At 33.1% G+C, this 41939-nt stretch carries 40 protein-coding genes and 1 pseudogene; 10 read left to right on the top strand and 31 right to left on the bottom strand.

The annotated features are described in order from the left end of the window. Positions 1-295: 295 nt before the first annotated feature. The 10 genes from ACTJJ9_RS22015 to ACTJJ9_RS21970 all read right to left on the bottom strand — a co-directional run bounded on the left by ACTJJ9_RS22015 (position 296) and on the right by ACTJJ9_RS21970 (position 7724). Entirely contained in the window at positions 296-562 is a 267-nt protein-coding gene (locus ACTJJ9_RS22015; RefSeq protein ID WP_145585372.1) for an NUDIX domain-containing protein, read from the bottom strand. 21 nt (positions 563-583) lie between these two features. Then, a complete protein-coding gene (locus ACTJJ9_RS22010; protein WP_145585371.1) occupies positions 584-1456 on the bottom strand; it encodes an aminoglycoside phosphotransferase family protein in 873 nt (290 codons plus the stop codon). A gap of 401 nt (positions 1457-1857) precedes the next feature. Next, entirely contained in the window at positions 1858-2292 is a 435-nt protein-coding gene (locus ACTJJ9_RS22005; protein WP_145585373.1) for an SMI1/KNR4 family protein, read from the bottom strand. Positions 2293-2607: 315 nt separating this feature from the next. Next, positions 2608-3279, bottom strand: a complete 672-nt coding sequence (locus tag ACTJJ9_RS22000; RefSeq protein WP_145585370.1) for a hypothetical protein — start codon at positions 3277-3279, stop codon at positions 2608-2610. Between the two features lie 123 nt (positions 3280-3402). Beyond that, positions 3403-3726 (bottom strand): hypothetical protein, encoded by a 324-nt coding sequence (locus tag ACTJJ9_RS21995; RefSeq protein WP_145585369.1) that lies wholly within the window; start codon positions 3724-3726, stop codon positions 3403-3405. 409 nt (positions 3727-4135) lie between these two features. Continuing rightward, positions 4136-4843, bottom strand: a complete 708-nt coding sequence (locus ACTJJ9_RS21990; protein ID WP_095303528.1) for a DNA alkylation repair protein — start codon at positions 4841-4843, stop codon at positions 4136-4138. Positions 4844-5252: 409 nt separating this feature from the next. After that, positions 5253-5612, bottom strand: coding sequence for a hypothetical protein (locus ACTJJ9_RS21985; protein WP_255452026.1), 360 nt, complete (start codon positions 5610-5612; stop codon positions 5253-5255). Next, positions 5573-6088, bottom strand: a complete 516-nt coding sequence (locus tag ACTJJ9_RS21980; RefSeq protein WP_255452027.1) for a serine hydrolase domain-containing protein — start codon at positions 6086-6088, stop codon at positions 5573-5575. The genes ACTJJ9_RS21985 and ACTJJ9_RS21980 overlap by 40 nt, the downstream gene beginning before the upstream one ends. A 176-nt stretch (positions 6089-6264) precedes the next feature. Further along, complete coding sequence (locus ACTJJ9_RS21975; protein WP_440768871.1) at positions 6265-6801, bottom strand: hypothetical protein; 537 nt, start codon at positions 6799-6801, stop codon at positions 6265-6267. A 314-nt stretch (positions 6802-7115) separates the two neighbouring features. Next, positions 7116-7724, bottom strand: a complete 609-nt coding sequence (locus ACTJJ9_RS21970) for an alpha/beta fold hydrolase (RefSeq protein ID WP_145585020.1) — start codon at positions 7722-7724, stop codon at positions 7116-7118. Positions 7725-8282: 558 nt separating this feature from the next. Here ACTJJ9_RS21970 and ACTJJ9_RS21965 point away from each other — a divergent pair. The 4 genes from ACTJJ9_RS21965 to ACTJJ9_RS21950 are packed head-to-tail and all read left to right on the top strand — an operon-like array spanning position 8283 to position 12117. Further along, entirely contained in the window at positions 8283-9251 is a 969-nt protein-coding gene (locus ACTJJ9_RS21965; RefSeq protein WP_145585022.1) for an ABC transporter substrate-binding protein, read from the top strand. A 4-nt stretch (positions 9252-9255) separates the two neighbouring features. Next, a complete protein-coding gene (locus ACTJJ9_RS21960) occupies positions 9256-10278 on the top strand; it encodes an iron ABC transporter permease (protein WP_186324332.1) in 1023 nt (340 codons plus the stop codon). After that, on the top strand, positions 10275-11315 hold the full coding sequence (locus ACTJJ9_RS21955) for an iron ABC transporter permease (RefSeq protein ID WP_145585026.1): 1041 nt from the start codon (positions 10275-10277) through the stop codon (positions 11313-11315). Before ACTJJ9_RS21960 ends, ACTJJ9_RS21955 begins: the two co-directional genes overlap by 4 nt. Before the next feature lies 1 nt (position 11316). Further along, positions 11317-12117 carry an ABC transporter ATP-binding protein gene (locus ACTJJ9_RS21950; protein ID WP_145585028.1) on the top strand — a complete coding sequence of 267 codons (801 nt, stop codon included), beginning with the start codon at positions 11317-11319 and terminating at the stop codon, positions 12115-12117. 179 nt (positions 12118-12296) lie between these two features. On the opposite strand, the gene ACTJJ9_RS21945 is transcribed toward ACTJJ9_RS21950, so the two are convergent. The 9 genes from ACTJJ9_RS21945 to ACTJJ9_RS21905 form a co-directional block, all read right to left on the bottom strand. After that, a complete protein-coding gene (locus tag ACTJJ9_RS21945; protein WP_145585030.1) occupies positions 12297-12638 on the bottom strand; it encodes a hypothetical protein in 342 nt (113 codons plus the stop codon). A gap of 205 nt (positions 12639-12843) precedes the next feature. Further along, positions 12844-13614: an alpha/beta hydrolase gene (locus ACTJJ9_RS21940; RefSeq protein ID WP_145585033.1), complete on the bottom strand. Its 771-nt coding sequence runs from the start codon at positions 13612-13614 to the stop codon at positions 12844-12846. A gap of 486 nt (positions 13615-14100) precedes the next feature. Continuing rightward, on the bottom strand, positions 14101-14835 hold the full coding sequence (locus ACTJJ9_RS21935) for a class I SAM-dependent methyltransferase (RefSeq protein WP_145585035.1): 735 nt from the start codon (positions 14833-14835) through the stop codon (positions 14101-14103). Between the two features lie 957 nt (positions 14836-15792). After that, complete coding sequence (locus ACTJJ9_RS21930; RefSeq protein ID WP_145585037.1) at positions 15793-16002, bottom strand: hypothetical protein; 210 nt, start codon at positions 16000-16002, stop codon at positions 15793-15795. A 196-nt stretch (positions 16003-16198) separates the two neighbouring features. Beyond that, complete coding sequence (locus ACTJJ9_RS21925; RefSeq protein WP_145585039.1) at positions 16199-16666, bottom strand: hypothetical protein; 468 nt, start codon at positions 16664-16666, stop codon at positions 16199-16201. 201 nt (positions 16667-16867) lie between these two features. Then, positions 16868-17701, bottom strand: coding sequence for a lysostaphin resistance A-like protein (locus ACTJJ9_RS21920; protein ID WP_440768870.1), 834 nt, complete (start codon positions 17699-17701; stop codon positions 16868-16870). A gap of 213 nt (positions 17702-17914) precedes the next feature. Further along, positions 17915-18709, bottom strand: a complete 795-nt coding sequence (locus ACTJJ9_RS21915) for a MerR family transcriptional regulator (RefSeq protein ID WP_145584456.1) — start codon at positions 18707-18709, stop codon at positions 17915-17917. 382 nt (positions 18710-19091) lie between these two features. Next, on the bottom strand, positions 19092-20096 hold the full coding sequence (locus ACTJJ9_RS21910; protein ID WP_145584454.1) for an N-acetylmuramoyl-L-alanine amidase: 1005 nt from the start codon (positions 20094-20096) through the stop codon (positions 19092-19094). Between the two features lie 135 nt (positions 20097-20231). After that, positions 20232-20897, bottom strand: coding sequence for a hypothetical protein (locus ACTJJ9_RS21905; protein ID WP_095302318.1), 666 nt, complete (start codon positions 20895-20897; stop codon positions 20232-20234). 325 nt (positions 20898-21222) lie between these two features. Between ACTJJ9_RS21905 and ACTJJ9_RS21900 the strand changes: the two genes are divergently transcribed. Further along, positions 21223-21717, top strand: a complete 495-nt coding sequence (locus ACTJJ9_RS21900) for a hypothetical protein (protein ID WP_145584452.1) — start codon at positions 21223-21225, stop codon at positions 21715-21717. 946 nt (positions 21718-22663) lie between these two features. Here ACTJJ9_RS21900 and glnA read toward each other — a convergent pair. The 4 genes from glnA to hflX form a co-directional block, all read right to left on the bottom strand. After that, positions 22664-23998, bottom strand: a complete 1335-nt coding sequence (gene glnA, locus ACTJJ9_RS21895; RefSeq protein ID WP_095302320.1) for a type I glutamate--ammonia ligase — start codon at positions 23996-23998, stop codon at positions 22664-22666. Positions 23999-24052: 54 nt separating this feature from the next. After that, positions 24053-24457 (bottom strand): MerR family transcriptional regulator, encoded by a 405-nt coding sequence (locus ACTJJ9_RS21890; RefSeq protein ID WP_095302321.1) that lies wholly within the window; start codon positions 24455-24457, stop codon positions 24053-24055. 103 nt (positions 24458-24560) lie between these two features. Next, positions 24561-25832 carry a methionine gamma-lyase family protein gene (locus ACTJJ9_RS21885; protein ID WP_145584450.1) on the bottom strand — a complete coding sequence of 424 codons (1272 nt, stop codon included), beginning with the start codon at positions 25830-25832 and terminating at the stop codon, positions 24561-24563. 5 nt (positions 25833-25837) lie between these two features. Next, positions 25838-27109: a GTPase HflX gene (hflX, locus tag ACTJJ9_RS21880; RefSeq protein WP_255452008.1), complete on the bottom strand. Its 1272-nt coding sequence runs from the start codon at positions 27107-27109 to the stop codon at positions 25838-25840. Between the two features lie 236 nt (positions 27110-27345). On the opposite strand from hflX, the gene ACTJJ9_RS21875 reads away from it, so the two are divergent. After that, complete coding sequence (locus tag ACTJJ9_RS21875; protein WP_095302323.1) at positions 27346-27969, top strand: trimeric intracellular cation channel family protein; 624 nt, start codon at positions 27346-27348, stop codon at positions 27967-27969. Positions 27970-28059: 90 nt separating this feature from the next. Here ACTJJ9_RS21875 and ACTJJ9_RS21870 read toward each other — a convergent pair whose 3' ends face one another. Then, positions 28060-28404, bottom strand: coding sequence for a hypothetical protein (locus ACTJJ9_RS21870; protein ID WP_145584448.1), 345 nt, complete (start codon positions 28402-28404; stop codon positions 28060-28062). A 244-nt stretch (positions 28405-28648) separates the two neighbouring features. On the opposite strand from ACTJJ9_RS21870, the gene ACTJJ9_RS21865 reads away from it, so the two are divergent. Beyond that, positions 28649-29014: a hypothetical protein gene (locus ACTJJ9_RS21865; protein ID WP_186324297.1), complete on the top strand. Its 366-nt coding sequence runs from the start codon at positions 28649-28651 to the stop codon at positions 29012-29014. Positions 29015-29083: 69 nt separating this feature from the next. Here the strand turns inward: ACTJJ9_RS21865 and ACTJJ9_RS21860 are convergent, their stop codons facing one another. From ACTJJ9_RS21860 to miaA, 4 genes are all read right to left on the bottom strand, one after another. After that, positions 29084-29419: a hypothetical protein gene (locus tag ACTJJ9_RS21860; RefSeq protein WP_145584446.1), complete on the bottom strand. Its 336-nt coding sequence runs from the start codon at positions 29417-29419 to the stop codon at positions 29084-29086. Between the two features lie 132 nt (positions 29420-29551). Then, positions 29552-30532 carry a stage V sporulation protein K gene (spoVK, locus tag ACTJJ9_RS21855; RefSeq protein WP_095302326.1) on the bottom strand — a complete coding sequence of 327 codons (981 nt, stop codon included), beginning with the start codon at positions 30530-30532 and terminating at the stop codon, positions 29552-29554. 409 nt (positions 30533-30941) lie between these two features. Further along, positions 30942-31166 (bottom strand): RNA chaperone Hfq, encoded by a 225-nt coding sequence (hfq, locus tag ACTJJ9_RS21850; RefSeq protein ID WP_095302327.1) that lies wholly within the window; start codon positions 31164-31166, stop codon positions 30942-30944. Between the two features lie 40 nt (positions 31167-31206). After that, positions 31207-32145 carry a tRNA (adenosine(37)-N6)-dimethylallyltransferase MiaA gene (miaA, locus tag ACTJJ9_RS21845; RefSeq protein ID WP_095302328.1) on the bottom strand — a complete coding sequence of 313 codons (939 nt, stop codon included), beginning with the start codon at positions 32143-32145 and terminating at the stop codon, positions 31207-31209. Positions 32146-32870: 725 nt separating this feature from the next. Here miaA and ACTJJ9_RS21840 point away from each other — a divergent pair. Beyond that, complete coding sequence (locus ACTJJ9_RS21840; protein WP_095302329.1) at positions 32871-33410, top strand: CBO0543 family protein; 540 nt, start codon at positions 32871-32873, stop codon at positions 33408-33410. Positions 33411-33527: 117 nt separating this feature from the next. On the opposite strand, the gene mutL is transcribed toward ACTJJ9_RS21840, so the two are convergent. Both mutL and mutS read right to left on the bottom strand, forming a co-directional pair. Next, entirely contained in the window at positions 33528-35453 is a 1926-nt protein-coding gene (gene mutL / locus ACTJJ9_RS21835) for a DNA mismatch repair endonuclease MutL (RefSeq protein WP_145584444.1), read from the bottom strand. 32 nt (positions 35454-35485) lie between these two features. Then, on the bottom strand, positions 35486-38083 hold the full coding sequence (gene mutS / locus ACTJJ9_RS21830) for a DNA mismatch repair protein MutS (RefSeq protein ID WP_145584442.1): 2598 nt from the start codon (positions 38081-38083) through the stop codon (positions 35486-35488). A gap of 221 nt (positions 38084-38304) precedes the next feature. On the opposite strand from mutS, the gene ACTJJ9_RS21825 reads away from it, so the two are divergent. Next, complete coding sequence (locus ACTJJ9_RS21825) at positions 38305-39063, top strand: MerR family transcriptional regulator (protein ID WP_186324296.1); 759 nt, start codon at positions 38305-38307, stop codon at positions 39061-39063. Further along, positions 39053-40794 (top strand): annotated as a pseudogene (locus ACTJJ9_RS21820) (ABC transporter ATP-binding protein). Before ACTJJ9_RS21825 ends, ACTJJ9_RS21820 begins: the two are co-directional and overlap by 11 nt. A 59-nt stretch (positions 40795-40853) precedes the next feature. On the opposite strand, the gene cotE reads toward ACTJJ9_RS21820, so the two are convergent. Beyond that, the gene (gene cotE, locus ACTJJ9_RS21815) at positions 40854-41396 is read right to left on the bottom strand and encodes an outer spore coat protein CotE (protein ID WP_095302338.1); all 543 of its coding nucleotides are present in this window, start codon (positions 41394-41396) and stop codon (positions 40854-40856) included. Positions 41397-41939 lie beyond the last annotated feature (543 nt).

Raw genomic sequence — 41939 nt, 5'->3', positions numbered from 1 at the left:
TGTTGGTGTTTATCAAAAAATATTCTTCTCAATATATTGGTCTCCATAAAATGAAAATACCACAGCTTAAATGACTGTGGTAGACCCAAATTTTTATACTTTCTTATCTTTTAAAAAAAATCGCTCCAGCGACCTTTAATTTAACTCTGACACCATTGTTAATATAAACTAAAGTAGCTTAACCAATATCCCCGACATATATTGATTCAATTTCACTTTGAATTCCATACTTTATGAGAATCGGTATCATAGCTTTTGGGTAAAAATTAGAATTAGTTATTTCATCCAATGGGATTCATTCATTTCCTATTTGATCAGGGTCAGGTGCTGTCCCTTTGACTATCGTACTTTGATTAAATTGAGGTGTACAGGCAAAAAGGTGAGTAACAACGTGGACTTCACTATCCCATTGTGAGTGTTCGTGATTTTTTCCGATATATTCACTTACAAATAAAAGTTCTTTAACTTTAACCTTCACTCCAACCTCTTCTAAACATTCTCTTATATCAGCATCTTTTAGTGTTTCTCCTGGTTCTTGGCTACCACCAGAAAGTATATTCATAAACTTGTTAAGGAAAACAAACTAAATATTTATTGAAAGACCCTTATTGAATAAATATTCTTCAGCTTTATTTATCCTTGTTCTGTTATGTCTTACAAATAATTCATACCGTCTTAATAACCATTCAAATGACCTATCCCGTATGTGTGAATCATCAGCTCCTTGGATGATGGGTACTATTTTAGTAAATGAGTCAAAACTTAATAATGCTTCAAAGCACTCCAAATGTTCAATTTTCTTATTTGCGATGTTTTGATAAGCCTCTAACATAGGTTCTTTGAAGTTTGTCCCGAACCAAGAATACCCTATTACAAGAGTATTAGCTATATCATAACGATAATCTCCTATGAATGCTTTTTCCCAATCCAAGATGTACAATATATTTTCCTCGGTGATTATTGTATTCAAAAAATGATAATCTCCATGATTTAGCACCTCATTAAATTCTACAGTTTTAAATGCATACACAATATTTTCCAAAACACTCATGTATACTGAGTCTTCAAATCTCTTTACCCTATTTCTTAAAATTTTTATATATGAACTGAAATAATCTTCTTGCAGTAAGCTATCAGTAAGATTTTCATTTAAAGTATTAATATCAATTGCATGAATACGGGCAAGTGTCTTACCAAATTGACTGAATGCAATGCTTATATCATCATGATTTGATAAGAAGTATTCGTCGAGAGTAATCCCCTTCACTTGGTCCATCAACAATATATTCGTTTCTTTGTCTTCAAAATAAACATTTGGGATATTAATGTACATATTTATAGGTTTACTTCTTAAAATATTTAATTCTTTATTAAAATTATCATTTCCCTTATATCTTTTTAAGACAACTGGTCTGGAAAATTTATCTCTTCCTTGGAAGTAATTTAGATGAAACATTGATATATTGTTATTAAAACCATTATTGTTGTGTATTGCAAAATAAAAGTGCAGAGTATTGCAAGCTGATTTGTCGTTGCTACTTTACATGGAGTGGTGGGCATGATAGCCTTTCGTGGCAAAGCCAGCCCTTGATCTTGCTGGCTTCTTGGCTTGAGACTCATGCCCGCAGAGGCTCCATGTCAAGTTGCAACATTGTGTAGTTGCAATTGCAATACTATGTATTCTTTCTTTGCAAAATACAATTGTTTGTTTCTAAGTTATTTATCTCAACTATAGTTTTTTTTCCTTTAGTTTTCTGTATCAAATGTTTTATGATTTGATAAGTATCTTCATTCAAATTATCTTCCTCCAGCAACCCCTATTTATTTATACATGTTAACCAGAATAAGGGGAATAGATTAAATAGAAATTTCTCCTCCAATCCAACCTTTAATAAACTCTTCCAACGATGAAGCAATTATACTGCGACTATCATCTTCATGATTCCATAGATAAATATCTTCATATTGAATGTTTCCGTTTCCAATTGAATATCCAAATAAGTCCCCATTACCCGCATCGGAAAAAAACAAAAAAGTATCTAATGGTTTCATAGATTCTTTATGTTCATGTAAAGTCCAAAAAAATAAGTTTTCTTTGATCATTTGTTCTAGTGACCAAATAAAAGAAATACCGTAGTTACCATATACTCCATTTGTTTCGTAGTATAAATCGGCCAACTTTTTAGGTAAATCAATATTTAAATCCTTTTTAATTGATAGTATCTCCGTTTCAGTTGCAGGTGCTTTAAACTGACACTCTTTTGAAATACTGCTTAAATAACCTTTCCACACCAATAATCCTTACCACCTTTGAAATCTATAATGCTAAGTCTCTAACCTCATTAGTGCAATAAATATGTATAATGACTTTATTATTTGTAACACGATGAACTATGGTGCCAAAAGCACTCTGGATAAAAGACATGAACTTGATTTGGGTTATTTTAAGAAAAACTTGGACATGATTTATACCTGTCATTAAGGATGGATACCATTCAAGGCTTGATTACAATGCCTACAATTCATATGATTTCCACCTTTTAATAACATAAAAAATCCAAAATTGATACACTCTTCATATTAAAATAATATATCACTACAATCCGCTTACCTTACTGATGACATATACCGATTATATAAATGAGAACATTCCTTCATACAATCCAAATACATATTTCTTATTTCCTCGTTCGGACATAATTTTAAGTAACTCTCACTCTCCAATAAGGAAATAAGAGGTTTCATTTCGATATAGTATTCTACATTTTCCTTTTGCTTTAAAAGATTTTTATATCCTTTTAATATCTTAAAATAATAATTATCCATTAAACGATATTTGCACTTCGATAGCTCCGAATAATAAAACTTGTTTATTTCTCCAGACATATATTTTGCAAGATACATTTCGTTTTTTCCTAAATAAGTAGAAGTTGCTTGTGAGTAGTAACGCTTTTCACCATCACTATACAATGTTTTGGATATACGATATTTATGCCACTTCATTACTTCCTTATAACGAGACCCTAATGCCAAATTGATACTCGAAACCGTAACAGCTTTACATTTCAATATATAATCAAAAATAGTCACAATCAATTCTCTTTCATCAAGATCGGTAATCGATGCCCAACAAATATAATTGTTATCTAAGCTGGCTATTATACAAACTTCTTTATCAGGGCTAACATAAATATCAAAATATACTTCATTATCAACGATTTTATAATTTGGTTTTTTACAATTATTTTGATTAACCAAATTATATTTATCCGTACCCAATACGAAAACCTTCCTTCTTTTGCAAAGATTAACAATTTATATTTCTAATTTAATTTTTTCTTCTTAAACTCATTCTTACGTAAAATTCAGTTTTGTATTGACTGAATTTATATCACTTTTCATTTATCCTTTTTTATATGCATTTATCCCAAACAGACCTAATAATATTTGGATTAAACCTATAAACAAAAATTCAACCGTTGCTAGGAACCATTCTTTTATCACGATTACTTGTATTACTTTAGATAACACTAACAAAATACCCATAATCATGGTCAAATTATATAATTTTCTTTCCTTTTTTAATAATCCATTTAAAGAGGCAAATGCATTTCCAATTCCGAACAATATGATTAAAAATAACGCTAGGATTATCCAATTATTAAAAGGAACATACGTAGTCCATTCATTTGGAAAACTAGCGAAAACACCTTTTTTTAATAGCATCATTATTCCTGTTATAATTGCACCTAATGATAATTATAAATTTAAAATAATGATGAGTGTTACAAATCCATTCTTTAAAACTACCTGTTTTCGTTTCAAATTCATGATTACCTACTGATAAATAATGTATAAATTATTTCTTTGAATTATTTTGTTCTTTCAATATTTCGTTTTCATTACTTACTCCCTTTTCTAATTAGAATCTTAAGGAAGCTGCATCTCAAAGCAATGTAACCAAAAATTTTATTATTTAGCCTGTAATTGAATCCCGAACTACTCTATTTACCTAATTTTACCACAAATACACCTTAATAAAATGCAAGAAAATAATGCAATTACTTTTTTTAACAAAAAAAGACTCTACTTCTTTTTGAAGTAGAGCCGACTGTCCGTATATACAATTCATATTTTAACATCTAACATACTTGCGTTTGAAACCAAGTCTCCCTCTATCTATTTCTTTTTGAATACTTTCGTAAGCGTTTAAAAGACTTGTTTTCTTCTTATCCCGCTTCACTTCAACAATACCGATTTCCTTCGCGGTCTCGACTGCCTTTTCATGTAGTGGTAAATATGAAATCGCCACGGTGTATAGAAAATTATTCATAGATGCTTTCGTTCGTTCTGGTGAATCATGAATAGAATTTTTCACTATATCAAGCATGTTGGAGATTTTACTTTCGGAAAATTCATTGTCCTTCCGATTCCCTAAAAGCCAGCAATAACAACTCCATCCTGCCGACATTCTCAGCTCCTCACCGCTTGAAATCCATTTATCGGCAACATCTTGTGCAATAGTTGATTCTGATAAAGTTACTGCCACAACATAATCAGATATCATATAAAAATAGGCTTTATCCATCCAACGCTCATAATCCGACTCTGTCATAGCATTTGGATCTGCGATAATCCCTGCAAAATACATCGCATCGTAGTTACCAGTAGCATAAAGTTCTTCAGCTAAAGGTTGATTGATTTTTATTTTCTTTGCAATTGGTTTCATAGCTCCTGTAGCTACACCAAAAAGAGGCTCGTGGGCACCATTGGATAAGTATATTTTTTTCGTTCGTTCCTTACCAAGAGCTTCAAGTTCCTGCATAACTGTTTCGAAATCCATAGATTTGTTATCCTTTCTTTATTATCTATCTTATAGAACTAAATAGTTAATATTCTTGTTCAAATCTATCATAAACCGTAAGTTAAAGAAACATTTGAAAATGATGAAAAGGATTATCTAATACACCTTTTAGGTAAAACCTATGTGCGTCATGGCTATGAACACCAGAATTAATTTTAGCAAATCCATTTGACGGCTAAACCTTTAAGTCATACATCAATTGAAATTGATTGTAAACAATTCATTAAATTGTCTCCAAAAGATCTAACATCAGATAGGTAATTATATCCTTCTGGTGAACCAAAACTATTAAACATACGAACTGCCACAAGGTTTTCTTGTGGAATTACTAATAATGTAACACCTGTATAACCAAGTATTTGGTATGAACCAATCGGAACTTCTGCACCTATTTCAGATTTCGTAGCAGGTAAATCTTTACAAACCATAAGAAACCATTTTGAGGTAAGTCTTGCTCAATCTCTGAGGGACTTTGAACTGATGTAGCGAGTTGTATAATCTCTTTTGGAACAATTTGTTTACCATCTATCTTTCCTTGTTTGAGATGGAAGTAACCCCAAAAAGCTAATTCACGTGCCGACACATACATATTTGCCTTATCGCCTTCAGTGCTATCACTTGTTTTCCAATTTACATCTCCACCATCTCGTAGGATTACCTCGACAAGTTTATCATGCTTATGTGCATACCAGTTTGATTCAAAAAAACCTAGTGGTCTAAATACTTGTTCGTGAATAATCTCAGACACTGTTTTTTTGTTGTCTTCTTTACAATTTGAGTCAAAGCATCTATGCCGACTTGTCGATATGTCCAGTTTTGACCAGTAGGATACTCACGAAATACAATATCCTCCTTTTGATGTAAACCATGTGTATGAGTTAATAAATGCCTTATTGTTGTTTCTCTCCAAATTGCCTTGTCAAGCTCAGGTAAATATTTTAATACTAAATCATCTATATCCTCCAAATAACCGTAATAAAGAGCATAAGCTATAGCAAAACCAATATAGCTTTTCCTTACTGAAGCTATGTGAAATTGAGTATCAGCACTCACCATTCTTGCGTCATTTTTGTTGGATTGTTTCCCTATATATTCTTCTAAAACAATAGATTCATTATGAATAATAAAAACAGAAGCTCCAGAACAAGTTACTTGGTTAAAGGTGTTATGAACATGATTTAACACCGAAGAAAAATGGTTATTTCGATTATATGTAAGATTCAAAAAACAGTACCCCCAGCCAATAGTCACATTACACATTACTTATTCTATTTTTAAGGTTTATTTCCCTTTTAAATAGATTTATATTTTAAAACCATCTTTAATATGGCTGGACGATTATTTTGATGATTTACCTCTTCATCAGAAATATTGTACCCGTTTGCGTTGCAGATAAAAAATTAATTTTTGGCTTTCAAATTATTATTTCTAAGTGAATAGTTACTGTTTCCCTTTCTTGAATCATTCAAAATTACATTTATAGTTAGGAATATACAGATTAACAAGGTTAGATGGAAAATAGTATGTAAAGTATTTGGAACAATCCCATTCATTACTGGTAGAAAAAAGTGCGTATCTCCAAACATTTGATTGTAGCTTTCGACTCTTTTTTCTGCCCCATATCCAAAAAGATATGGGATCCACCAGTCTATTAATACCCCTACAAAGATACAAATTTGATGGATAAATAGCCAGAGTTTAACCCAAATTGGATATAACTTCCCCATATAAATGATTACAAAAGTCATTAATACTAAAATCTGGACAATTCCTGACACTGTGATAATCAGCAATTCATTAAATGATCGTTCGTTAGCAATTGCTTGAACATCGTTTAATGAGCCAATAGGTACCCAATCTTGAACAATCATAAATACTAAAATAAAACTTAACCCTATTAATAGCAACTTCTCTGATAAGCGAATCTCTCTAGACACACTCTAACCTCCAAATGTGATTTTTTTCTAAATCAAAAGTTCCCCACTTCTTTGCATTTACATCATTTTCACAAGAAAATCTTACCATTTAGAATATCCTTTTCTATACATCTAAGGTCCAAATTTTCATCAGCCTCAAGTCTTAGTTTAAAGAAAACCTAAATAAACGATACTTCTTATTGAAGTATCACTTCCTTTAGCATTGCAGTCTCAAATGTACCATCTTTGCTATTCTTGACAAATATTTCTTGTAATACAAAAAGGTGATTCTACTGAATCACCTTTATAACTTTATTACGATTTCTTTTGTAACTCTATTCTTCAAGAGCCGATTTTATAAGATTATTTACTTGGTAGTTTGAAAGAAGTCCAATATGTGAAACACCACGGATTTCAATATTATTTGCACCGTAAAGCATTGATAAATACGGTCTTACAATATAATCACTTGATGAATAGATAGAAGTTGTTTTAATTCCTTCAGGAGCATAATTTGTCGTAAGTCGATTTGCCCCACCTAAAGTAATAAGCTTTTCCACTTTGGAACTGCCACCTTTATTTAGGATGTAATATAAGCTGTTTGCTCCTCCCATACTATGTGCCACAATATTTACTTTTGAACTGCCTGTTTTACTAATTACATCATCGACAAATAGTTTAATTGCCGTTGAATTTAGCTCTTGATGCCCCTGTTTGCTTGGTAGGTCAATCGCATAAAGCTCGTTATCAGCCCAGCCTTGAGAACGTAAATATCTCTTAATGAGTGCAAAATTTGTGTCAGAACCAGTTAAACCGTGAACAAAAACAACTGGAGTTTTAGATGTAGCAGTGGCAGCACTAACATCTGAAGGCTGAAAATTAATAAAGATTGAGAATAACATAGCTAAACTTAATAACATGGAATAAAATTTAACTTTCTTCATTAGTATTCCTCCTAAATATTTAAATAAATAATATTAACATTTTAGCAAGTCCTGTTCTCATTGATACACCATCATGTAAAAAACTACCAAAATCAATCTATTAAAATAATAATATGCATAAATATTAGATGTCAAAGCTTATCCTAAAAATCGGTAAATTTTACTAAAAAACACTTCGAATTATGTAACAATCATAGTTCTATGGTTTGGATTTTTTTACTTAATCCTTCCTTCGGAGTCTCTCACTTCCTCTATTAAAACCATCAAAAAAATAATAAGAACAGGTTTAATCAACATACAAAAGAACTTATCCAAAACAGTTCTGGGACTAATCGTTTTTCCCTTCTATAAACAAAAATAGGCACCCTTTTTCGCTAGCTTAATCCTCCCAAAAAACAACGTTTTTAGAAAATTAGTTAGATCTAAATTGGAGCAATTCTATTAAGACAACAACAATAAATCGTAATTAATACGATTTATTGTTGACAAGTTCCCGGAGACCACCTACCATTAAATAGTAATAATTACGATTTATTTCATTCTTGGAGGTACATAAAAATGAAACAATACAAGAATCTTATTGTAATTTTAGCGCTGTTACTACTTGTTGCATGTGGTAATGAACGCAACGTACAAGAAAACCTAGAAAGCAGTTCCACTAATAGAGAAATCAAAATAACAGATGACACAGGAACTGAATTAGTTTTTGAGGATCCACCTAAAAGAATTGGTTGCTTAACTGAAATATGTGTTGATACTTTAAAGCAACTAGGGTTAACCCCTACAGCAGTTTCATCTAATGGTATTACACAAGAGCCTGAATTTTTTGGAGAAAAAGGTAAGGATATTGCCATTATCGGGGGATCATTTTTTGAGCCTAATTTGGAGGATATGCTAAGTAATGACTTAGACCTTGTTATTGGTTTAGGAGGGGTACATGATAATATTCGTGAAGCATTAGGGAGTGAAATACCTCTTTATATTGCCTCACCGAGTGACTATCATGATTCCATTTCAACTGTAGAAAAGCTTGGTGAACTGCTTCAAAAAAGGGATGAAGCAAGTAAAGCAGTACAAACATTTGAAAAGCAATTAGAAGAATATAAAACATTGTCAACACATGATAAAACAGCTCTAATTATGTATGGCTCAGATGTGAATTTTGGAATAGATACAAATAAGTCAGTTATGGGCTCACTCTTATCTGAAATCACTAATTATCCGTGGGAGGCTCCCACAGGTGAAGGTCATAATAATGGAGGTGTTCAGTTTTCATTAGAAGAGGTATTGAAAGTAGATCCTGATGTCATATTCGTTGAGACGTTCAGTTTCGGTTCGGAAAGCAGTCCTTCATTATCCGAACAATTAGCGAAAAATCCTATTTGGTCAGAGCTTAAAGCTGTTAAGGAAAACAAAGTCCATGAAGTGCGCACAAATATTTGGGCAAATGGAAGAGGAATAGGGTCAATGTCAATCGTCTTGAATGAAGCGATGTCTATTCTATATCCAGAATCTGTTGAGGAATAGAAGCATGCTTTATAGAGAAATCATTATAAAGGAATCAGTCAAAAAATATACTATATTTTTGACTGTTTCCTTGACTATCTTTATTGTTTTATTTGGGGCATCTCTAATAATAGGTGAACCGTTTGTCTCTGTAAACACATTAATTGAAATGATTTCTGGAAAAGAAGTAGAGAAAATTTCACAGATTGTTGTAAATGAAATCCGCCTCCCTCGTGCTATTATCGCATTAATGTCTGGAACGATGCTTGCCATAACCGGCGTCTTGCTGCAAGATAGTTTTCAAAACCATTTAGCAGGTCCTGAATTAATAGGTGTATCATCTGGTGCTTCCTTTATGATGGCAATTATTACAGTATTTCATCTACCAATCTCTTTTTCTCTTCATCCTTTACTTGCTTTCATTGGAGGATTTACAAGTGGTTTGATTGTTATCGGTAGTGCACTTGGTAAACTACAAAAGAGTAGTTTTATTTTGATCGGAACAGCTGTTTCTGCCTTCTTAGGTGCTTTAGTAATCATTATCATTTCGTTAGGGAAGCAAAATGATATTGGTCTAATGCTATTCTTTTTAACTGGTAGTCTTGCAAATAGGAATTGGACACATGTGGGAAATTTATTGCCATGGTTTATCATATTTACACCAGCAAGCATGCTAATTGCACGGGTACTTAATCTGCTTCGACTTGGGGACGAAGCAGCACAAGGACGAGGCTTACCTGTTCAGACTGTCAGGCTGTTAATCTTATTCATTGGTGTACTTTTAGTATCTTCAGTAATTGCTAATTGTGGACCAATCGGTTATATATCCTTACTTGCACCCCATTTAGCAAGAAAAATGCTAAGAACAGAAAACGCTTTTAAAGTCCTCCCTACAGCTGCCATGATAGGAAGCGTTTTATTATTGGGAGCTGATCTAGCAGCAAGATTACTCTTTTATCCGTTAGAAATACCTGTTGGCTTACTAACGACAATTATTGGTGGCTCTATTTTATTAATCTTCCTAGTCAAAAGGAGGAGTAATAAATGAAGCAACGTACAAGATTCAGAGATCATGAAAAATGGATATTCATTTTTACATTACTATTATTCGCAATCTCCATCTTTAATCTTATTACTGGGAAAGTAACACTGTCTTTGACAGAATTTTACTATGCACTACTTGGAAACCCTTTGATAGATTTTCATGAAAAAATTATTTGGAATTTACGTATTCCCAGGGGAATTGTTGCTATAGTAGCTGGTGGTATGCTTGGCTTAGCAGGTGCCACTTTACAGAGTGTTACAAGAAATGAATTAGCGGAACCGGGTATTTTAGGGGTAACTTCTGGAAGTGTACTATTTGCAGTGGTTTGGCTTACTTATAGTGATGGTATTTCTTTATCACCGTATTTACTTCCCATTATTTCATGTATCGGTGGGTTGTTCATTACATTTGCCGTTTTTTATATAAGTTCTCAGAGTAAGCTAGGTCACCTGCAAATTGCCCTAGTCGGTGTTATACTCTCTTCTATTCTTCAATCATTTACAACATTTGTTCTTTTGGGGAATCAAGAAGCCTTAGGGAATATTTTGCTTTGGATTATCGGGTCATTGAATGGACGTATATGGATTCATGTTGAAATTTTGGTTCCAATAGCTATCGTGTCTATTACAATTGGCCTATGTAGTGCCGCTATAGCAAACGGCTTACGTCTAGGTGATCACCAAGCAAGTTTGATTGGACTAAATGTAAAAAGGGCTAGACTTTTCCTCTTATCTACTGCAGCTATCCTTACGGCAGGAGCAATTTCAGTCGTTGGCGCTATTGGATTTATCGGCTTGATTGGCCCTCATATCGCCAAAAAGATAGTAGGAGAAGATGCGAGAAAACACTTCCCTTTAAGTGCTTTGATTTCCTCATTCCTTTTGGTTCTTTCTGATGCAATTGCTCAAAGTCTTGTTCTAACCTTGCCAATTGAACAATTCAGCAGTGAGGTTCAATTACCGACTGGTGCAATAACAGCTCTATTAGGAGCGCCATTTTTTATGTACTTATTAAGTAATAAGAGAAGGAGGAAGCATTAGTATGGAAGACTTTGCAATAAGAATAGAGAATCTCTATGTGGGAATTTCCGGTATGAACATTATTGAAAATATATCACTCCAAATTCCAAAGGGAAAGATAACCGTACTTATCGGCATAAACGGGAGCGGAAAATCCACCTTATTAAAGGCAATCTCAAAAATACTACCTATAAAAAAAGGAAACATTTATTTAAATGGGAAAGCAACACATGAAATGTCTTTTAGAGAACTCGCAAAGAAACTCGCCATGCTACCTCAAACATATGATTCTCAATTAAGAATGACTGTCCGTGAACTTGTTGAACAGGGCAGATTTCCGCACTCAGGTGCCTTAAAGATGCTTCGTAAACAGGATCATATTACCATTGAATATGCTCTGGAATTAACAAATTTATCAACGTTTCAGAATCGACAACTTGATGAATTATCCGGTGGTGAGAGACAGCGAGCCTGGCTTGCTCTGTCTTTGGCCCAAGCAAGTGATATATTATTGCTTGATGAGCCAACTACATTTTTAGATGTACGACATCAATTAGATTTGTTAAACCTAATAAAACAATTAAATCACAACGAAAACAAAACAATTGTTATGGTCTTACATGATATCAACCAAGCACTAAATTACGCAGATCATATCATTATTCTTAAGGACAGGGGGATTTACGCACAAGGAAACCCTCATAAGGTAATTACCGAACAAATGCTGATGGATGTCTATAAAGTTAAGGCTAGAATAATCGAAGATCCTTTAAGCGGCCATTCAGTGTGTATACCTTACCAGTCTGTTGGACATACCATTTAATTTCCTTAGGTAACGATTTTTTAACTAAAAAAATATAAGGTTGAAAAGGCTGATTCAACTTAAGAATCAGCTCCTTATATTTGTTTTCACCTCTAATACTTATTTTAAGAAGAGTTATAAACTTCTCCTATGTTATCGATTGCTCTGCAAAGCTATAACTTCATGCTTTCAATAAATAGTTACCATTCTCTCCATTCTTCAGTTATGTCATCATCAGACTCAAAGCCAGCTATTCTTGCAGCTTCAGTAATAAACTCATATAGTTCTTCTCTCTCCATTGTCTCAATAAAGTAATTATAATGTTCATTTAGTTCATTTAAACTAATAACTACCTTTTTAACACATTCTACTACTTCATCCTTAGTCGAATTACCTCTAAGCTCTTTTAGGCTATGAATGTATGAATCAAGAATCTCATTAGTTGCATTTATATTCTCATTAGTAAATAGGTCTTCATCTTCATCCATTCTTTGTTTCCATTCTAACGTTGGTTTGTTTTTACTTAACTCATCAAAAGTCATAATATCCTCCAAATTTTTCACTTCTTGTTATTCATAAACTATAATTGATCATAAAATTCAACTCTGATAGTGCTGAAATTGCTGAGTTTTTTGACCCACCGGTAAAGATTGTAAAACAATTTTCTCTTTTCCAAAAAGAGATTTTAATTTATCACAAAAAAGGATTGAGCATTTATGCTACAAAATTTTAAATTAAATTTTAAAACTATATTGAACTGATTACAGAATTCCATGCAATTGAAGTAGGATCAATTATTTTAAAATGTTCAACATCTGGTAGAACAACTAAACTAACATTCCCCTCTTGTTCTTTAAGCTTGTTATAATAATCTTTGCTCTGCTGTACAGGAACATGACAATCTAATTCTCCATGAATTAAAATTTGTTCAACCTTTTTTGGTAGCAACTCCATAGGAGATGCATTCTCGTAACGTTCAGCAACCATCTGTGGAGTTCCACCAATAAAAGAGTCTACAGGACTTTTTATTCCCTTTTCTTCGTGAATTTTCCGCATCTTTTTTAGATCAGTTACTCCAGCCAAACTTATTACTTTCTTAATTGGAATATCTAACTCAATAAAATGACTTTCTGACTGGACTGTTTCATTTCTAGCAGCAAGCCAAAGTGCTAAATGTCCACCTGCTGAATGACCAACAATAACTACGTTTGAAAGGTCTAGTAGATAGCTTTCCTTTAAGTTAGAAAGATGATTGATAGCAGCAATAACATCATTAAATGTTCCGGTCCACCCTCCTCCAGCTTCGCCAACTCTACGATACTCAATATTCCAAGTAGCATATCCCCTACGAGTCAAATCATCAGCAATTGGGTGATTTTCTTCTAGGTTATATTTCGATTGCCAAAAACCACCATGGATTAAAACAACTACTGGACAAGGTATTGAACTCTTAGGCTTTCGTAATTCACCGAATTGGGAAGGATGTTCACCATAAGATATACAAAGTTTACTATACAAGGTAATTCCTCCAAATAACAAATATTATAAAACTAATTACAAAAAATGGCTACATTTCCTTTATAGAAATGTAGCTATTTTTTTAGGAATACCTTTAGTGGTTGTAGTTCGAAAATAAGCGTTAATCCGCTTTTGAAATTAACAAGATTTATGCAATATTAATTAATATTTGTTCTTTGCACTATTAAAAAACAATTTTATGACGAAACACTTTTCATTCTTTGATGCATAACGAGATTTAGATAACAAAAAATACTGGCGTTAATTATCTGTATAAACGGAAATACTTCCCCTATACTACTAAGCACACTATAGAAGAATGATAGTAAATAGTAACAACTCATAAAAATCGATAAATATTATAACCTTTTCATAATTATAATCCTTTCAATTTTAAACCTATTATGTTTATTCGTTTAAGTACATTCATTCACAATCTACTAAAATACTCTATGAAATAGATATAAGAAATCACCAATAAAACAATCATTTTCTTGCCTTAATAACAATAATAGATGGTCTTCTTTTCTCATCTTCTAATTTCGGCATTTTTTCTAAGCCAATTGGTATAGCTTGTGGTTCTATAATTTTTTCTAACACAAGTCCGCTATTGATAAGCGTATTAATTAAAGTCGAAATAGTTCTATGGTATTTAACTACACCTTCAATATACCAATGTTCCTCTCTCTTTCCTTCTTCTTGATAATTATCTAATCCCCAATGTAATCTATTCCCGCCCCCATCTATAATCCAATTATTCATTTCTTTTCGAGCTGTAACAATAGGATGTTCTGTTGAGAAAATAAACTCACCGTTTGTATTTAATAAGCTCACAATTTTTTCAATTAGTCTAGTGTAATCTTCTATATAATGAGCCATTAGAGAGCTTATGATAATATCAAATTTCTGATTTTTAACTTCTAAGTCTTCTATTGGTGTACAAATGTAATCTATTTTGTCGTGATTGTTTTCTTTTTTAGCAAGCTCAATCATATTCTTGGAAATGTCTACTGCCGTAACCTTTAACGCACCATTATCTACACAGTACTTCGAAAACTGCCCATTACCACATCCTAAGTCCAATACAGTCTTCCCATTAAGTCTTGAAATAGTTGATTTAATTGCTGGCTGTTCAACAAAATCGTTATAGGTTACACCTGTTTTTCGCATAGAGATATAACTGTTGAAGAAAATATCATTATCATAAATATTTTGTTTCATTCGAATCTCCCCCGACTATTTAAAATAATTGTTGCTCTTCTTCAGCTAAGTAAAAAAAACTAAGTGTTTTCCTGTAACAACGAACGTAACTTTTCTGCATAGAAAGGACGTTCATCTGGTTCGGTAAAATAACCTTTTGTTAGGTAAAGGTTATCATTTTCATACCTAGGATAAAGGTGAAGATGATAATGCCACACATCCTAATTATCAGCAGGTTCATTATGTTGTCGAGTTGATATTCCATCACGTCCATATGTATTTTCCATCGCAAACGCTATCAATCGAGCAGCACGATGAACTTTAGCAGCCATTTCTTTGGAAGCTCAAATATATTTTCAAAATGTTCATTTGGAACAACGAGTACATGCCCTTTGTTATTTGGCCATCATTTACTTGCGATAAAAGCAGTTACATGTTTATTCTGATAAATAATGTCCCTTTGCTTTGATCCTTTATTAGGTGTCTCTCATTATCTGAAACAACCTGAAAAAATGGACTTTCATATACTTCTGGTTTATAAACATAATTTCATCTATCCAAGACGTTTTTGCAATGTAAATACTCCGAATTATTTTTTCTGCTTTACTAATGAACCTGAAATTGCTGCAAAAATATCCCCAATTAAAGTCAATAGCTCAGCCATTATCGATCCCTCCGTTTAAACCATTTTTTTATTCTTACGGATTATCTAACATGTAAGTTTCAGCTTTCCTGAATTAATGGAAAACCGAAGATTCTTTCAAAAATTACAGAGCTATACCGCTTCTACACCTTTAAAAAGAACTAACTCTATTTACAAATACCAATTTTAAAAACTTAAAGAGATTATTTATGCTTATCTAAAAGATTTTAATTATTAAGAAACGAATCGCAAAATGGTTTACAAAAACCTTGTTCTGACATACGTTCCAGTAATTCTTTTGTAGATATTTTATTCGGAATAATTATTTGGATAACTTAATTCAATAATTCATATTCATAATAGTTAAACTCTTGTTCAACGATAAAGGTTGGAAATTGTTCTTTAAACATTTTATATGCAACAGTTTTCTTATCTGAACATTTTTGCAAATAATTTATTGTTGGTATAAAGGTAAGAAGGAAATCAATTTCGTTTTTAGTTAAATTTTCCACATTTAGCCACCCTGTAACTGTTAGTTTTTCCACATTGATCCTCCTTACATTTCCCCATAGATTTTTGTGCTATTTAAATCACAGATAAATTAATAAAATTTGTATAACTCTACTCAATGATTAGTTCAAAAAGAAATGTGAAACCTCTATATTGAAGTATTGCTCCCTATTACTTTATTTACAATACTTTACAATCTATTTTTATCCTTAATATATAAACTCATGAATTCTAACTTTTTATTTTTCTAATTTTAATAGTTGAACAATGTATGATTATTTTTGTTTGTGAAAATAAAAATATTTCATGTTGTAATTTCTTTTTACTCAATGGAACAATTTCATCGTATCCCCAATCATCGAGCCCTTTCCTACCACCAAAGACGATTTTATTTGGGTTGTTACCATAAACATTTCGGGTAATCTCATAATCCATTAAAAACTTACGGACATTTATCCATTGTATTTCATATATACCTCCACCCTCTTCATACTGCTCAACTACTATTTTAATTGTGGTTGGGTCTTTCGTTTTCCCATTCTCTTTATTAAGAACCGTAAGCGAAACAACTTTCCCATCATGAAAAGAATTGTGTTTCAAAAAATTTGCTGTCTCTTTATTAAATCTAGGTAATAGTTTTTTTAATGCTTTAGCATAGCCCATTACATCCCAATGGTCATCATCAATAAAATATTTCATTCAAATCATTCTCCCCAAACCAGATGCCTGTCATTAATTGTAACACCCATAATACATCCTAATTTTACCATAAATGTATCTAATGAAATATCATCGTCTTATATACTTCTTCAAATAAACTGAACCGTCAGGACAAAAAAACGCTAACCCTTCTTGGATTAGCACACTGATAGTTGAAATGTATTGCTGTACAAACTATTACTAAATATTGTATTGCTCCTCATCCATCATGTTTGTCGTCTTCTTGCCATACAATACATTCTTTGGATTGATAATTATGATTAAAACCGCTGCTACTACATAAAAAATTGCGTTATACATGATTAAATCGAGTAAGTTTCCGTTTATTAAGCCAATATAAAAATTAAAAAATAGATGGATGAAGATTGGGATGAGTAAGTTCTGATTTAAATTATAAAATGCTGCCATAATAATCGAAGTTGATATGATGGAAATCATAAAGAATAGAACATATTTAATCAAGTCGATACCTATAAACCCTGTAGTAAACCATATCGGTAAATGCCACATTCCCCACCAGAACCCAATGATTACCGAGGCTTTTAATGGCGAATGCTTCTTTTGAAGCTCTGTTTGTGCAAAACCTCTCCACCCTAATTCTTCACCTAGTGGCCCAGACAGGAGAGTTTTAAAAAAGTAATAAAACAGCATTCCCCATGAAGATTTCGTAAAAATAGAGTTTACTTCACTTATATTCCATACGAGAAACAAAATCAGTAAAAATATGAAGGCTTGGAGCATACTTACAGAAATGACAACAGATAATTTAAGTTTAGTCTGAAATTTATTTTTAACGAAATGTATAAAGCTTTGGCCAGGATAGATTTTTTTAAATAGTATTGCAAAAGCAAAGGTTGAAGACCATGCTGATATACAAAGTACAAGATCAAAAACCCATGTAGGAAAGCCCAATAGCTTTATGGCTCCTACAAGGCAAAAAAGCGGTAAAAAAATGAGATTAGTTAGAAAAATAAAACTTGCTACTGGTTTTTTAAGCTTCTTATTGCTATTCATACAGTTCCCTCTCTTCAAACTAAGTATTTCGTCAATTATATATTTACGAATACCTTCAGCATAAAGCTAGGAGTTACACACAGGTCAATACATATCTGCATTATTTTTCTCGGTTGAATAAGCAATAAGAAACTACCAGTATACTAGATTATGTATGTATTAATTGCGTTCCTTTATCCAGTTAAAGATGATGCAACCACGCTAATTAAATGTTCACCTTATAGGTACATACATTTCTAAAAAAACACGTTCAAGTCCCTCTTCATAAGTAGTAAGCAATAGATTTATATAAACAAGACCCAAAAGTTCATACCCTTTTTCTTTTGCTACTTTTCTTATACTAGCTTCCACAATATGATCAGTATTTTTTCCACCCGTTGACCATCTCCCATCCTCAACAATTGTATAAAGACATCTTGGATGCGACAGAATTTCACCTTCAATTGCTTTATCAAAATCCTCTACTTTTCTTACAATGATAAATTTATCTTCAAGCATCCCTTCATCATTGAAACGTATGACTCTTCTTAAAGATGTGAGAATCACTGCTTTTTTTAACCTGTCTGTGCTTTCTTTTAAAGTGTCATATTCGTCATATGAAGTATAATGCTCCATTTCTCCTTTTATTTCTATAGGCTTCATTTCTTTTACTACGTATACACCTAGATATTTTTTAATTTTTTCGCAATCTTCTTTTACGATTTGAATCTTTTTTAACAGTAGTTTGTTATATTCTATTTTCTCTAAGACCTCTTGTTCTTTCTCCTCTAATAATGATTGTATTCCCTCTATACTCTTACTTTTTCTTAATTCTTGAATTTTTTTTATTTCAATATCAATTTCTCTATAAAAATTTACAGTTGTTATATCATAAATATCTAAATGATTATATTTTCTATACCCATTCTCACTATTTTGCTTAGGATTTAATAATTCCTTTTTCTCATAAAATTTTAAAGTATCTCTAGATACACCTAAAAATTTCGCCACTTGTCCAATTGTGTACATTATACTCTCCTTTATCTTTAATACATATTCTTTATGAAATTTTCAGTACTTCAAAAGATAAAATTAGTTTTATAATTACGTATTTAGAAAGAGGTTTATCAAATATGTCATTGCTGCATCAGTGGAATTGCCTTTCCCTTGCTCTAGCTCCATTTGAAATCACAATAATATCAAAAACGTGCATTCCCTAATTCAATTAATATAATCAGAGGTTACCTTTATACATAACCTAAATCTCTAGATGATCCTAAGTCAATAATAAAATGCACTTTTTGAAAAAGAATTAAAGAAGAGAGTCGGTAAAGCAACTGGAAAGGCTATGGGTATATTATAAAAGTTTAAATCCCCCTTAAAGAGAGGAGGCCTTTATTATTCTATAATTTTATTTAAACATCTTTGCAAAAGTATTTTTACCAACAACTCCGTCTTGTGTTAATTTATTATTCTTTTGGAATGCGATAACTGCAAAATATGTTCCATTACCAAAAATACCATCAAAGCCTTTAGGATCATATCCTAAACAGTAAAGCATACCTTGAATAACTCTTGTGATATTGCCCTTTGCACCACTAAAAACTGTAAGAATAGCATCCTTTGTCCTAGGACCCCAAATACCATCGACAATTAATCCAGCATTGAACTGTCTGTTTAGTTCAGTTTGTAAAGCCATTAGAGCAATCTTTTTTGTCTTTGGTCCAAATATCCCATCAAGAGCTATTTGATATTTATATTCATTTTTTAACCATTCTTGAAACTTCTTAATGTAACTGTTACCAGAAGAAGCAGGCTTAGATTCTGATGGCTTCGTAACAACCTCAGTTTTCACTTCAGCCTTAGGCGCTTGTACAGTAGTCACTCCTTCTGTTTCCTTACCAGTTAAAGATTCGGCAATTGCCTTACAAATCTCATTAAATTTATTATGATAAATTTCTACATCTGCTTTACTGTCTACAAAACATACTTCAATAATTATGGCTGTTTTCTTAGTATTGTTTAAAAAACCAAGATCTGATCGTTTTTTTGCACCACGGTTTCTTAAACCACTTGCTCTTGCAATGGCATCTGATACTTTTTCAGCAATAACCCGTCCACTTTCAGAAACATAAAGGACCTCTACACCTCGCGGATCATCTGTTTTACTTGCAGCGTTAAGATGGACTGAAACATCTAAATCACGCTCTAGAGAGTTGTGCAAAGCCACTATTCGGTTGATATTATCCCTTTGAGTTTTCGATGTATTATCGTGGTATTCAATTACTTCAACCTGTAGTTCTTTTAAATACTTTACTACTTGCGAGACTACCCTACGCGCTTCATTTACTTCATCAATAAAATTATTAGCTCCCCTTACATGCAATCCGTGACCACTTGAAATAACAATTTTCATAGTTTCATCACTCCTTTTGATATTGTATTTGTAAATCGTTCTCTTTGATAGACCTTGTGTACTTAGTGTTTTTTATCAATTTACTGCACCTCACACCTCCCAGGACATAGAAAAAGAGCCATCGTTTGATGACTCTTATCTTAGATTCATTTTATATTTTAGAAATTTTGTATACTCTTTGGTAATTAGCAAAACATCAATGGGTCCACCACATTCTGCAAAAACATCCTGTAACTTTTGAAAATTCACAGCAGTTGAAACTATAAATTCTGACATTTCAGCTGCATCCAATACTGTCATTAGCTCAAAATCAAAAATCCCTTGGTCTATTAAACCTTTGATTGCAGAGACTAATATTCGTTCTCCAATCCAATAAGACCCAAAATACACTTCATTCCTATCGAGAACATTTATTCTTTCAATCAAACGCCTATTTACAAGAAATACAAATGGTTCATCTTCAGAATATCCTACCAGGTAAAACTCAGTTTCACGAAATGGATATTTATTCAATAAGTATTTTTTTAACTTATCTGCTACTTCTTGTATATCATCCTTATCATTAATACACTCAAGCTCAAAGTCACTTAATAACTTAGTTGTAGATATCTTTCCCTCGTGATTCGTACCGTGAAAGCAAATTCCGTACTTACCATTTGCTAATATAAAAATTTTATCTTGATTATCTGTCATAATGTATTTTTCTGATAAACCATTAGCGTAATTTAAATTTCTTGTTAACCTACTGTCTGCAGCTATTGCTATTCCATCTGGTACATATGTTATAGCTAAAAATGTCATAAAATCCCTCCCTTATTTTAAGATTTATTCTGCATATAAAGAGGAAATTCATTTAAATCGTGCTTACTGCGATATTTTACCAAAAATTACAATATTTAGGCTCAATGTAAAACTAATATTAATCTATTATAATAAAGTTTCTCCAATTCTTTATTTAATCGTTCATTATCAATCTCTTTAGAACATTTATTAAGTACTTTTCCAAGTCTTTTCTTTGTATTCTTTTTACAACAACCCCTCATTATTTGAATTACTACAAATGCTCAAGAAATGACCGAAGTATAAATTACATTTTTTTACAAACATTATTCTTAGGAGGTGCAACATGAATAAAATTTTTAGACCAGTTATGATGTTTGTTTTAACTTGCTTTCTTTCAACACCACTAATTCATGCAGAAGAATATCATCGGGAAGGCTATAGTAGTGACTTATACCAAGTAACTAATGAAGTTACACAAGAACAACATTTCAAACATTTTATATTAGATTTACTTACCACTGAAATAATGAAAGCAGCAATTAATCATTACCAAGATGAAACAATAACAGGTATAGCATATGATTGGGAAAGCAATTATAATGTTGTTGAAATTGATGAACCGCCAATAAGTGGTGATAAAAGGTTTGAGTACCCATTTAAAGTTACAGTTACTGTTCATTTAAATAATGGGGATTTAAAAAATCCAAAAATGTACGGTCCGGACAAATTAACTTTTGGTATTGTTCCTGGTCTTCTTAATAATAAAAATAAGGATCAACCCTACACCTATATAAAATTAATCAAATATGAACATATAGATTCACCTAAAAATTCTTAGACCTCCATTTTTAGAGGTTCTTTTTTATACCCTCAATAGCTGATTAAATTCTATATTCCGATCATTTTAACTAAAAGGTACAAGGAGTTTTTTACTCACCTATGAAGATTACTTCCACTATGATCCTTGTGTAGGTAAAAAAATAACTGCTACTTAAATCCAAATTCAGAAGCTATAGAATTAGTACTTCTTAGTAAAGGGCATGTTTAACTTTAAAGATATCAAAGTGAATTATATGATTACATGTTATAAGGTTGGAGAAAAGAAATAATATCTGCATTAGCTGAATACGGAAGAGCTAGTCGTATCGTATCATGTTTACGGAATAACAATTAACAATAAATGCGCTGACACACGAATGCTAGATGAGAATGGATGGAAGTACATACGAGCTAACAGTAATACAATTCTAGAAGGGAAGTCTAGATATTGTATAAATTGTGGAAACAATACAACATAAATCGTGGTGAGAACTTTGGAAACGTTTCATAATTCGTTGTGATAAATAGGATCTCGTTGGCTAACAATTTGCATTTTCACAACAACAAATTAGCTTTAAGTGATGAATATTAGCATGATTTAGATACAGTTTTCTATCGTGAAGATAGTAATTTCTTACCTAAGTCTACTCTTTTTAATGCGTTTAATAGAATAAGACACACATGTTGTTTTGTTATTTGAGTCATGAGCAAGTATTAAATTTATTCAAGAAAGATTAAGACATAAAAATATAACTGTCAATATCCGGTATCTATTCTCATATCTCTGCAAAGTTAGAGAAGAAATCGGTGGACAGCTATGAAGATTATATAAAAACGATTATGAGCTGATTTTTCATACAAAAAAGGTGGTCAAAATGTGGACAACTCTATTGTGTCTATTATCTTCTCACATTTGACCACCTATTTTATTTTCTTAAAACCTTGTTAAATCAACGTTTTTTCGATTAATACATTGACATGTATTGCTCTCTTTCCCATGGGTGTACTTGCGTTCTAAACATATCCCATTCAATCTCTTTTGCTTCAATGAAGTGTTCAAATAAATGCTCACCTAGAGCATGCTTCATAGTGCTGTCGATTTTTAATAAATCTAATGCTTGAGCTAGAGTTGCTGGTAAGTCAACAATTCCATTTTCAATGCGTTCTTCTTTTGTCATTACATAGATGTTACGGTCGATTGGCTTAGGTGCTTCAAGCTTGTTCTTAATTCCGTCTAAACCTGCAGCTAGTAACACACTCATTGCAAGATATGGGTTAGCAGCTGGGTCAACGCTACGTACTTCAACACGTGTACTTAATCCACGAGAAGCTGGGATACGGATTAATGGGCTTCTGTTTTGTGCAGACCAAGCAACATAACATGGTGCCTCATATCCAGGTACTAATCTCTTATATGAGTTAACAGTTGGATTAGTTACAGCTGTGAAAGCTGGAGCGTGCTTAATAATCCCTGCAATAAATTGGCGAGCTGTTTCGCTTAATTGAAGGTCAGCGCTAGTATCTAAAAATGCATTTTCACCATTTCTAAATAATGATAGGTTACAGTGCATACCTGAACCGTTAACACCGAATAATGGTTTTGGCATGAACGTTGCGTGTAGACCATGTTTTCTTGCAATAGTTTTAACAACTAATTTAAATGTTTGGATATCATCACATGCTTTAATTGCACTAGCATATTTGAAGTCAATTTCATGTTGTCCTGGAGCAACCTCGTGGTGAGATGCTTCAATTTCGAATCCCATTTCTTCTAATTCAAGAACGATATCACGACGGCAGTTTTCCCCTAAATCTGTTGGTGCTAAGTCAAAATATCCACCGTTATCGTTTAATTCTAAAGTAGGTTCGCCTTTTTCGTCTAATTTAAATAAGAAGAATTCTGGCTCTGGTCCTAAGTTAAAGTCAGTAAATCCTAGTTCTTCCATTTCAGCTAGCATACGGCGTAAGTTATTACGTGGATCACCAGCAAATGGAGTACCATCTGGATTATAAATATCACAAATGAAACGAGCTACTTTACCTTTTTCAGCAGTCCAAGGGAAAATAACAAATGTGTCTAAATCAGGGTATAAGTACATATCAGATTCTTCAATACGCACAAATCCTTCAATAGATGATCCGTCAAACATCATTTTGTTATCCAATGCTTTATCTAATTGGCTAACTGGAATTTCAACGTTTTTAATTGTTCCAAGAACATCCGTAAATTGTAGACGAATGTATTTTACATTGTTTTCTTTTACTAAGCTGATGATATCTTCTCTTGAATATTTAGACATCGAAAATCCTCTCCCACTCTAATATTTTTATAGTAAATGGTAATTACTCATAAATTAATTGAAGAACCTAGACATGTCTCCGTGTCTTAATGTGGGACGATTAAACCTTCCAGCCTGCATGAGTTCCGATTTTAGTAGTTTCCGGAGCTCCGCATCACTAAGACTTGGTTTGTCGACTGTTGTCGGCTGTTCATTATCAACTTCTGTTTTTGTCATTTCTTTTTGTGAGAATATTTGTTTAATTCCTGCTAAATTAACACCCTGTTCAATTAAATTACGAATCTCCAATAATTTATCAACATCATTAAAAGAAAAAAGTCTTCTATTTGTGTCAGTTCTTGCAGGGAATATTAATTCATTCTCTTCATAATAGCGAATTTGTCTTGCAGATAATTCTGTTAGTTGCATTACAATTCCAATTGGAAATAGGGGCATTGAGCGTCTTATATTATCACTCATGTTATTCGCTCCTCTTCTGTTCTAATTTGATTATATCTCATGTTATATTATGTGTCAACTTTATGTTAGATATTATAACATAAAGTTTTTTTCGGTACTTTTCTTATATTTCTTTAATTAATCCTTGCTCAATAAGAGAATCTAATGCTGTACAGATTGCTATTTTCACATGCGAATATGTGAGGCCGCCTTGGACATAGGCTACATATGGCTCACGTAATGGTCCATCTGCAGATAATTCAATACTAGCTCCTTGCACAAATGTACCTGCCGCCATAATGACATCATCTCCATAGCCAGGCATATAATTGGGGTATGGAGTAACGTATGAATTAATTGGTGAAGCATATTGAATTGCTTGACAAAATGCCACCATTTTATCTGGATCATCAAATTGTACTGATTGGATTAAATCCGTTCTCATACTATTCCATGATGGGTTTGTTTTCATACCAAATTCCTCTAACAATGCCGCAGTAAACACTGCACCTTTAAGTGCTTGTCCAACAACATGCGGTGCTAAAAAATACCCTTGGTACATATCCTGTAGGCTGTATAGTGAAGCACCTGCTTCAGCTCCAATACCTGGTGAGGTCATTCGGTAAGAACAAGCCTCCACAAGAGATTGCTTCCCTACAATATAGCCACCAGTTTTTGCGAGTCCGCCACCTGGATTTTTTATTAATGAGCCTGCCATTAAATCTGCGCCAACATGGCATGGTTCTTTCGTTTCTACAAATTCACCATAGCAATTATCGACAAAAATAACAACATCTTCTTTTATTGATTTAACAAATTCGATCATTTCTTGTATTTCAGCTATTGTAAAAGAAGGTCGTGTAGCATATCCTTTTGAACGCTGGATCCCAATCATCTTAGTTTTCGGTGAAATAGCCTTCGCAACGGCATCAAAGTCAACCTTGCCATTATTTTTTAATTCAACCGTTTGATAATCTATTTGAAATTCCTTTAACGAGCCGATTCCACTTCCCCTTATTCCAACGATTTCCTCCAACGTGTCATAAGGCTTTCCAGTTATGTAAATGAGCTCATCACCTGGTCTTAACACACCAAATAAGGCAATCGAAATGGCGTGAGTCCCTGATATAATTTGCGGTCTTACTAATCCGGCTTCTCCGCCGAAAACATCTGCATATATTGCTTCTAACGTATCTCGACCAGTATCATCATATCCATACCCTGTAGTCGGGATAAAATGTGAATCACTTACTCGATGAGCCTGAAAACTTTTTAGGACACGGAATTGATTTTCCTCACTTCGTCGGTCAATTCCTTCAAATAGTTCCCCAAGCTTCTTTTCGACATTTTGTACAATCGGGGCAAGTTTAGCCCCATTTTTTAAATAATTAAACATTAACCTTACCCTCTCTGTGAATATTCCTCTAGTTGTGAAGTTATTGCATGAGATTGTAGGGCATAGCCATCAATCTCATATGTTTCATCATCTTCATTAAACTGTAGTTTTTCTATTAGTGTTTCTGATTTTAATCTTGAAATAAAACTACCTTCCCGTGCAGGAACTTTAATACTATAAGGCTCCATCGCTTCCTTCATTACTTTTTCGACATGCTCTAATAACAAGTGTAAATCGTCATTAGAAAACGCACTTATTTCGATATAGTCCTCGTTAGGCGAAGGGACAAATGCCCCTGGTGTTCTATCTCTTTTATTGTAAACAGTAACAATCGGTATTTCCTTCACATCAAGTTGTTTTAAAAGATCATACACTGTTTTTTCGTGATTTTCATAATCTTCATTTGAACTGTCAACGATATGGAGGATTAAATTTGCCTCTTTCACTTCTTCAAGCGTAGATCTAAAGGCAGCAACTAATGTAGTAGGTAAATCTTGGATAAAACCTACTGTATCAGTTAAAAGTGCTTGATAGTTAGATGGCAGCAGGACTTTTCGAGTCATCGGATCTAATGTTGCAAACAATAAATCTTCTTCAAAACTGCCCGCAGTAGTTAATCGATTAAAAATTGTTGATTTTCCTGCATTCGTATAACCGACAAGCGCAATTTGAAATGCTTGATTTTTCTTTCTTCTTTCTCTATATCGATTGCGATGACGAACTACTGTAGAAAGCTGTTGCTTGATTTCATGAATACGGTTACGAATATGACGTCTATCTGTTTCAAGTTGTGTCTCACCTGGACCCCTAGTTCCGATTCCACCGCCTTGTCGCGATAAGGCGATCCCTTGTCCTGTTAACCGTGGTAGCAAATATTGGAGTTGCGCTAATTCAACTTGCAACTTTCCTTCCTTTGACTTAGCTCGCCCAGCAAATATATCTAAAATTAATTGAGTACGATCAATTATTTTAACATCAAGAGCAGATGAAATGTTTCGCAGCTGACTTGGAGATAATTCATCATTAAAAATAACGACATCAGGATTTATCTCTTCAACTAAAGATAATAGCTCATTAACCTTTCCCTTACCTATGTATGTAGCTGGATGTGGTCGTTCCCTTTTTTGCATGAGGCTAACGACTACTTCACCATTTGCCGTTTTAGTTAATGAAGCCAATTCCTCCATTGAATATTGAAAATGTTGGTCGCTCATTGTTTGTAACTGGCATCCAACTAAAATAACCTTTTCCTTTAAAACATTAATTGTATTTTCCAAACATCAACCATTCCCTTACGCTATTTTAGCAATCTTATCATATCAAAGATTTGGATAATACACTAATTATATCTTTATTATATAAATAAAGTGTACTGATTATTTTAACAATTGCAATTTGAATATTCCATCTAAATAAAATTACCGTTAAAAAAGCATTGACCTTTTTATAGAGGAGGATTAAAATCATCTCGAATAGGATGAAGTTATTTTTTTAAATGTGGAGGATAAATTGAATGACCTGGGACGTTTTAAGTATTATCGGAACAATTGCGTTTGCAATAAGTGGTGCAATTGTTGCTATGGAAGAGGAATATGATATTTTAGGCGTATATATTTTAGGAATCGTGACCGCATTTGGAGGTGGAGCGATTCGAAATTTATTAATTGGGGTTCCTGTAACTGCTTTATGGGAGCAAGGCTTTCTCTTTCAAATAGCCCTTTTTGCTATGACTATTGTCTTTCTATTTCCTAATAAATTATTAAAGCATTGGGCAAAATGGGGAAATTTCACCGATGCAATTGGTTTAGCTGCCTTTGCAATTCAAGGGGCACTTTATGCAGTAGAGATGAATCACCCGACAAGTGCAGTAGTTGTTGCTGCAGTCCTAACTGGAAGTGGTGGAGGAATCATTCGCGATTTGCTGGCAGGTCGGAAACCATTAGTTCTCAGAGATGAAATTTATGCATTTTGGGCAATTTTTGTAGGACTTATAATCGGATTTGAACTCGTAAAACAATCGTATGAATTATACCTACTATTTATTTGTATCGTTATTCTAAGAGTGCTCTCATATACATTTAAATGGAAGTTACCAATAAGAAGTATACATCCTTCGAAAAATCAATCTGCTTTATAATTAAGCTATTGCTTAAAGTCCCTAGGTTTCAATAACCTTATTAAAATATGAAAAAGAGGAAACACGATCATATTGTGTTTCCTCTTTTTATTAACTAATTTTTTGTAAAGGAAATACAATTTTTGACTGTTTAATTTTGCTTTTTATATAGGTTTGTGTTGTATCAAATTCTTCTGCTACATATTTTGTTGCCCCATAATATGTTCTGGCGTTTTCCATTTCTTTATGAACAATATATTCATATATAGCCGCTTCAATATCATAGAAAAATGGTAAAAGGGCTCTATTTCTTAAAAGAATTTGATAAATCCGTTCTATAAAATAAGAGTTTTTATTAAATCTATCTGATAATTGGTCAAGGACAAAATGATTAAGAGCTATATTCCGTTCAACGAGTAATTTAATTTCTTCTAAAAGTAATTTGATATCATTCATGATAATCACTCCTTCTTATATCTTGTATTTTATCAATAGTCGCGTCTTTTTGAAAGCGTTATCACCATTGATTTCAATAGCATTTTTCGAATGATATTGAAATTTTAATGCCTTTTATATATATCTTCACTATAATTGAATATTTTGCTTCATATACGATTGAGGATAGCAATTGGGTGCACAATGCAAATTTGCATGAATATGATAAGGTGAACGATTCTTACTTAAAAGGAGTGATGAATTCGTGAGATGGAAAAATTATGGACTCTGGGTGTCTATTGCATCTGTTCTATATATGGTGTTAAAGGATCTCGGGTATCAAATTGACCTAACAAGATGGGAAACTTATGTGACGGCCATTCTTGGTATTCTCGTTTCACTAGGGGTCATCTCAAATCCTGAAAACGGGAAAGGCTATTTTACTCTAAAATCTGCAAAATCTGCTACAAATACTCCTCCTGAAGAAGATCCGGAAATAAGTTCCGTAACTTCAAGAACACAAGCTGGAACGGGAGAATATATTGAAACAGATTCCGTAGATTATAATGCGAATCTTAATGGTGATCAAGAAGATTTTCATGATAGAAAATATATTCCATATGAAAAGTAATGACCATATTTATCTATAAACAAATAATAGGTAAGGGGGATTTCATAAAACTTACATCCCCCTTACCTATTATTTTATTTTTTCTATTTTAATAATCCCTTCTACATGATTCTCAGATTCAACATATGCTTTAATTCTATCATTTACTTGAATTGAATCATCAATAGGAACTTTAACATTTTCCTTATTAAAGACGATTTTCGTTTTACCATCTATAGATTCACCATAATAATCATTCCCTTTAATATCTGTTATGACATAAGTAAATGTTTTATATGGTGATGTAACTTCTTCCTCTGTATTAGTTGGATTTGAAACTGGCTCTTTGACTGGTTTAGACGAATAGAAATAAAGGATGGCTAACAATACGACTAAAACGAATAGTATATACACTTTTGCTTTCATCATAACCTCCAAAAATTTGAATCTGCTATATCATGTATGATGAAAGGATATAAATAAGAACATCTAATTTAATAGAATTCTTCTTTTTCTAAACGTTCTCGCAAACTTGGTTTGGTTGAGTTCGCTTACTTTTTATATTTTATCATTATTAACCTTCTCTTCGGAAAAAACTAAGTCTTGACCCTTTATTGTTAAAAGGTCGTCACGATTATATTTATCCGTAAGTAATAAACGCATTGCTTGTGATCGAATTGATTTTTCGATGATGTTCCGAACATATCTACCATTACTAAATTTAGTAGGATGTACCGTGGATTTTACCGTCATTAAATGTTCTTTAAGCTTCAGCATTGCCTCATCATTGAGCTGATACTCTCTTTCGGTTACCATACGACGAGATATTTCCATTAAATCATCAACAGAATAATCTGGGAAATTAATCACTAATGGAAACCTTGATAATAATCCAGGATTTAATGATAAAAAATTATCCATTTCTTTAGGATATCCTGCTAAAATCAAAACAAAATCATGCTGCTTATCCTCCATATGTTTTACTAATGTATCAATCGCTTCCTTTCCAAAATCCTTTTCACCACCTCTTGCTAGTGAATAGGCTTCATCGATAAACAAAATTCCTCCAAGTGCTTTTTTTATTAAATCCCTTGTTTTTTGAGCAGTGTGACCTATATATTCGCCAACTAAATCTGCTCTTTCAGCTTCGATAAGATGCCCTTTTGAAAGGACATTCATTTGAAAAAATAATTTCCCAACTAAACGGGCTACCGTTGTTTTACCAGTACCGGGATTTCCTTTAAACATCATATGAAGAGCTTGCTTTCCTGCTTTTAAACCTTGTTCTTCACGTTTCTTATTAATATAAATCCATGCATATATTTCTTTTATCATTCTTTTCATTTCAGACATACCAACTAATGAACTCATCTCATTTTCTATCTCTTTTAAAATCGAGTGTTTACTTTCAACTTTTGGAATTTTCAAGTCATAGGAAGATGCACTTATTTTTTCTTCTTTTTTCTCTTTTGTTTGATTATTTAAAATAATATTAATTTGTCCGTTTGTTTTATATGTGACTGCTTGATCTCTTTCCAAAGATGTTCACCTCACAATCTGTAACGATAAAAGCAACTAAAATCATTTCGTGTACCTCATGTCCACAAAATGTGTTACCCTCTATGTTGCTATTCCCACCCTTTTAAGGTAAAAAGAGTTTAACTCAACTGGAATGTATATATCTACTAAGCCATTACACAATTTCCCAAAAGCGCTTCATACTTATTATGCTAAAACAAGTGTAGAAGAAAACAAGTTGTAACGAATTTCCGTGAATCCTGTTGAATTTTGCGCTTTCCCAAGAAATATCCATTCCTTTATATATATTCATTTATTTGAAATTTAAAACTAATTGACTCATTTTTGAAGTATTTTCTTTTTGAGGTAAGTTGGGGTATATATAATGAAGGAGCTGAAAAATTTTATTCAGCTCCCTTTGTTTGTACTATTATTCAAGCTCAAGCTGTATGTTTTTCTGAGGTGCGAATGTTGAAATCGCATGCTTATAGATGAGCTGTTGTTTTCCCTCAGTTTCTAATAATACTGTAAAATTATCAAACCCTTTAATCAGGCCTCTTAATTGAAAACCATTTAATAAAAATACTGTTACGAACGTTCCATCCTTACGTAATTGATTTAAAAATTGATCTTGGATATTTACTGCTTGCTTCATGCTTCGTCCTCCTCTTTTCTCTATACTTTAAATTATTCGATTAAAGTTGAAGCTTTCCTGCTATATATGTAAAAATTTCCTCGAGCTTTTCATCATGGTTTACTGGTGGAGTCATATCAAACCATTGAACATCCATCTTATTACGAAACCATGTTAATTGTCTTTTAGCATATCTTCTTGAGTTTTGCTTTAAATTGTTTATTGCATCTTCATACGATGTTTTCCCATCAAAATAATCATAAATTTCTTTGTATCCAATTGCTTGAATCGCTTGAGTATCGCGAATTCCAGCATCATATAGCCCTTTAACCTCGTCAATCAACCCTTCATCAATCATTAGGTCAACACGTTGGTTAATTCGCTCGTATAATGTTTCTCTATCCATTGTTAAACCGATTAAAGCTACATCATATAACATATCTTGATTTTGATTTCTCAGATATTCTGACATTGTTTTGTTCGTACAATGATAGATTTCAAGGGCACGAATCACTCTTCTACTATTGTTTGGATGGATTTTCTCAGCACTTTCAGGATCGATATCTTTAAGTAACTCATGTAATGCATCTTCACCTTTTATGCTTAATTGTTCTTCTAACATTTTACGATATTTTGGGTCAGAAGGAACATCTGAAAAATTGTAATCGTATAAAACAGATTGAATATAGAGACCTGTACCACCAACTATCATCGGGAATTTATCCCGTTCAGTTATATTATCAATTAAGGGTCGAACTGTTGCTTGGAATTCTGCCACCGAGAAATCTTCATCAGGATTTTTTATGTCGATTAAATGATGCGGTACTCCTTGCATTTCTGTTTCTTGTATTTTCGCTGTCCCTATGTCCATCCCCCGGTAAATCTGCATTGAATCGCCACTTATGATTTCTCCATTCAGTCGATGTGCCAATTCTATGCTCAACTTTGTTTTACCAACTGCTGTCGGTCCAATGATGACAACGAGTTTCTTTTTTTTCAAACATAATCACTCTTTCAAGGTCATTTGATTCTACGATCATCATCTTACCACGAGCAATTCCTGAACACCAGATCATTGTATCCTATTTAATGAAATTGTAAACAGTGATTTCCATATATTTCAAAGAAAAAACTTTAGTTTACATAATATTTTTATCGCAAATATGAGTCCTTATAAATAGGACTCATATTTGTTTATTACGGCTTTTTACCTTATCAACTAATTTAATAAAATTTAATAGCAAATCAAATGGCCAGAATAAGCTTGTTAGGATAATCTCATAACGCTTTAACTCTTTGAGTTTATACACTGAATAAAAAATCCCAATCATCATATAAATCAGTAGTTCAAGCATAAAGATGTTCCTTTCTCTTTTTGGTAGTGTATTCAGTTTTATTAGGTTATGTTCCTAAAAAGCGTTATCTCTAAAACCTCTGTATCAGCTGGTAGGTGTAAAACTCTGTCTTCACTTGAATGTACTGGATTGTATCAATTCATCTATCAATACAAAAAAACAGTCCTTAGCTACATTTAGTAAGAACTGTTTTAACAGACTTTTTTCCTGATGACATTTCAAAAAATTATTTCCGTTCATAAAAGAACAAGCTATGATTATCTGAATACGATCCATTCATATGGAGATAATAATTCTTGTCAAAAACCTTCTACTTTTTAGAAAGCATTTCACAATTTTAATTAATTATTTTTCAATAAATGAGGCATATATGAAAAATTTTGATATAAATAAAGATATTCAAAAAGTCTATTCAAAGTATCAAGATTCACATAATTCATTTGTAGATACATGGCAACAAATGATATTATATTCCGCTAGATGGTGGTTAGGACTTGCTTTGAGCATTTTACCATGGCTGCTATGGTGGAAATTACATAACAAAAGCTATACAGGTGATCTTCTTAGAGCAGGTTTTTTTATGGCGATTATTTCTTTAATTCTTGATTCTATAGGACTGCAATTAGGTTTATGGATTTATCCATATAATATGTTTCCTTTTATTACAGGATATTTCCCATGGGACCTTACATTACTACCTGTATCTATCATGTTCTTCATTGAATATAAACCTAAATGGTCACCTTTATTCAAAGGAATATTGTATGGATTATTTGCTGCTTTTATCGGTGAACCAATTGCAATGGCATTAGATTTATATAAGCCTGTCCATTGGAGTAATTTTTACTCTTTTCCTATATATATTTTGTTATTTCTATTATCAAACAAAATCGCAAAGTTAAAAGGGTGACTAAGGAGTTAAGACATTTATTAATATACTGTTTCCTCCCTTTTAATAGAAATTAAACCTCTAATAATAAAAGAAGGGCAAAACACTGATAAATCATGTGTTTTGCCCTTAAATATTTTACATAACCCGCTTGAACATTTTTTCCATCTCATATGTCGAATAATGAATAATAATCGGTCTACCATGTGGACATGTAAACGGATCAGAGGTTTTCCTTAACGTTTCAAGTAAAGCGAATATTTCATCGTTTCGCAAATGATGATTTGCTTTAATTGATGCTTTGCAGCTCATCATGATTGCCGCTTCTTCACGAAGCTTTTTTATATCGATTTTTCGCTCATCTAATACTTGTTGAATAATTTCTTCAATCGTTGAGGATTCCTCACCCTTTGGAAACCATTGAGGGTGGGAACGCACAATATAACTATTTCTCCCGAATGGCTCTAAAAAAATGCCAACACGTGCTAGGATGTCTAAATGTGCTTCAATAATGACAGCTTCGTCTGTGGAATATTCAAACGTTAATGGAACTAACAATTCTTGAACCTCAGAATGAACTTCTCCAACTTTCTCGCGATAAAATTCATATTTAATCCGTTCTTGTGCAGCATGTTGATCGATAATATATAACCCTGTCTCATTTTGCGCTAAAATATACGTTCCGTGCATTTGACCGATCGGATACAACGGCGGTATTCGTTCTTGTAAAACCTGGCTCGTATTCTCTTCATGCCTTTTTTCATCTAAATTAATATGTTGCTCATCTGAGATTGAATCCTCTTCTAGATTATTGAAACCTACCTCTTGATCTTCCTGTACATATACTTGCTCAACATCTGGTGTATAGACGATTCTTTCTGATTCAGAAGAAAGCGGAACGTTAAACTCATTATGTTCAATAGGCTCTTGTTGTTGAACAATATTTTGTCGCTGTTGGATCGGTTCCTTAAAGCCAGTGCTTTCTTCGCTACTACTAAAATGGTCAAACGTAAACTGTTGTTGTTCATCCAAACTTTTTACCTTTTGAGCCTTTGGAGTTTCAACAGAAGGAATTAATTGCTCATTGCGGAAGACATCACGAATTCCGTTTGTGATTAGCTCATTTAATTCAGCTTCCTTACTGATTCTTACTTCAAGCTTTGATGGATGAACATTTACATCAACAAGGATTGGATCCATTTTAATTTCTAAAAAAACGATTGGATAGCGTCCGATCGGTAGCAACGTATGGTAACCTTCCTGAATCGCTTTAACTAGCGGATAATTCTTGATGAATCTTCCATTTATAATGGTCGAAATATAATTTCTTGATGCTCTTGTAATCTCAGGTAAAGCAACATAACCGTTTACTTCGAAGTCTAATGATTCAATCGTTAATTTCTTCATTTTTTTTGCTATCGCTAATCCATAAATTGCTGCTAAAACTTGACGAACATCACCATTACCTGTTGTATGCAATAATTTTTTCCCATTATGAATCAGTCTAATCGATACTTCCGGATGAGCTAGCGCGATTCGATTCACAATATCTGTAATATTCCCTAGCTCTGTATGGACAGTTTTCATATATTTTAATCTAGCTGGTGTGTTGAAAAATAGATTTCTAACCGTTATATCAGTTCCCTTTCGACTATTCGTTGAAACATGCTTTTCAACCTTACCACCTGTTAAAATAATGTTCGTACCTGGACCATTTCCTGTACTTGTTTTCATATCAAGTAAAGAAACGGAAGCAATACTTGGTAGTGCCTCACCACGGAAGCCTAAAGTTCGGATCCTAAATAAATCATTTTCATCTTTAATTTTACTTGTAGCATGTCGATGAAAAGCATTTAGACAATCATCAGGTTCAATCCCATCACCATTATCGATAATTCGGATTTTCCCTAAGCCCGCTTCTTCAATTTCGATTTCAACAACTGTACTATTGGCATCAATTGCATTCTCCAATAATTCTTTAACAACAGATGCAGGTCTTTCTACAACCTCACCAGCTGCTATTTTATTTGAAAGCTGCTCATCTAAACGAATGATTTTCCCCACTTGTTTCACCACCTTATGACAATACTAAATAACTATTTTACTTTTTTCTGTAACTTATATAGCTCATTCATCGCGTCCAATGGAGTCATTTCTAACAGATTCATCGTTTTTAATATCTCTAAAGCGGCCTTTTCCTTTTTAGAGAAGGCATGGACATTATGTTGTTTCTCTATGTTTACTTGATTCTCATCAAATAACGAAAGCTGTGAATCAAATACAACCTCATTCGCATTATCACTTTTCACTTCAACAGAATTTGGTTCCTTTTTCCCTTCTTCAAGGACTTTTAATATTTCCTTAGCACGTTTAATTAAAGGATTTGGTAAATCAGCTAGCTCAGCTACATGGATACCGTAGCTTTTATCTGCTGCACCTTCTTCAATTTTGTGTAAAAAGACAACCTTTCCGTTTTCTTCAATTGCTTTCACATGAATATTTTTTAAAGAAGCTAGTTGCTCTTCTAAAATTGTTAATTCATGATAATGTGTTGAAAAAAGTGTTTTCGCACCAATATGCTCATGAATATATTCAATTATCGCTTGAGCCAACGCCATGCCATCATAGGTAGAGGTTCCTCTTCCGATTTCATCAAAAAGAATTAAGCTTTGACTTGTTGCATGTGTAATTGCGTTTTTCGCTTCAAGCATCTCAACCATGAATGTACTTTGACCTGAGATTAAATCATCAGCAGCTCCAATTCTTGTAAAGATTTGATCAAATATCGGCAATACTGCCTCAGAAGCTGGTACATAACAGCCAATTTGAGCTAGGATCGCCGTTAATGCTACCTGTCGCATGTACGTACTTTTCCCTGACATATTTGGTCCTGTAATCAACAGCATTTTCCGCTCATCATTGAATACACAATCATTCGGCACATATTCCTGTGCGTCCAGCACTTTCTCGACTACTGGGTGACGACCATCCTTAATGATTAGCTCCCCAGAATGTGAGAATGTTGGCTTTGTATAATGTCTGTTTTCACTAATAGTAGCAAAGCATTGCAATACATCTAATTCACTTAGTCGTTTTGCTAATTTTTGCAATCTAGGAATATAGTCTTTTACTTGTTCTCTTATATCGACAAACAACTGATATTCGAGCTCAACAATTTTTTCTTCTGCCTCTAAAATTAACGTTTCCTTTTCCTTTAATTCAGGGGTGATGAAACGCTCAGCATTTGTTAATGTTTGCTTCCGTTCATATAATCCTTCCTCAAGTAAATGTAAATTCGCTTTTGTCACTTCGATATAATAGCCAAAAACTCGATTATAACCAATTTTTAATGATTTGATTCCTGTTTTTTGACGCTCCTGCTGCTCAAGCTGGGCAATCCATGTTTTCCCGTTACGACTTGCATCTCGGTATTGATCTAATTGATAGTTAAATCCATCTTTAATGATATTTCCTTCTTTTACTGATAAAGGTGGATTTTCAACAATTGCTGCATCAAGAAGCTTTGTAAGATCATCACAAGCATCCAAACGCTCTGATAAAAAATGTTCATTTTGTAATGATTGGCATAATTCGTCGATACTTGGAACTTGTTGGAGAGATTTTTTTAATTGAACTAAATCCCGAGCATTAACATTTCCAAATGCTACTCTTCCGGCTAAACGCTCCAAGTCATAAACCTCTTTTAGTAGATTTCGTAAATCCTCTCGTTCAAAATAATTCGCCAAAAAGGTATCTACCATTGATAATCTTGCTTCAATTTGCTCACGATTAACGAGCGGTTTATCAACCCATTGCTTTAACATTCTGCCGCCCATAGCTGTTTTTGTTTCATCTAATAACCAAAGCAACGAACCTTTTTTTCCTTTTGAACGGATTGTTTCGGTTAGCTCTAAATTCCGCTTTGAATAAAGGTCAATTTTAAGCGAATGATGCAAGTAATACACGTTTACTTTTTGTAGATGGTCGAGACTACGCTTTTGTGTTCTTTCTAAATAGGAAAGTAACCTTCCAAATGTTTGCTGCAGCCTTTCATCTTGTAAATGAATAAAAATATCTTGAAAATTCTTTGGGGTTGTTTGTTCTTCATATGACAGTGTCGCTTGACAACGCTCAACAATCTGTTTTTTCCATTCCTCAGAAAAATCAGCTGAAATAACAACTTCCTTCGTTCCTACAGAATAGATTTCATTTAATAATTCATCAAAGCTTGAGCATAACGCAACAAGATTTTCTCCTGTCGTCAAATCACTTAAGGCCAGTCCAAATTGCTGGTCAAAATATGTTACAGATGAGATATAATTATTCTCTTTATCATGTATCCCTTTTCCATCCATGACAGTACCAGGTGTGATTAATTGAACAACCTCTCTTCTAACAACACCCTTCGCATGCTTCGGATCCTCTGTTTGTTCACAAATTGCGACCTTATAGCCCTTTTCGACTAATTGTTCGATATAATTAGGCGCTGAATGGTAAGGAACTCCACACATTGGAATTCTTTCGTCTCCTCCACCATCACGACTTGTTAACGTTATTTCAAGTTCCTGTGATGCCTTTAATGCATCCTGAAAGAACATTTCATAAAAATCACCTAGACGAAAAAATAAAAAGGCATCTTGATAATCTGCCTTTATCTTTAAATATTGTTGTATCATTGGCGTATAAGTTGCCATTTTTATCCTCCATTATCTCTTAACGTTCTCATAAAAAATCACAATCTATTATAACATAATTCTACAATCTCTTGTTATGAACGAAATTGGCAAAGTTTAAATCGATAGAAAAAAAGAATAATGAATTAAATTTCCTACTTGCTTCTCACGTAACGTTAGGTTTTAAGATAGAACTAAGGAGAAGGGGACCCACTTCAATCCAAATGAAAGGAATTTCTTTTATGAAACATAATTACTCAATTGGTGAGTTTTCAAAGAAAACAAATGTATCAATTCGTACATTGCATTACTATGATGAACTTAATATTTTAAAGCCATCATTTGTATCTGAAAAAGGGAGACGATTTTATTCTGACAACGATCTTATTGAACTTCAAAAAATCATTACGTTAAAGTTTTTAGGCTTTACATTGGAGGAAATAAAAACGTTGCTACGATCAAATAAGTGGAATTTACAAGATTCCTTGTCATATCAAAAAAAGGAAATGATGAAAAAGCAGCAGCAAATTGAAAAGATCATTACCACTCTAGACCGTGCATTACATCTTATTGATCAAAATAAAGAGGTTGATCCAGCTATTTTTACTTCTTTAATAAACAGTATTCAAATGGAGGAAGAGCACAAAGAATGGCTAAAAACGATTTTAGACGAGAACAGGGTGAATCAATTATTTAAAATTAGCGATGAAAAACAAAAAGAAATTGAACGTACCTTTTTTAACCTTTCTGTTAAGCTAAAAAAATTAGTTGGTATGGACCCATCCTGTGATGAAGTACAAGCAGTTGTTGAAGAATATATAAAGCTTGCAGAAGATGTAGCGAATACTTCGATCCACTCATTAATGGAAGAATTACCAGATCAAATAGACGATGATCCTTGGCTGTTCCCTTCACCATTTACAGTTGAGGAAGAAGAATGGATTGCCAAAGCGTTTGAAATCTATTTGAAGAATTCGGGGGTAGAAATTCATGGAGACTAATCATGAAGCTAAGCCTCAAGTAACAGGATTTTGGCAATTAGTAAAAGATGCCGATCCACCAAAATTATTATTTTTCTTTGCCATGGTTTTAAGTTTAGCAGAAACAGGAGCTAGTTTGATTTTACCGCTCCTCACGAAATCACTCGTTGATAATTTATCAAATTCTTCATTTGATATTTCTATTATTATCTTTCTCGTCATCACGTTTCTTATCCAAACCGTCACATCAGGATTTTCCTATTATTATATGACGGCTATCGGGGAATCAATTGTCGCTGCTATCCGAAATAAAGTGTGGGCCCATACTATTACTCTCCCTGTCGCTTTTTATGATCGCCATAAATCAGGGGAAATTATGAGTCGAATTACACAAGATACAAATACAGTAAAAACGCTGATTACACAGCATATGATTACATTTATATCCGGTTTGATTTCCATTATAGCAGCCATTATCCTGCTTTTCTTTATTGATTGGAAAATTACAACGATAATGCTCATAGCAATTCCTATTTCATTTTTCATTATTGCACCTTTAGGGAAAAAAATGTTTTCTATTTCAAAAATGGCACAGGATGAAATGGCTGAGTTTTCCGGCAATTAGGGAGAGTGTTATCGGAAATCCGCTTAGTAAAAGCTTATCATGCCGAGGAAATTGAAATAAAGTCAGGAAACAAAAGAATCGATCACCTCTATCAATTTGGACTAAAGGAAGCGAAAATCCAGGCAATTATTTCACCATTTATGACCTTAATCATGATGTTATTATTGATCCTGCTAATTGGATATGGTGGAGTTCGCGTTGCTTCTGGTACACTGTCAGCAGGTTCCTTAGTCGCGATCATCTTTTATATGTTTCAAATTGTTCTCCCATTTAGTCATATGGCGACGTCCTTTACTGCGTTCCAAAAAGCAATGGGGGCAACAGACAGAATTCAGACTATCCTAAAATTAAAACCTGAGGAAAACAAATCAAAACAGGTTAGCAAACAATCTGCACAACCAATTTTATTTCGCAATGTCCGCTTTAGCTATAATGAGAAAGAGCCAATATTAAAAAACATCTCTCTCATCGTTCCTGCAGGAAAAACAACTGCAATTGTCGGGCCAAGCGGAAGCGGAAAAACGACGTTATTTTCACTATTAGAACAATTTTATCAAGTAACTGGTGGGGAAATATTACTTGGAGACACAAATATTAAGGAATTTGGTTTATCATCATGGAGAAATCATATTGGATACGTATCACAGGAAAGTCCGATTATGTCTGAGTCGATTTTAGAAAATATAACGTACGGAATAAACAAAAACATCCCATTATTTGAGGTCGAGCGAGCAGCGACTCAAGCAAATGCTATGGAATTCATCTCTCGCCTGCCGCAAGGACTTGCTACTGAGGTTGGTGAAAGAGGTGTTAAGCTTTCAGGTGGTCAAAGACAACGAATTGCCATTGCACGTGCATTAATCAGAAATCCCCATATATTACTGCTAGATGAGGCAACATCAAATTTGGATAGCGCCTCAGAAGGATTAGTTCAACAGGCTTTGGACCATTTAATGAAAGGAAGAACAACATTAATTATTGCTCATAGACTATCAACTGTTGTAAATGCTGATCAAATTGTTATCCTTGAGCATGGCGAAATTACTGGTATTGGAAAGCATGAAGAATTATTAACGACACATCCACTTTATCAAAAGCTAGCTGAACAACAATTACAAAGCTCATAAACTTAAATATATAAATAAAGATATAATAAAAGAAAACTAGGAGAGCTCTTCTCTCCTAGTTATTCTTCAACATCGCCAACTAAAAATTCAGGGTTTAAATCTTCAAATTCATCATCTAATTCTTCTTCCCAATCTTCATCTTCATCACAGCCGTCAGGATTGACACGTACGCATACTTTTGTTTCGCCAATAACTTCTGCAAGATGCTCACGTTCAGCTTGAACAATGATTTTATTTCCATTAGGAGAAATAGTTACCTCTAAGCAATTTGGCTGCTGCAATGCTTTACAAATTACTTCATGCTCATCATCAATAAAATTATCATCTTTATATCTTAGCTTGATGACATCTACATAATCTACACGCTCAGTTACAACTTCTGTTTTTGTGTTTTCATTGTAAGAATACCAAACGTTAATATCATAAGTACCTTCTACTTCAACTGTTTTACCTTTTTTTTGAGCATCATACGTATGGTTAATAATCCATCCTCCTAAAATGCTCGCTGGTCTTTGTGACGGTGATATCGTATGCGTACATTGGGTAAATTTTCGGCCCTTCGCTACTACCGCTTTTGTTATTATTTCTCTGTATTCAGACATACTAGCATACCCTCCTCAATGTATCTTCATTTAATCCTATGCTAGGCTAGTAACATTTGTGCTCAAGAATTAACTGAAAATATTACACGTTTAACCAATAAAAAGAGTATTTTTTTAGCTTAAAATATAATCATTATTGGTTATCAACAGGACTGTTATTGCCAGTTTAGTTGTTCCTTTTCTATATCATTTTGTCCTGAGGCTTTTACTACCCATTAAGATCGGGATAAATGAAACCGTATAGTTCATTCTATGCTAGAGTATGAAAATATGTGCCTAAAAAAGAAAAAAGGTGCATGTTCAAAACGATCATGACGTTTATTATTTTTATTTATACAGCTCATCTTTTAAACCTGATTGAAAGGAATAAATTCAATTTGAAAAACAGCATAAAAAAACGAAGAGATTTTTAATATCTCTTCGTTTCAGACTGTAGACAAACTCGATAAAATCGAGTTTGCATACAGTCTTTTTTTATTTAAAATATTTATTAATAGATATTTTAGAGGTGATGGATAATGATGACAAGAAACAATAATACTG

The sequence above is a fragment of the Metabacillus sp. 22489 genome (assembly GCF_052044855.1).
In the GTDB taxonomy this organism is placed as follows: domain Bacteria; phylum Bacillota; class Bacilli; order Bacillales; family Bacillaceae; genus Metabacillus; species Metabacillus niabensis.
This window is presented reverse-complemented; position numbering and strand designations above follow the sequence as displayed.

What these genes read in the sequence shown, in the direction of transcription:
- ACTJJ9_RS21870 (WP_145584448.1), bottom strand. Translation starts at nt 28,404, where the DNA reads ATGAATGATATCAAATTACTTTTAGAAGAAATTAAATTACTCGTTGAA.
- ACTJJ9_RS21995 (WP_145585369.1), bottom strand. Translation starts at nt 3,726, where the DNA reads ATGCTATTAAAAAAAGGTGTTTTCGCTAGTTTTCCAAATGAATGGACT.
- ACTJJ9_RS21935 (WP_145585035.1), bottom strand. Translation starts at nt 14,835, where the DNA reads ATGAAACAAAATATTTATGATAATGATATTTTCTTCAACAGTTATATC.
- ACTJJ9_RS21900 (WP_145584452.1), top strand. Translation starts at nt 21,223, where the DNA reads ATGAATAAAATTTTTAGACCAGTTATGATGTTTGTTTTAACTTGCTTT.
- ACTJJ9_RS21890 (WP_095302321.1), bottom strand. Translation starts at nt 24,457, where the DNA reads ATGAGTGATAATATAAGACGCTCAATGCCCCTATTTCCAATTGGAATT.
- ACTJJ9_RS21955 (WP_145585026.1), top strand. Translation starts at nt 10,275, where the DNA reads ATGAAGCAACGTACAAGATTCAGAGATCATGAAAAATGGATATTCATT.
- ACTJJ9_RS21860 (WP_145584446.1), bottom strand. Translation starts at nt 29,419, where the DNA reads ATGAAAGCAAAAGTGTATATACTATTCGTTTTAGTCGTATTGTTAGCC.
- ACTJJ9_RS22010 (WP_145585371.1), bottom strand. Translation starts at nt 1,456, where the DNA reads ATGTTTCATCTAAATTACTTCCAAGGAAGAGATAAATTTTCCAGACCA.
- mutS (WP_145584442.1), bottom strand. Translation starts at nt 38,083, where the DNA reads ATGGCAACTTATACGCCAATGATACAACAATATTTAAAGATAAAGGCA.
- ACTJJ9_RS21950 (WP_145585028.1), top strand. Translation starts at nt 11,317, where the DNA reads ATGGAAGACTTTGCAATAAGAATAGAGAATCTCTATGTGGGAATTTCC.
- ACTJJ9_RS21905 (WP_095302318.1), bottom strand. Translation starts at nt 20,897, where the DNA reads ATGACATTTTTAGCTATAACATATGTACCAGATGGAATAGCAATAGCT.
- ACTJJ9_RS21825 (WP_186324296.1), top strand. Translation starts at nt 38,305, where the DNA reads ATGAAACATAATTACTCAATTGGTGAGTTTTCAAAGAAAACAAATGTA.
- ACTJJ9_RS21915 (WP_145584456.1), bottom strand. Translation starts at nt 18,709, where the DNA reads ATGTACACAATTGGACAAGTGGCGAAATTTTTAGGTGTATCTAGAGAT.
- hfq (WP_095302327.1), bottom strand. Translation starts at nt 31,166, where the DNA reads ATGAAGCAAGCAGTAAATATCCAAGATCAATTTTTAAATCAATTACGT.
- ACTJJ9_RS21990 (WP_095303528.1), bottom strand. Translation starts at nt 4,843, where the DNA reads ATGGATTTCGAAACAGTTATGCAGGAACTTGAAGCTCTTGGTAAGGAA.
- ACTJJ9_RS22015 (WP_145585372.1), bottom strand. Translation starts at nt 562, where the DNA reads ATGAATATACTTTCTGGTGGTAGCCAAGAACCAGGAGAAACACTAAAA.
- ACTJJ9_RS21965 (WP_145585022.1), top strand. Translation starts at nt 8,283, where the DNA reads ATGAAACAATACAAGAATCTTATTGTAATTTTAGCGCTGTTACTACTT.
- glnA (WP_095302320.1), bottom strand. Translation starts at nt 23,998, where the DNA reads ATGTCTAAATATTCAAGAGAAGATATCATCAGCTTAGTAAAAGAAAAC.
- ACTJJ9_RS21885 (WP_145584450.1), bottom strand. Translation starts at nt 25,832, where the DNA reads ATGTTTAATTATTTAAAAAATGGGGCTAAACTTGCCCCGATTGTACAA.
- ACTJJ9_RS21925 (WP_145585039.1), bottom strand. Translation starts at nt 16,666, where the DNA reads ATGAAATATTTTATTGATGATGACCATTGGGATGTAATGGGCTATGCT.
- ACTJJ9_RS21910 (WP_145584454.1), bottom strand. Translation starts at nt 20,096, where the DNA reads ATGAAAATTGTTATTTCAAGTGGTCACGGATTGCATGTAAGGGGAGCT.
- ACTJJ9_RS21970 (WP_145585020.1), bottom strand. Translation starts at nt 7,724, where the DNA reads ATGAAGAAAGTTAAATTTTATTCCATGTTATTAAGTTTAGCTATGTTA.
- cotE (WP_095302338.1), bottom strand. Translation starts at nt 41,396, where the DNA reads ATGTCTGAATACAGAGAAATAATAACAAAAGCGGTAGTAGCGAAGGGC.
- ACTJJ9_RS21960 (WP_186324332.1), top strand. Translation starts at nt 9,256, where the DNA reads ATGCTTTATAGAGAAATCATTATAAAGGAATCAGTCAAAAAATATACT.
- ACTJJ9_RS21945 (WP_145585030.1), bottom strand. Translation starts at nt 12,638, where the DNA reads ATGACTTTTGATGAGTTAAGTAAAAACAAACCAACGTTAGAATGGAAA.
- ACTJJ9_RS21875 (WP_095302323.1), top strand. Translation starts at nt 27,346, where the DNA reads ATGACCTGGGACGTTTTAAGTATTATCGGAACAATTGCGTTTGCAATA.
- ACTJJ9_RS21920 (WP_440768870.1), bottom strand. Translation starts at nt 17,701, where the DNA reads ATGAATAGCAATAAGAAGCTTAAAAAACCAGTAGCAAGTTTTATTTTT.
- ACTJJ9_RS21840 (WP_095302329.1), top strand. Translation starts at nt 32,871, where the DNA reads ATGAAAAATTTTGATATAAATAAAGATATTCAAAAAGTCTATTCAAAG.